The organism is Helicobacter sp. 23-1048 (assembly GCF_053654545.1).
On the sequence record NZ_JBSIUT010000002.1, the window covers coordinates 57,672 to 115,342 of the forward strand.

Below are 57,671 nucleotides of genomic sequence, written 5' to 3' on the forward strand. Positions count from 1 at the left end.
ATTTTTTTGAGTGCGAAGTTTGCGTCATTTTCTATGAGTTTCGTTTCGGCGCGTGTGATGGATTGTGCGATTCTAATTCCGCTAATCCACGCCACTTTCCCACTTAACGCCACTTTGAGTGGTTCGATTTTACGCACGGCACAGCAGTGTTTGCGTTTCTCTACACTCTCGCGCATTCCCCATTCGCCTAACTCATTTTCCAACGCCAAAATTGCCGAATCCTCCGCGCTAAATGCTTTTATCTCAATGTCAAAAAATCGCGCCACCTCCGCTTGATATGCCAAACTCTCATCAAAAAGTTTCTTTGTATCAAGCGTGAAAACTTCCAAATTCGCCCTATTTATCCCCGCTTTTAGCGTCAAATCAAGCGCAATCGTATCCTCGATTTGGTGTGAAAACGCTAGGGCGATTTTGCCCTCGCCAAATCCACCGCTAGAAATTTTGCTAGAATCTCCGCCCAAAACCTCGTCCAAAACCTCGCGCAATCGCGCAATATCGCTATTATATGACATATTCACTCCAAGATTGCTCATCGCTTCGATAAGCTTTAAGATTTAAGAAATTCACATAAATTGTCTCAATGTTTTTGTCGCGAATCTCATTTAGCGTCCCCTTGTCGATTTGTGCTTCTATCACTTGTGCGTCCGTGCCTACGCCGATTTGCACTTCTAAGATAATCCTATCGCCTAAGATTCGATAATGCAGTATTTTGCCCTCGTGTGAGCCATATTTTTTGCTAAATGAGATTTCAATGTCGTGCGGACGGACGAAAAATGTCTGATTTGATTCCTCGTTTGCTCCGCTCTCCGTTACCACTACGCCCTCTTTGATACGCGCTTTAAAAAGATTGACATTGCCTAAAAAGCTATATACGAATGGATTTGCAGGGTGCTCATAGACGGCTTCAGGTGTGCCGACTTGCTCGATTGCCCCAGCGTTCATTATCACAATCTCATCGCTTACTTCTAGGGCTTCCTCTTGGTCGTGCGTTACAAAAATGCTAGTGATGTGAATCTCATCGTGCAACCGCCGAAGCCACTTTCGCAAATCCACGCGCACCTTTGCATCAAGCGCACCAAATGGCTCATCAAGCAACAGCACCTTTGGCTCGATTGCCAAAGCCCTAGCTAACGCCACGCGTTGCTTTTGCCCTCCGCTTAACTCGCTTGGATAGCGTTTGGCAAGAGATTCTAACTGCACCATTTTTAGCAACTCTGCGACTTTGTCTCTTATCGCTTCTTTGCTTGGGCGCGTGGCTTTGGGGCGCACACGCAATCCAAAGGCGATATTGTCAAACACGCTCATATGCTTAAAAAGCGCGTAGTGCTGAAATACAAAGCCTATGCCACGATTTTTGGGGCTTTGGCTTGTGATGTCCTCGCCAAAAAATCGCACCTCGCCACTATCGGCAGATTCAAGCCCTGCGATGATACGCAGTAGCGTAGTTTTCCCACTGCCACTTGGTCCTAAAAGCGCGGTGAGTTTGCCCTCTTGCAAAGTCAAATTGATATTTTTTAGCGCGTGAAAACTCTCAAAGTGCTTACTTAGATTGCGGATTTCTATGCTCATTTTGTCCTTCCTTTATTGTGATTTAGATTCGCGTGAATCTTGCGAATCTTTTGGATTTGTGATTCCAAAATATGCTAACTTTTTCATTTTTTATCCTTTTTGTAAGTATCGCCCCATTCAAATTCTGCGTTATCCCCACACATTGCATAGCAATCAAAATCAAATATCGCCCTATCTCTTGTTGGAATGATACCTTGCGTATTTTTAGTGATTTGCACCTCGCACCTGCTAAAATCCTCGCCATCGCTAATAATGCTCGTTGTCCGCGCATTAGTAGAATCCACAAGGCGGATTTTGCCTTGCAGATTGCATACGCTTTGCCCCGCGCTAGATTCGTAAGCAAAGGCACACAAATTTCCCTCACAGCGCATTATATCAATCCACCCGATATATCCTTCACGCGACAACGCATATCTGCCCTGCCATAGCGAATCTAACTTTTGATTCGCACTAGAATCGCTTGAATCTTGCGTCAAATCTTGTGAATCTTGCGTGGATTCATTGCTAGATTCGCCCGAATCCACGCTAGATTCTTGTTGTGGATATTTTGGATTTATGATTCCAAAATACGCATTGACTTCATCTTCAAACACCACAGTATCTTTTAGCTCTTTGGGCTTTTTGCCTTTTTGATATAGATAAAAATTATATAGCGAATCAAGTCTTGTAATATCTACGCTTTCGTTTGAAAAAACAACCTTTGTGTAATTCACCTTATCTCGTGAAATATACTCGGTTTTTATGCCATTTGCCAAAAGATATTCATCTAATTTATAAGCATACCACATTTCGTCATCTACAATTACATAAAAGTCATCTTCTCCCCATTCTTTTTTAAATCTATTTATTTCATCATCAGTAGCAATCACTTGAATCACGCACTTATCGCAATCCACAATGAAATCTTTGGGCGAATCTTTTTGTGCGGATTTATCTAAATTTGCACTTGAATCCGCGCTAGATTCGTTAGATTCGCCCGTAGATTCGTGTAAATCTTGCGAATCTATTGTTTGTGATTCGCTCGAATCTGTGCTAGATTCAGCTTTTGAATCCTTTGACTCCCCACACGCACTAAATCCCAAAATCGCCACCAAAAATATCAAACTTAATTTTTTCATTTTTTACTACTTCTCCATTGCAAAATTTTAAGCATTTTGTTATCGGGTTTGTATTCGCAACCACAGCCTTCACTTTCAGCTAGTGAAATCGCACTTATTCTTTCTTTATTTTTCATATATGGATTCGCGCCTTTTTGCATAAGCAATTTTGCAATTTCATAAATCTTATCGTTGCCCTTACACTCAGACGACTTAATCTCACAATTCATATTTACTGCTATAATCAGTGGCGTATCGCCATTATCTATATCACGCATATTGACATTGAAATTTTTATTTTTCACCAAATATAGTGCTATGTCAAAACGCCCACTATACACGCTTTTGGCAAATGGACTGCCATTACAATCCGCCGTATTGACATTTGCGCCACTTTGTAACGCTTGCTTTATTGCCTCAATATCGCTTTTTGTTGCCTCCATATCACTTTGCCATATCGCTTCGCATAATAATTGATTTTTGCTTAAATCTTGCGCAGATTGCGAATCGCACGACAATTTTAGCTGTGAGCTGTGGATATAGCCATAGATTGCCTCTTGTGGCTTTTTGGCATTTAGTGGATAGTAAAAGACTTCTAACCATTTATTTTGTGGCAATTTTTCAATCTTTGTATCAGGTGGATAATCCACCCAAAAAATCTCATCATTTTCAGCTCCACAGCGCATATCCTCGCGCTTAATTTGTGCGATGATATTGCCATTTGGCTTATCGCGTAGATTGACAACGCTATCTTTTGAGCCGTATTTAAGCGATATAAACTCTCCGCCGTCTTCGTAATGCTCATATACCTTGCCAAGTGGGCTAAATTCTATAAGCGTAGCATAAGCCTCGTGTCCAACTTTGCTATTCTCATCAAACTCGCCATAAAAGTTATAATCTTTTAAACGCACTTTTGCGCGAATCCCATTTTCGCCTAAATGTTTATCCACAATAGCTTTGGGTAAAAATACTTTTTTGCTATCAATCTTAAGATTCACACCAAAATTTAGTCGTTTAAATGTGATTTTACTGCAATCCCATTTTTGCGCCCTATCATCAAATACACCACCATTAATACCACTAGCATCGCAATAGCTATAATACAAAAAAGGCAAATCCAAATTCCTATCAGGGTAAAAGCGCGTTTCAAAAATATTTTCTTCCTCTTCGTTATTATACGCGCTTACAACCACGCCTGTAAGCTCCACTTCGCCACTAAAACAGCCAAGATTAACTCTTATAGATTCATTATCCATACAGGGTTTATGTTTGAGCGTGTTTTTACTCATCACGCCTTTATTACTTAAATGTGGCTCACAGCCATTGCAAAAGTCGGGCGGAAAAGCAAACGCCACTTGTGCCAAAAGCCCCGCTATCAAAAATATCAAACCTAACTTTTTCATTTTTTATCGCTCCATTATAAATTTTATCATATCTCACACTCTGCCTCATAATCCGCCACATCAAGCTGTGATTTGTGTATATAGCCCACAATCGCGTCATTTGCGCTTTTTGCATTAGGTGGGAAATATATCACGCGCACCCATTTATCGGGGTTTTTGAGATTTTTGAGTTTGACTAAAAGTTTTTCGCTTTCATTAGTAGCCCAATCTTTTTGCTTCCAATCAATTATCTTTGAGAGATTCATATCAATTAGCCAACTCCATTTTTCTACTTCTATCTCATTTATTTTGACGCTTTTATCGCCATTGCAAGTGTATTGCCAATGATTATGCGCCAAAATAAACTTATCCTTTTTATAGATTTTTGCTAAAACCTTGCCATTTGGCTCATCGCGTAGATTCACAAAGCTATCTTTTGTTTTGAGATTTATGCTATATTGCTCGTATTCTCGCGGATTAAAGGGATTTTCATTGATTTTTTTATTGATTGTAAAATTATTGACATAAAAGATATTATCAGCCCCACCATAATATTTTTGCAACCTTATCATAGCCAAACCCTTTGTATCCACGATAGAAGTGCGGTCTTCGCTCACATTGGTAATCATATTGCCTAGTATGCGTGTGCCTTGCTTTGTGCGCTTATCGAAATTAAAATCAAATTCTATCTCAAAGCTAACACTACCGCTTAAACCTTGTTGATACCATTTTGGCAGATTATCATAGATAAATTTCGTATTTTTTAAAAAGCCCTCGCTATCATTCATCACGAAAAATCCCACTCTCTTTTTGGCTAAAAAGTCCAAATTCTTATCATAAGGCTCAAATTCTAAAAAGCCATCATCGCTAGAGAATGAGTCGCTCCATAAAGTTACTTTGCCCTTTATATGCAAGGGCTTATTTACACGATAAAAGCAGTGTCTTACCACATATCCAGCTTGTGTATATGGTGCAAAATAACAGCAAGTATCTCTAGGGTCTCCAGAGCCACCACTGCAAGATGATTTATCAAAGGGCGAAAAGAGTTTTTTAGATTCTTCAAAGCGTCTTTTGCACTCCGCTTGACTTGAATCTTTAGGGCAGTCAATCAAAAATCTATGCCAAAAGCTTTGATTTGCGGGGTTTTCTTTCATTGCTTTTAGCTCTGCCCTGCATCGTGCCAAAGAACCTGCCGTGTATTGCTTAACCCTTTCATTAGTTATACCCTCATTGCTTCTACGCAAATCCGCTTCAGCTTCAGCGACTTCATCGCACCAATAGCTATATGCCTTGTCATAGTCGCTAAAAGCCACTTCAGATTCGGGATACGCATAATCCCAACTCTTTGCAACTCTCTCACTAACAATATGTGGCAAATCGCTTGAGTGAATCTCTGTGCTTTGATATGGGATATAATACGAATTATTTGGCAACGCCGAATCTTCATCATACCCAAACGCCACTTGCGCTAAAAGCCCCGCTATCAAAATCGCCAAACCTAACTTTTTCATTTCACTGCCTTTTAATCACACGAGATTTTAAGCTGTGAGCTGTGGATATAGCCAAAAATTGCCTTGCTAACATCAACAAAATCAACATTTCTATCTTTCATAATCTCTATGTTAGGTAGATAATACACCTTTAACCATTCTTTTTTACCCCTCATAAGTCGCTCTAGCAATTCATCGTTTCTATCCACGAGATAAATCCTGCCTTTTTCTTTGCCACATTTCATATCTTTGGCGTATATTTTAGCGATAACCTTACCATTTGGTTTCTCACGCAGATTCACAAAGCTATCTTTTGAATTGTAGTGCATTGTAAGCAGACTAAATCCACTGCCTATATCATCTTTAAAATGATTATATTTGCCCAAATAATAGCAATCGTGTCTGTCATCTACACAATCTTCCCATTCATAATATCTATGTATGTAAGATTGTATATATTCCGCATTTGCAAAGGGTGTAGCCTCTATAAGCGTGGCTTCTGTATATAAATCATTATTCATTTGTCCATATTTATGCAAATATTTATAATCTTTTATTTTTATTGTTGCCATTATGCCTACGCCACCAAAAGTGCGCTTTTGCAATGGCTGTGGCAAAAGAGTATTATCAGCTGTAAGCAAAACCGCTTCAGCTGAACTAGGCTTACCAAACCACCGAGCAGGCAAGTGAAAATTCTTATCCAAGACGATATACGCTATATCACCAAACTTCGTTTCCTCACGCACTAACATACCGCTTACTTCTATTTCGCCTTCAAAGCAAATATAACCCTCTTCTAAATCCTCTTTGCTTTGGCACTTTATCTCTTTTAATTTGCTTTCGGCGTTGTTTTCAATGGGTGCTTGTGTGTTTTGTTTTAGCTTATCTTTCCACTCTGCATATACCCAACCATCAAATCCACCGCCAAAGAGTTGCACACCACTTAAAAAAGCTACAAACGCTATGATTTTTACCATTTTGACTAACTTTTTCATTTTTTTGCACTCCATTATTTTGATTTAGATTCGCGTTTTAGATTCACGCGCGAATTATAGCAAAAACTCTATGCGTTAAAATTCACACCAAATTCACGCGAATCTCAAATCACAGATTCACGCGAATCTTGCAAATCCATTATGCGTTTAATTAAAAATACTCTCATCTAAATTTTCAAACTCTTTTGGGCTCATTTTTTTTATGCGACAACTCACGCTTCCATAGCACACTTTATCGCCATCATCATTAACGCTACATTTATAGTCATCGCCACCATTATCGCAAGCCTTAGTAAAGTAGCGTTTGGCTTTGGCTGAATCTGGCTTTACTTCATCACCGCCCACGATTCTACAACAAAAAAGATAAATGTGTGCCAAACTCTCACAACCCACACCCAAAGCACACGCCTTATCATAGTAATGCAAAGCTTGTTTTTGATTGACAATCTCAGGCATACTATAATTCTCATCATAAGCTTTGGCAAATTTATCGCACACAACGCCACTTTGCAAATCATCACAACCCGCCTTAAAATACTCAAGCATAGCTTGCTTTCGCTCCGCTTTGTCGTTTTTGTCATCAAGATTGGCTTCTATATGCGCCAAAGTAGCAAGATATTCAGCGTCTTTTATGTTAAATTTGCCTTGAATTTTGGCATTTTTAAGCATTAAATGCAGTTTTTTGCCAAATCCCCTTGCCACCGCATAATCTTGCATAGGTTTATAAAAATAATAAAAAGCCGCCCCTTGCATACAGCTTTGAGCATTGCCTAAATCGCAGGATTTTTGCGCTAGGGCTTGAAATTTGGGTGCATAGATTCTATCAACTTCTCTATCGTATCTATCAAAAGGGGGGCTAGATTTCAAATAATCAATGCTCCAATTCACCAACAAGCCATAGTAAAAAGAAGTAAGCATAGCACAGCTTTTAGTGTCATTTATTTGGCAGTCATTTTCGTATTCGCCGATAATTTCATCGCGTGCTGATGATGCCATTTGCAAGATTTTCGGACTTAAAGAACCTGTTTGATAAGAGAGTAAATCCAACTTTTCAACATAATACGAGCCCTTTTCCTCTTTTGGCAATGCCAGCACGGCGCGGATATATCGCTGTGCTGTTTTGTCGTGCTCATCGCAAGATTGGGGAACAATATAACTAAAATTATTACACATACCCCGAAAATCGCGCATAAAATCCCACAAATTACTAGGCGATGGCTCATTTAGCTCACTCAACTCTATCTTTTTAAGCTCAAAACAAGCGACTTTCTTGCCTGATTCGCATAAATGTTGTAACAATTCTTTACTTTTTTGCCTTGCCGATTCGTTATAAGTTGTCGTTTCGCTTTGCGTTGCTGATTCGCTATGACACGCGCTACATACAATCGCTACGAACGCTAATCCTAAAATCTTGCTTAATTTTTGCATTTTTTACACTCCGCTTGAATCTAAAAATTTTAAAAGCGCAATTTTAGCGAAAAATTTATGTATTCGCAGGGTTTGAATCAAAAATGCGTTTAGATTCGCACCACATTCACGCAAATCTAAATCACAGATTCGTGCTAGATTCAAGGCAAAATGGTAATTTTCGTGCCGACTTTGACATTGTCATACAATTCTTTGATTTCATCATTTAGCACCGCGATACAGCCATCACTCCAATCACCCGCAACATAGCTTAACCTACCCAAAAATCCAAGCCCATTTGGCAACCCGTGAATCTTTATATCCCCACCTGCACTCACGCCACGCGCCTTTGCCTGTGCCAAATCCGCGCTATTTGGATAAGAAATGCCTAGATTACGATAAAAACGCGATTTTGGATTTTTGCTATCGATGAGATACTCTCCCTCAGGTGTCTTGCTATCGCCCTCTTGCGTTTTGTGTCCTTGTGGATTGCCACCTAGTGCGATATGATAGGTTTTGGCGACATAGATTTCGCCATTTGTAGAATCTTTTGCTAGCACTTTTAGCGTCCGTGCGCTTTTTTCGACAAGCAATGAATCGATTGCATTGCCTTTGAGCGCAGAATCTAGCGTGTGCGAATCGCTTTGGTTTATGCTTGAAATTTTCGCGTTTATCGCCACCGCGCACAAAACCACAGCACATAACGCTACCGCCACAACGGCGATATATTTTCGCACTATTTGTTCTCTTTTGTGTAGATATCATTATATTTTTCATCTTGAGAGCGCACATAGATAGGAATCCCTAGCTTTGCTAAATCACTTTTGCGCACATAAGGGGGCGAATCTTCGCCAAAATACGCCACTATGTTTTCATCATCGACAAATCTCATCTGTGTAGAATCCACGCTAAGTATGTCAAGCGTGGTTGCGATAGATTCGATAAAGTCAAATCCTTGCGCGGTTTTTTCAAGCACTATGGGCGACTCTGTAGGAAAATCCGCCCGATGATACCACCAGCTAATAACGCCCTTTTGCTTGTCAATAGTGTAGTTATCAAATCTTATGTCGTTGTAATCCCACTCATAATTTGCGCGTTTATATGCTACCCAGCAATTTTGCGTTATGTCTTCATCTTTTGGCAATGGCATTTTCTCATACACGCTCAAAGGGGCGCACTCGTGCGATTCGCCACTTTTTTCATCTGTCAGCGGATTTTCTAGCTTTACCCATTCGCCCACATACATATCGGGCAACTCATCGCTAGACATATATGTAAAGTCCTGCACAGAATGCGGACAAATGCGCTTGTCATCTTTGAAATGTTGCACATAGAGATTGCCCTTTTCATCGCGCAAAAAGCGGAATTTGATTTGCGAATCGCCCTTATGCCCCTTAATATCATCACCCAAAGTAAGCGTCCAAATGCCATTTTCAAAGTCCGCATTTAGCACCTTTTGCTCACTCAAACTTGTGTATTTATTCACATACGCACCATCGCTAAACACCACGCCACGCGCTTTATCAAAGATTCGTATCCCTACATACCAGCCGTCTTTGCCGTTATTTAAATACTCGCCACAATTTATATACTTACCATTATGCTCAAATCCCTCGCTCCACACGGCAAAAAACGCCTTACCCCAAAAGTCGATTTTATCGTTTATAATTTCTAGGGGCTTTGGATTATTATCCAAATAGACTTCATCTAGGCTTAATTGCGCGATTTTGCTTGATTCGTCCGTGTCTTGTGCGCTTGATTGATTTGAATCTATGCTTGAATCTGTGCTAGATTCTACACTAGATTCAACGCTATCATTTGATTTGTTTGAATCTTTGCACCCCACCACAAGCCACACTGCCACTATCGCCACAAATGCCAATCCTAAAATTTTGCTTAAATCTTTCATTTTTCACACTCCATTTTATGATTTATTCCCCAAAATCAATCTGTGATTTATGGATAAATCCCGCTTTTGCGTCCTTTGTTTTGCTCGTATTTGGCGGGAAATAAATCACTTTATGCCATTTTGCTTCTTTGTCATACATATCAATCAATCCTAGCAAACGCGTTTGTGGGAATTTTATTACCAAACTATCACTAAAATCTTTTTTGTAGATTCGCGCTATAATCGCACCATTTGGGGATTCTCGCAGATTTACAAAATCATCGTTTGTTTTAAGTGTCAATGGGCGCACTCCCTGTTCGCTGTATTCTACCAAGTATATTTCCGCATTTTTATCCATTTTTTTGCTTAATTTTTTGATAAATTTAATATTATCAGCGACAAGATAGCTTCCACTGCCACACGCAGAATAGTCCGCTATCAAGGCTATATCTTGCTGTTGAATGTCCCAAACATCGCTTATATACCCGCTCATATTTGCCACTTCAAACTCCACTTCATATTTTACCTCCCCAGCAAATCCATCAAGCAGCCATTTGGGAATCTTTGCTAATACTTCTTTTTGATTGCGCGAAGTGGGCTTTATCTGCAAATTACTATATGCCAAAAATTCCATTTCAGTTGATAGCAAGTCCTCATTTTCAAATGCAGTATAAAAAAATGTATCACAAGCAAGACCGCCATAATTTGTCTTAATAGTAAGTGTGCCTTTTAGCTTAATGGGGACTTTCAAGCGATAGGGACAAAATTTCTCGGCTGTATTGTCAAAGCAAGTCATTCGTGCTACTTTTTGCCCTTTGTCATTTGTGATAATTTCATACCACAAAGGCATAAAGTGCTTTTTGGCAAAAGCGAGTCTTGCCAAAACATCAGGTGAATCATTATAATAAAGAGCTTGGGCTAAAAATTGTAGCCAATATTCATTTTGCTCTTTTTTGATTTGTTCTAATCTTTCTAAGCTAATTTCATCATCTGCCACCGCATTTGCCAAAAAGCAAAGGCATAGAATCACTAAAATTTTGCTTAAATCTTTCATTTCTCACGCTCCGTTATTTTTTCACGCACGATTCTAGCTTATCGGCTAGATTTTGAGGGAATTTTAACTCTACTTCTTTCATAGTATCAATGAGCGTTTTTGTGCCAAAATCGTATTCTACCCAGCCTATCGTGCCTGTGCCTTGAAACTCTTTTGACTCGCTATCAATAAATAGCTTTGCCACAATCTGCGCTTCATTAACGCTATCAAACATAAACGCCACGCTATCTTTAAACGCTTCTACGCTTTTATTATACCCACTCGCCCACATTGCAAAATCAAAGCTACTCTCTTTGACAAGCGAAATAAAAATATCCGCGCATTGCGGAGTTAGCTCATTATCGCTAAAATAATATGTATTTTTTGCATTTGCAAATACACTACACGCAATTAGCAAAACGATGAATCTAAGTATTTTTTGCATTTTTTTAAACTCCATTATTTGATTTCGATTCGCGTGAATCTCATTTGTAAATATCGCCTCGAGATTGCGCCTTGTAAGCGTAGATTAGGATTTGGGATTCGATTATTTCATAAAGCAAACGATACTTGCCGATTCGCAATCGATATTTGTGCGATTCGCCCTGCAAACGCTTAATATCAAGGTTATTTTCAAAAGGATTTTGCGCGATTTGCTCTAATGCAGAGATAAATTTCGCACTTACTTCAGGGTGAGAGTGCAAAAACTTCCGCACTTCCTTATTCATCTCTACTTTATAGCTCATAGCCCAAGCTCTTTTTTGACAGATTCTAGGCTGTAAGTTTCACCGCGCTCTAGTTCTTTTCGCGCCTTTTTCCACGCTTTATAGTCCGCTTTGGTTTCAATAGGGAGTTTTTTGCTTTTTGATTCGGCACTCTCGCGCACTTCGTGCACACCTTTTAGCAGGCGAATCGCACTCATAATTTCGCTTTTGTTTTTATCGCTGATTTGCACTTGTAATGTCATCTTTTATCCTTTAACGCTTTATTTTTCGCACAATTATAGCAAAATCGCGCATAGAATCCTATATTTCACGCCTTTACGCTCTCTCATACTTCTCAATGATACACTTCAAAATAAGTGCGATGATTGAAAGCAGTGTGAGCACACTTGCCACCGCAAACGCCGCCGTGTAGAGATAGTCATTGTAGAGAATCTCAATATATAAAGGCATCGTGGTAGTAAGTCCTATGATTTTCCCGCTCACCACCGCCACCGCGCCAAACTCGCCGATAACCCGCGCATTTGTCAGCACGATACCATAGAAAAGCCCCCATTTGATATTTGGCAAAGTTACCTTAAAAAAGCTCTGCCACCCGTTTGCGCCCAAACTTATGGCGGCTTCCTCTTCCTCTTTGCCCTGCTCTTGCATTAGCGCGATGAGCTCTTTTGCGACAAAGGGAAATGTTACAAACGCGGAGGCTAGGATTATCGCGGGGAGGGCGAAAATGATTTTTATATCCCACGCGTTTAACATCTCGCCAAAAAATCCGCTATTACCAAAGAGTAGCACAAAGCAAAGCCCCACAATGACAGGCGATACAGCAAAGGGAATCTCAATGAGACTAGATAAAATAAACTTGCCTCTAAATTCAAACTTTGCGATTGAGTATGCGATAAAAGTCCCAAATATCGCATTTATCGGCACGACAATGACAACGCAAGTGAGCGTCAAAAGCAGTGCTTTTATCGTGTATTCATCGCTTAACGCCTCCACATACACGCCCATACCCTCGCTAAACGCCTCCACAAAGACAATGATTAAAGGCAACGCCACCATAATACCCAAAAACGCAAAGCTAATGCCAATGCCAATGTAGCGCAACGCCTTTGGCTCTGTGTTTTTTATCATTTGCGCGTTTTTTTGCGCCATATTTTTGCCTGTATTATTTGGATTCATACGCGCTTCCTCCATTGCCCTAAAAGATTGATAGCTAGTAAAATCACAAATGCCACGCTTATCATTAGCACGCCCACCGCGCTTCCGCCCAAATAATCAAACGAATCTAACTTTTTTACGATTAAAAGTGGGAGTATTTCGCTCTCAAATGGGATATTGTTTGAGACAAAAATCACTGAGCCATACTCGCCAAGCCCTCGCGCAAAGGCTAGGGCGAATCCAATCAGCGCGGAGGGGATTAAAGATGGCAAAATCACAAAATAAAAACTTTGATAAAAGTTCGCCCCCAAGCTCCCTGCGGCTTCTAAACTCTCTTTGTCTAAATCTTTGATGACAGGTTCAAGTGTGCGAATCACAAAGGGTATCCCAACAAACACTAACGCCACGACAACGGCTACAAAACTGCGCCCCTCCAAATCCACGCCGATTAGCAAAAATGCCTTGCCGATGATACCATTGCTTGAGAGCAAAAAGGCGATTGCGATTCCCGCTACGGCGGTGGGGAGTGCGAAAGGCAAGTCGATTAGGGCTTCTAAGATTCGCTTGCCAAAAAAGTCATATCGCGCCAAGCTCCACGCCACGATAAATCCTAAAATGAGATTGATAAGCGCGGCAATAAGCGCGGTGGAGAGTGAGAATTTTAACGCGCTTAACACTTGTGAATCGCTGATAATTTCTACAAATTTTGCCCACTCTAACTTAAAGCTAAACGCAAAAAGCGCGATTAGCGGGATAATCACAAGCAAACTAAAATATGTCATACCAAGCCCAAAGCTAAGCCCAAAGCCCTGCAAAATCGAGGGCTTTTTGGCGATGATTTTTTGTGTAATATATGTGAGATTCATTTGCCTTGCTCCTTATCTATGATAAAAAATTTTCTTTCGTTTCCTTGCTCATCTTGTGTAATATTTTGCAATTCTTTTAAGATTTCGCATTTGTATGTGGAAAGTGTGATATATTTTACTTTTGGTTCATATTCTTCATATAGAGGCAAATTTATACCAACAGGTTCGCGTTTAATAATAAACAGTTCACATCTAGCTTTTTTATTAGCAGGATTAGAGATAAAAAATCTCGCTTTATGACAAAGCACACATTCTTTAAAAAGTCCGCCAAACTCTACGACTTTATCTTTGAGTAATGGAGTGCCATTGTGGATTATCTCTAATATTTTTTTAGGTTTCCAAATAAAATCAGCTTTTATCTCTATCGTGCCATCTAGTGATTTATAGGTTTCCTCCGCTCCAAACGCCACACTACAAAGCAAAAATGCTAATATTGTGATTTTTTTCATTTATTGCTCCTTGTTAATAATGTCTTTATACCATTTGGGCGGATTGTTTGCTAGTGGCGATTCATCAAACATATAATCCACAAACACCAAACTTTTTTGAAACGCACGCAATTCATCACCGCTCAATTCACTAAGTTTGTCAATCATATCTATTTTAAATGCCACACCTTTTATATTCCACGAATCTAGATTTTGATTAAATGCTTTCGCCCCCGCAAACATTCCCTCCATTAAGCGTAAATTATTCACATTCCATTTGTCTAATGGCTGATTAAAAGATTTTGCACCAAGAAACATACAATTCATTGTTCTTACCTTGCTGACATTCCATTTGTTTAGAGGCTGATTAAACGCCACTGCCAACTCAAACATACGAGCCATTTCGCGCACATTAGCTACATTCCACGAATCTAGCGGTTGATTAAAATCAAACGCATTAGAAAACATAAGGCTCATATCCTCAACCCTGCTTGTATCCCACAAATTAAGCGGTTGATTAAACGCATTAGCACCCCAAAATACACCGCGCATATTTTTTATTTTTGCCACACTCCACGCATTTAATGGCTGATTAAAAGTTTTTGCACCAAAAAACATAAATCGCATATTTTCCACATTAGCGACATTCCACGATTCTATTGGCTCATTAAATGTATCTACGCCAAAAAACATACCCTGCATATCTTTGACACTGCTCGTATCCCACGAGCCAATCCCACTAAAATCCACGCGGTTTTGCGCAGAATTTTTGCATTTTTCCCTCTCTTCTGGCGTAAATTTATAATTGTCTTTAAAATCCACTTTTATAAAATGTGTGGGAATATCCTCATTGCATAGATTTTGATAAATATCATCGCCATTAAATCTATAAAATAAAAAGCTCATATCCGTGATTTTGCTCGTATCAATGTCGCCTAAATATATGCTGTTGTCTTTTATTAGTTGAATTAGCTCATCGCGTGAAGCGGGGCGGTATTTTTTGGTGTATTTTGCGTTTTGTGTCTTTAAAACCGCATTTGAATCTATACGCGAATCTTGTGAATCTTGTGATTTCTGCCCGATACCACACGCATTAAATACAATCACCACGCTACACGCTAAAATCATAAATGCTAGTAGTTTTTTCATTACTGCCCCTTGTTAAAAATGCTTGTTGCAAAATCATTGTCCGCTTTTATATTTTTCTAAAAGCTCAATAATCTTTTCATAATTTCGCACGGCGTTAGAATTGCCACTAGATTTTGCTTCATTGAGCTTTTCATTGGCATAGTCGCTCAAATTCTTTGTCTCACCATCATCATTTACTTCATCAATCACTATATGATTTTTCAGCAAAAATTCAAGTGCGCTTACATTTGCCGAATCTATGGCTTGTTGCTCAAAAGTAGGCGCACCGATAATGCCATTTAAAAACGCCATATTATGCTCTTTGTCCTTTTCTAACGCTTTATAAATAAGCTCCAACCCAGCAATGTCATCTGCCTTAATCATATCAACGATGATATATGCGCTCTCAAATGAATACGCTTTATTTGTAGCGGCAGGGTTGCTAGAGCGATTGTCCCATTTGTGATTTCCCCATTGCTTAACCCACTCATCATACAAAGCGGATTTGATTCTTTGTGTGCTTTGCGTGTGCGCTAAATCTTGCGCGTAGCCAAAAATTAGCATAAAAGCAAGGATTAGTTTTTTCATTTTTGCTCCAATCATTTAAAAAGTTGCGAATGTGTGCCGATTCGCGCTAGATAGATTGTTTTGTTTTCGATTTTATAAATCACTAGCTTATCGCCACCGATATGAAATTCCCTATATTTTGCATAATTTCCACTTAATGCGTGGTCATTTGCGTTTGGTGGCAGTGGCTTATCATTTGCTAATAATGAAAAATATTCCACCATTTTATTAAACTCGCTATCGCTTAATCGCACCTTTGATAAATCATTGATAAATTTTTTCTCTCGTTTTAGATTCATCGCTTATGCCTTATTTTGCGCCTTTATCGCTTCAAACTCCGCCCTTAATTGCTCCAAAGTAAAACTCTCTACATTCTTACCTTTTTCGATATTTTCTATCGCCTTTTTGGTTTCTTCATTTGGAATCTCACTTCTGCCTTGCAAGCTAAAAGGTATCGCATTTTCGCGTATCACCGCTTTTGCAAAGACATTAAACGCCGAGCTAAGATTTAGCCCCATATCGCTTATGATTCGCTCAAATTGTGCCTTGTCGTCCTTATCCATTCTAAAAGTTACATTTATGGTTTGCATTGCTTTGTCCTTATTTTGAAATTAAAATATGGCATTTTACCATAAAATATATGATATTCGCAGGATTTAGATTCGTGCGATTTTGCAAAAATCTTTTCACGCAATGGCAAAACAACGACAACAAGCCACACCCTCACCACTTTTTAAATTTTAAGCAACGCATTTTATAACACCTTGCTTTTAGCACCGCTGTATTATGTTTGTAATCTTAAATGTGCCATTGCCTAAATCAAACAATATATAGCTATCATCGCCACAAGATTGTCCATATGTAATTGTGAGCTGTTTTTTGTCCTTGCTCCACTCATATCGCGCATACCATTCCTCGTCATCGCACTTATATTGAGAATCTTTGTCATAGCATTTGCCCTTGTATTGATAATCTTGCTTTGGCAATGTCCCTAAAAATTCAAGTTTGTAGCTACATTTTTCTAAATTTACATATATCAATGTTCCATCTATTGCCCACTCTGCTTCGCTACAAGTCCAATCTAAAACCTTTTTTGCCTTTTTTAGTTTATCGTGCGCTTCTTGCATACTTTTGGCTTTTATAGTGGTTGCATACACGGCGTCATCGCAATCGCAATCCACCGACTCCCATTTCAAATCACTGCCAAATGCCACGCCATACGCTAAAATCATAAATGCTAGTAATTTTTTCATTGTTACCACCTTTGCGCCAAATCTTTGCGAATCTAACAATATTTACGCGATTCTACTTTTGAATCGCGTAAATTTAGATTTGCCTTATGCTAGTTTCTTCAAAAATCTAGCATAAGATTCGTATTACTTGCCTTTTTTGATACTCTCAAAAATCTTATCAAACTCTCCGCCATCGCTAAAATGCGTCTTTTGCGCTTTGCCCCAACCACCAAAAGTATCGATTTTTACGAGTTCTAGCGCAGGAAAATTCGCGCTATATTTTTTTGCCACCGATTCATTTATAGGGCGGTAGAAATTTTTGGCGATGATTTCTTGCGCGCTCTCATCATACAAATGCGTGATATACGCCTTTGCAATCTCGCGTGTGCCTTTTTTATCTACGACTTTATCTACGATTGCCACAGGTGGCTCAGCCAAAATGCTAACGCTAGGCACAACAATCTCAAATTTGCCCTTGCCAAGTTGCTTTTGCGCTAAAAGGGCTTCGTTTTCCCACGCGATTAGCACATCGCCCACATTGCGCTTCACAAAGGTATTTGTCGCACCACGCGCACCTGAATCTAGCACAGGCACATTTTTGTAAAGTTTTATCAAAAATTCTTTTGCTTTTGTCTCATCGTTTTTATTAACTTTAAGCGCGTAGGCTAGGGCTGCTAGGTGATTCCACCGCGCACCGCCAGAAGTTTTGGGATTTGGTGTAACGACTTTTATGTCATCTCTTATCAAATCACCCCAATCCTTTATCCCCTTTGGATTGCCTTTACGCACGAGAAAAACGATTGTTGAGTAATAGGGCGTAGAATTGTTTGGAAACACCTTTTGCCAATCTTTTTTTAGTAATCCACGCTCCGCAATCGCATCAATATCATACGCCAAAGCAAGTGAGACAACATCTGTCTCTATGCCATCAATGACAGAGCGCGCCTGTGCGCCTGAGCCTCCGTGTGATTGACGAATGCTAACCTTATCGCCCTTTTGCTTTGCATACCACGCGCTAAATTCTGCATTATACTCCCTATAAAGCTCTCTTGTAGGGTCATAAGAGACATTTAAAATCTCATAATTCGCCCCAAACGCCACGCTTATAAATCCTAAAATCGATGCCACGATTTTGAATACTGTTTTTTTCATAATGTCGTCCTTTTAATGTTATTTTGTGGGCTTTGCACCCTATTTTTATACCGCCAACTCTTTACCTAAAATTTTTATTTACAACAACACATCAGTTTCATTTTTTACCCCCTTTGCCAGATTTGGCTAATTAGGTTTAATTTCTTTAAAATGCTCCTCGCCAATCCCGCGCTCTTTGCTTGTCTCGCCAAAGAGTTTGTCGCTCGTGTAGTCATAATAGGGCGCAGGATTTTCATCAAAGCTAGGAATCTCTTGCAACGATTCTGCAATCGCCACGATTTCCGCTTCGCCCACGCTATCGACATAATCCTCAAATAGCGGATATTGTGCCTTTTGCGGAATGTATTTCGCTAAAACACGATAGATAAATTCAGGCAAGTGGAATGCCGAAATATCCGCGACTTTTTTCGCAAAGCGCGACTTTTTCTCCGCACTCGCGCTCACAATCCCACCGATTACGACATTATACGCAGGATAGCTATAATCGCCATTGCGTTTAGACTTGCCAAAAAAGCCTAAATTCGCGCTAAAATGATTCGCACACGAATTTGGACAGCCAGAGAGCTGAATCCTAAAGCCCTGCAAACTGTCTAAATCTAACCCCTTGTCCTCCAAGTATTCCTCGATTTTTAGCACTGCGCCACGCGGACGCGCGATACCTAGCTGACAAGTCGCCGCACCCGTGCAAGCCACCATATCGCCGATGATTGCAGGTTTGGCACTTTGGGTTGAAAACTGCGTAATCAAATCGTGCAAACTAAGCAAGTTTTTTGCGCTTAGATTCCGCAAATACATATTTTGATTTGGCGCGAAAAATAAGCTATGATTGCCGATTTTTTCAAGCCTTTGCGCAAGTTCCCTAGCGTGAGTGGATTTCAAATCACCCAAACTCAAAGGCACTTTGGCGCAAAAATAGCCCTCCTGCACTTGCTTTATCACAAAGCGATTCCACCATTTTTGTTGCGCTTCACTCATTTGTGGAATCTCTAAATCCGCGCCACTTAAGGTTGGCAATTCTGGGGAGGATTCCAATTCTAATGTGCAGTCAAAATCCTTTTTTACCTGCTCCATTTCTGCAAAAATCATTTTTGCGAGTTCCTCCTCGCCAAATCGTTCCGCGACAAAACGAAATCGTGCTTGAGATTTTTTCTCTCTATCGCCGTGTTTGTCATAGATTTGTTTTGCAGCTTGTGCGAGGGCAAACACTTCAGTATCTGGCAAGAAATCAAGCAACTTAAAACCAAGTCGTGGTTTTGCGCCCATTCCGCCTGCTACCCACACTTCAAAGCCTCTTTTACCCCCTTCAATCTTAGCGATAAATCCCACATCAGTAATCGTTGCCATCGCTCTATCCGCGCTTGAAGCAGAAAAGGCGAATTTGAATTTTTTAGGCAAGTAAAAAGAATCTTTTAATCCTAACATTTTGGTTGTCAGCGCATTTGCGTAAGGAATCACATCAAAAACGCAATCCCCCGCGACATTTGAGAGAATATCTGCGTTAATGTTGCGCACCGTTGCACCACCACCACCGCGAGAAGTAAGCCCGATAGAGTGCAGATTCTCCAAAATCTCGCATAAATCATCTAACTTTGTGTAATGAAGTTGAACGCCGCCACGCGTGGTAATGTGAAGCTGTTTATTGGCATATTTATCCGCGTAATCCGCTAAAATACCAAGCTGCTTTGGCTCTATCTCCCCGCCATAAGTTTTCACGCGCACCATATAAGTCTCGCGCTCTCGTTGCTCATACACGCCAAAAGGCACACGAATGCCCTTAAAATCGTCCTTTGTGATTATGCCACTTTTTAAATCATTAAGTGATTTTTTAAAAAACTCAAAATCGCCTTTGGTAACCGAATCTGGGATTGTATATCCGCTCATTTTTTCTCCTTATGTGTTGAAATATTTGTGTGAAGTTGTTATAACAAAGAAAAATTAACTAAGTGCGCTCTTGTTGCTAAGATACAAGAGCGCGACTTGCAAATCTTAAAGGGTGCAATAAGGTATCGCAAACCCATTTCAAGATAGATTTAACTCTCTATTGCGTTTTTTAAGTCCGCGATTAAGTCATCGACATTTTCTAGCCCTATGCTTAGGCGCACACCTGTGGGTGTAATCCCTGCAGATTCAAGCTCTTTGGCTGAAAGTTGTGAGTGCGTAGTGGAAGCGGGGTGAATGACAAGCGACTTAGAATCCCCGATATTTGCCGTAATGGAGTAGAGTTTAAGCGTATCGCAGATTTTTTTTGCCGCATCATAGCTTTGTGCTTCAAAGTTCAAAAGCCCACTAGCGCGTGAATCTACAAAGTATTTTTTCAATCTCGCGTTGTATGGGCTTGATTTTAGTCCGGGATAATCCACTTTGCCAACTTTTGGGTGAGATTCTAAAAATTCTGCGACTTTGAGCGCACTATCGCTGTGGCGTTTGATACGAAGCTCTAGTGTCTCTAATCCTTGCAAGTGAATCCACGCAACTTGCGGGGCAAGTGTCGCGCCGATATTGCGTAGCCACTCGGTGATTAGGCGAATGCCAAAGTTTGGCAGTGGTAGTGAGCTATACACAAGTCCGTGATAGCTCTCATCGGGCGTGTTAAACGCTGGGTAGCGTGGATTATCTTTGATAAGCGCGTTTAGTCCATCGCGTTCCACCGCTACGCCACCAAGCCCTGCGCCGTGTCCATTGACATATTTCGTAAGACTTGAAACGCTAATATCGATTCCGTGCTCAAAAGGGCGAAACAAAAATGGTGTCGCCACTGTGTTATCGCATACGGTGATGATTTTGTGCTTTTTTGCGATTGCGGTAATCGCTTCAATATCTGGGATTGCGATTTGTGGATTTGAGAGCGATTCAAAGAAAATCACTTTTGTTTTATCATCGATAAGTGGCTCGATAGTGGAAATATCATCGACATCAAAGCATCGCACCTCAATGCCAAATCGCTTCAAAGTATGCACCAAAAGCGTTTGTGTCCCGCCATAAATTTTGTTTGAATACAAAATGTTATCCCCATTTTGCGCAAGATTCACAAATGTATAAAACAAAGCCGCGCTCCCGCTTGAAGTCGCCACGCCAAACGCACCGCCTTCAACCGCTGCAAGTCGCTGTGCTAGGACATCAACCGTTGGGTTTGTAAGCCGTGAGTAGATATTGCCTAACTCTTGCAAACCAAATCGTGCCGCTGCTTGAGCGATAGACTCAAAGCTATATGCCGTGCTTTGATAGATAGGCACGCTCAAAGTGCGCTGTGAATCGTAGTTATACGCCGCGTGAAGTGCGAGAGTCTCGCTACTGAAATTGTTGCTTTCTAAATTTGCCATTTTTTGTCCTTTAAATTGAAATTTGTGTTGTTACACAAAAGGAATATTACACAAAATTTTTAAAACACAATATGTATTTTGAAAATTTTGCAAAAATTTTTTGCTAATGTTACAAATTTTCACAAACACAATATGTATTTTGATTTTTGTGCATTTCATACGGTGTTTTACTCATTCTCTCTCTAAGTTTGCTATACTTTTGGCTTAGACTTAATGTTATGATGAAATAAGGAGATACAATGAGCGCAAATTCTGCTTTTGAAACAATCATCGGGCTAGAAGTCCATGTCCAGCTAAATACCAAAACCAAAATCTTTTGTAGTTGTGCGACAAGTTTTGGTGAAGAACCAAATAAAAATGTCTGCCCCACTTGCCTTGCATTGCCCGGGGCATTGCCCGTGCTTAACCGCGAGGCGGTAAAAAAGGCGATTCAATTTGGCACGGCGATAAATGCAGTTATTAACCAAAACTCGATTTTTGCGCGAAAAAATTATTTTTACCCCGACTTGCCAAAGGCATATCAAATCAGCCAATATGAGATTCCAATCGTGGGTAAGGGCGCAATCGAAATTGAGCTAGATTCTGAATCTGATGGCGCAACGCACAAGATTATCGGCGTTACTCGCGCACATCTCGAAGAAGACGCAGGCAAAAATATCCACGAAAGCACCTACTCCAAAGTCGATTTAAACCGCGCCTGCACGCCATTGCTAGAAATCGTAAGCGAGCCAGATATGCGCAGTAGCGATGAAGCGGTGGCGTATTTAAAGAAATTGCATTCAATCGTCCGATTTTTAGGCATTAGCGATGCGAATATGCAGGAGGGGAGTTTCCGCTGTGATGCGAATGTCTCAATCCGTCCGCGTGGAGATTCTAATCTCTATACACGCGTGGAGATTAAGAATCTCAACTCATTTAAATTTATCCAAAAAGCGATTGAATACGAGGTGCAAAGGCAAAGAGAGGCGTGGGAAGATGGCAAATATGAAAGCGAAGTGGTGCAAGAAACGCGCCTTTTTGACACGCAAAAGGGGCAGACACGCTCTATGCGTGGCAAGGAAGAAGCGGCGGATTATCGCTATTTCCCTGACCCTGATTTGCTCCCCGTGTTTATCGATGACAATCTAATGCGCGAGGGGCGAGAAATCGCTGAAATGCCCGATGAAAAGCGCGCGCGATATATCAATGATTTTGGATTGAAGCCACAAGATGCGCAAATGCTGACAAATGAGCTAGAACTCGCGCAATACTTTGAATCTATGATAGAGAGCGGTGCGAGTGGCAAGGGGGCGTTTGTGTGGCTTGGTAACGAGCTTTTGGGGCGATTAAAAGGGGAGAATACTCTGCAAACTTGTGGCGTGGATAGCGCGACTTTGGCAAATCTCGTAAAAAGCGTAGAATCTAGCGCGATAAGCGGCAAAAGTGGCAAACAGATTTTGGATTTGCTCGTAGAGAAACGCGGCGTAGATGAAAATGGAGCGAAGTTAGAAATCGATAGCTTGATAGAGTCGCTTGGATTAGCGCAAGTCAATGATGATGGTGCGATTTTGGAGGCGATTGAAGTGGTATTAGTCGCAAATGCCGATAAAGTCGCGGAGTATAAAAGTGGCAAGGATAAACTCTTTGGCTTTTTTGTAGGGCAGGTGATGAAAAATGCTAAAGGCGCAAATCCCGCAAGGGTAAATGAACTCTTAAAAGAGAAGTTGGGCTAAGACTACAAGTTTGTTTTTTAAAATTTCAAGGACAAAAAATGAAAATGCTTAAAAATCTGCTTTTGGTTTTTTGCGCTTGGGGCGTTGGCTGTTTGCGCGGTGTATGCGGATATAAATGTGAGGGATAAAAACGGCTTCACCGCGCCAACGGAGGCTACAAGGGGAGAATATGTAGAAGTTGCAAAATACCTAAAAAGCAAAGGCGCGAAAGAGTGAAATTTTGCGTTGGATTTATGCTCGCGTAATCGTGTAAGATTTGCTAGATTTGTGTGAATCTTTTGTGGATTTGAGGCAAAAAGCAGTTTTTAAGCTAGAATCTAGGACAAATCAATATAAAGGAGCAAAAATGCGAGTGTTTAGAAATTTAGGTTTGGGTGTGATTTTGGGTGCTTTTGTTGGCCTTGCGTCACTTATGGCAGATGAAGCAAGTGATATAGAGCGCGTAAAGAGTGAGATTTCTACAGCACATAAAAATAGTGTTGTAAAAATCTTTAGCCAAAATATCGAAATCACAGACAAGCCTAAGGGCTATAAAAATTGGGGCGAGTTCATCATCGCTGAGGGTGGCTTGGATAAGGGTAAATACAAAGTGCTAAAAATAAAAGGAAGCGATATGTGGGGCATTTCACCCATAGTCGATGGTAAAAATGACTGCGGTGTGGTGCTTTGGATTTGTCAGCATAGCAAAAAGATGATATTTAATGCAGAAAAGTTCAAATCCGATGGACTATGTGGAAAAATCCGCGAATCTTACAAAGACAAAGATGGTAACTACAAAAAAGTAGCCGTGCCTTTTACTTTTTAGATTCTTGCATTACTTCACTTGCAATTAGTCAAATCCACTTGAAATTGGCTGGTTGCAAGGTTTTTTGTGAGTTTTGGAATCGAAGCCACAAAACTCCACTTCAATCATACTTTATACTTACACTTCACTATACAAGATTCTCTTAACCTTAAGAATTTATAAAATTTTATATGCAATTTTATTCAATTTAAGCATTTTTTAAGCGGGGGGGTATAATTCTTATTTAAAAGAATAAAATAAGATTGCTCTAAATCCTAAAGACACAAGCACGGGTTAAGGAGTTAGCTTGGATTATTCTTTGTGGTTAAAGACTTACATCAACATTAAAGGAGGACTGCAACACAAAAAAACACACAACATTCAAATTGATTGGGCAAGCAAGTAAGGCAGAAGTTTTACAAAACTTCAAACACAACAACAAGTAAAATTGATAGTAGGAGGAAAAGATAGTGAGTAAAATCAATAAAATCAATAGAAGAGGCTTTATAAAGGGCACTTGTATCAGTGTGGGTGCGTTGTATATGGCTGGTTGTGGCGATACTAGCACGCAAGAAAGTGGCAGTGGCAACAAAATCAACCTTAACACTTCTGGCTTGCCGAGCTGTGATATACTCATCATAGGCTCTGGAGGAGCAGGATTGCGTGCGGCTGTGGCAGCGAGAAAGGCAAATCCAAGTGCTATGGTGGTTGTAGCTACTAAAATGATGCCCTCACGCAACGCTACTTGTATGGCAGAGGGTGGAATCAATGGCGTTACAGACTTTAGCGATGGCGATTCGTATAAACTTCACACTTATGACACAATTAAGGGTGGGGCGTATTTAGTCGATCAAGACGCAGCAGAGAAGTTTTGTGAATTAGCAGGTAAGACAATTTTTGAAATGGATTATCTTGGCACACTCTTTAGTAGGAATGAAAAAACAAGTGGCGTAGCGCAAAGAATGATGGGTGGCGCATCGAAGAGGCGATGCAATTATGCGGCAGATAAGACAGGGCATATTTTAATGCACTCTTGCCTTGATGATGCGATTAGCAACGATGTGAAGTTTTTAATGGACCACGAGCTTTTAGACATTGGCGTGAGTAATGGCAAATGTGAGGGCGTGGTGCTAAGAGATATTCAAAGTGGTGCGATTTTTCCGCTTCTTTGCAAATCTTTAGTCATCGCCACAGGTGGTTACACGAGAATCTTTTATAACAGGACTTCTACACCATTCATCGCCACAGGCGATGGCGTAGCTGCTGCATTGCGTGCGGGGATTGGGTTTAAAGACCCTGAAATGATTCAATTCCACCCCACAGGCGTATCAAATGGCGGGACACTTATCACAGAAGCGGCGCGTGGTGAGGGTGGATACTTGCTTAACAATAAAGGCGAACGCTTTATGCAAAAATACCACGAAAAAGCCGAACTCGCGCCGCGAGATGTTGTAGCGCGTTCTATGGAGATTGAGATTCGTGAAGGGCGTGGATTTGGTTCTGGGCTTGGTTCATATTTATTGTGCGATGTGCGACATTTAGGCAAGGAAACTATTATGAAAAAATTGCCAAAGATTCGCCATACAGCAATGCTTTTTGAAAATGTGGATTTAGTCGATGAGCCTGTGCCCGTGCGTCCGACAGCTCACTACTCTATGGGAGGAATTGATGTCGAAAAAATCGATGATATGAGCACAAATGTGGCTGGTGTGTATGTCGGTGGTGAAGCTGGGTGTATAAGCATTCACGGCGCAAATAGACTAGGTGGTAACTCTTTGACAGATGCGGTTGTTACAGGCAAACTTGCGGGCACAGGTGCGGCAAATTACGCAAAAAACGCAACTTTTAGCGAAGGCGAAACTCTCAAAAACTTAGCAAAAAAATGGCAAGACACCTTTAAAGAGGTAACTAGCAATGCAGAGGGCAATGGAAGCGAAATATACGCCTTGCGCGAGGAGCTAGGACGCGAGAATTGGGATAATATGGGAATCTTTAGGACCCAAAGTAAGCTTGATAAACTCGCTAATACTCTAGAATCTATAGAAGAGCGATACAAAAAGCTTAAAGTTCCTAATCCTAATGAAGTAATGAATACAGCCTTTACGGATTATGTGGAATTAGGCAATCTTATTTTGCTCTCAAAATGTGCGTGTTTAGCAGCGAGAAATCGCCTTGAATCTCGTGGCGCACATACAAGAGAAGATTATCCTAAACGCGATGATGAGCAATTCTTAAAGCATAGCATTGTGAAAATGGAAAATGAGGAGCTAACACTAAGCTATAAAGATGTCGTGGTAACGCAATATCCACTTGATGGGAGGAAACCAGAATGAAAGTAGTTGTAGATAGATTTGATGGAAAAAAGTCTTATGAGCAGACTTATGAGTTAGAAGATGGGCTTATTAGAGGCAAAACTTTGCTTTCACTTTTGCTGTTAATCAAGCAAACAAAGGACATTACGCTAAACTTCACTGCATCTTGTAAATCTGCGATTTGTGGTGCGTGTGCGGTGCGGGTGAATGGACATTCATATTTGGCGTGTGATACGATAATGGACGACTTACTCAAAGAATACGATAATCCAGATTCTATTAGAATCTCTCCTTTAGGTAATTTTCGTGTGATTAGTGATTTGATTGTGGATTGGGAGCCATCTATTGAGAATCTTCGCAAAATTCGTCCTGCTATGGTGGCAAAATCTGAATTTAGTGAAGAAAAGGGCTGTAAGCAAACCCAAGAAGAATATGACAAAATCTCCAAACAATGGGATTGTATATTATGCGGAAGTTGCGCAAGTGAGTGCAATAAGTTAGAGGCTGATAGAAGCGATTATATGGAGCCTTTTGTCTTTACTCACGCATATCGTGCGGCTGCAGATTCTCGTGGGAAAGACCCTATGGTGCATATCAAGCCTAGTGTGAAAAATGGACTTTGGAATTGTGTGCATTGCCAAGAGTGTGCAAATCGCTGTCCAAAAGGTATTAGCTCGGCAGATGATATTGCAAACTTGCGCGTAATGGCGGTGAAAAATGGACTTGATTCTGGTGTGGGACCAGACCACGCAATGGCATTTTATAAAGATTTGGTAGGTGGTTCTGGACGCCTTAATGAGATATATCTCTCTTTGCGCTCTGATGGAGTCTTTGGCTCAATGGGAAAAATGGATATAGCCTATAACTTAATGAAGTCTGGCAAAATGAATCCATTGCATATTTTTGGTGAAGATGAGATTGAGGGGCACGCGGATTTAGTTAAGATGATACAAGCGGCGCAAAAAGCGCAAGAGAGCAAATAAGGGAGGAGATTACTATGAAAGAATTTGCCTTTTTTCCCGGCTGTGTGCTATCACAAGCCGCAAAGGAATCAAAAATTTCACTAGAGGCGATTGCGCCACTTTTGGATTGGAAACTTAATGAAATAAAGGGTTGGAGTTGTTGTGGAGCTTCTCAAGCTCAAGACATTGACCCAATGGCAAGCCTTGTAGCAAACGCGAGAAATATCGCTTTGGCAGAAAAAATGAATATGCCAATGCTGACTACTTGTAGCACTTGTATGCTGACTTTAAGCCGTGCTAAAAATACACTCGATAAAGGCGCAAAAGAACATATCAACACATTTTTAGCTGAGGGAAATATGCAATATCAAGGAAGCACAAATGTTACAAGTTTGCTTTGGGAGCTGTATGATGATGTTGATAGTCTTAAGGCAAAAGTGGTAAAGCCACTTACCAATCTTAAGGTTGCGTTGTTTTATGGTTGTCATAGCATTCGTCCAGAGAAGGAATTTGGCGCGAAAGAAAGCTCAACCAATCCTAAAAGCTTTGAAGTGGTGGCTGATGCACTTGGTGCTACTGCTGTGCCATTCAAAAAGCGACTTGATTGCTGTGGATTCCACGCGACTTATCCAGCAGAAAAATCCGTGCAAAAAATGTCAAGTCAAATAGTCAATGATGCAGATAGTAATCAAGCTGATTGTGTGGTAACGCCTTGTCCGCTTTGCCAAATGTAGTTAGACATTTACCAAGAGCGATTCCAAAGCGAGACTAAATCAAGCCCAAGAGTGCCTATTATCCACCTATCTCAACTTGTGGGATTAGCACTTGGGCTAAGTGCTGAGGATTTGGGGCTAGACTTAAACATTATCGATGCGACCAAAATAGCTGTATAGAGGCTATCATACTTTGTAAGCAAACCTTTAGATACATACTAGAGGTTTGCTTTAGATTCTCCTTGTTTTAATTTCTTAAGCGTTGCTAGAATGGCGGTGTTTTGCTCGATGACATTTTGGATTTGCTCACTTAGTGAGTGGGTGAGTGTTTGGATTTTTTCATTGATGGAGCGCGTAAGGACTTTGGCTAAGTTATTATGCAAAAACAATCGCTCTAAAAAAAGTTCAAAATACAGCGCATTATTGAGTAAATCACGGATATTTTCCATTGTGGGTTCATAGAGCGCAAATTTATCAGGGTTAGTTTTGTGCGCCTCAATAGCGCGTTTAATCTTACAATCAAGCTCTAAACACACGAGTTTGAGTGCATTTGGCGTGCTTTTTTGCAAAAGTTGGCTAAGTGAGTGCGTTTGGAGGAAAAATTGCGCACAGATTTCTTGCAAGGCATTTTCATAAGAATGCAGGATAAATGTGCGTGTAAGAAAAAACTTTTGCATATTTTTAGGTAGAGTAAGGAGGAGATTCTCAAATGTCTGCGGGAGAGAATCTGTGGCTAAATCATTGAGAGGTTGGTTTGGGAGTGCATAGATTTGCAGGCTTTTAGATTCAAAATCTTCTAGCAATTCTTTTGGTGGTTTTAGGCTTTCTAAAAATTCTTTACCAAAATTTTTTATCTCACTTGCAAGTTTGTTGATTGCTAAAATATGCTCGCTATCTTCACGCGCAATAGCACTAAGCAGAGAATCAAGTGGCAAAATACTTGTTTGTTTATCATAGTTTTGCATTTTGCTAAAGCCAAGAGAGGATTTTTGCTTGCGCGATAGGGTGATGTTTTCGCGTTTTAGTGAGCTAAAGATGTATTGAGTGAGGTCATTAAAACGAGAATCTAGCGCATTAAAGAGGCTTTGACATTCATCATTAAGCGTGTTGTCCTTGGTTAAATGGAATGCGTAGTGTTTGAGCGTGTCTTGCAGGGCATAAAGCCTTTTGTTGCAACTATGCGTGCGTTTGTAGTGCTTGATGATAAGTGCGCGTAGTGTGTGGTGCGCCTTATTTGTCTTGCTTGTATCTTTTTGTGCGAGCAAGTGGTCGTTGATAAAGCAAAGCACGGCGTTAATATTTGAAGATTCCAAACGCGCAGAATCTGCCTCTAATTTTGCTTGCAGTGCATCTTTTGCTGAAATGGCTACAATGTCTTCAAAGATTCCACTAAAGGCGGTTTTTGCATATTGCAAGCTTGTGTTTATTTCATTGTCATTTTTTAACCTATCTTTTTGATTGAGCACGCATAGACTTTTTGATTTGAATTTTTTAATGTGGTTGTTGAGCACTTCTTTTTCGCTATTTTTACCCACATTATCGATTAAAGAGAGCCAAATAATGCCATCAACGGCTTGTAGAATATTGTTGCTAATATCTGTGTCTTGTGCATTTTGTGAGTTGAATCCCGGTGTGTCTAAAAAGGTAATATGGCGCAAAATTTCATTTGGCGCATAGAGTTTAAATGAGTCAATTTGCGCGATTTTTTTGCTTTGTGTCGCTAAAAAATCAATATTTGTAAGCTCTTGCGTGCCGTCTTTGTAGTTGATTTGTAAAAATGCACTCTCTCCATAGCAAATTTCACAAACTTTTGCTGTAACAGGGATAATGCCACTTGGCAAAATATTTTGCCCTAAAAGCGCATTTAAAAACGAGCTTTTGCCACTAGAAAATTGCCCAATTACAGCAATTTTTAGCGGAGCATCGAGACTGTGTTTAAGGGTTGAAAAAGCCTCTTTGTCTTTAGAATCAAGCACAAAATGTGTCGATAAAAAATCTTGCACAGCCGTGATTTTAGCCTGCAGGGGATTTGTGGGCTGTGGATTTTGTGATGTTGGTTGCTTTTGTGAGATTGTGGGGTTTGCTTGATTGGTGGCTTTAATGGCTTGGATTTGTGTGATAAAATCGTGCAAAACTTGTGTTTTCATACATTTCCTTTATGATTCTAATGCGTTTTGTAATTCTTGTAATTGCTGTGCAATGTTTTGCAAAGTTTGAAGTTGGGCATTTATCGTGGCTTTAAGTGTTTCTTTATCGCTTCTATTTGCTTGGGTTAGGGCATTTTGTATGATTTGCTCTTTGTGGGCGATTTGGGCTTTAAATTCATCGCTGATATTTGTAGTAATGTCGGTAAAAAAATCTAAAAGTGCTTGTTTGGTTTGGTTTGACTTATGCAAAATAAGCTCGCTAAAAGCGACAAAAGTATGTGAAAAAATAGAATCTAGCTTGGCTGAGAGATTAACAGAATTGACGACTTGCATTACTTCTTTAGCGAGGTTTTGCGCAAAGTGTGCGACTTGCTCATCTTTGGCGTGAAAACTAAAGGCAGGAGGAGAGGCAAAAACTTTATCACTTTCTTGGAGGTTTTGTGTGTGTATTTCTTGGAGGAGTTGTGTGATTTTGGTGTTTAATTTAAATTTATAATCCCTACTTACATCGGTAAAAATGTCTTTAAGCGCGATTAAAAAACTTTCCATAAAATTTTCTTCGCTTAGTTTTCTTTTTTGATTGTTGGCGTAGATGATATTTTGAAGTGTCCTATCTTTTAGCATTTCTTGCGAGGTTTGGAGAGATTGATTAAGTGCGGTTTGAAACACTACAAGGCTAGAATCTAGTGCATTATTTTTTTCTTGGATTTGTGTAATAGCGTGTTTTGCTTTTGTTTCTAGGGCTTGATTTTGCGCTCTTTCTTGGGTGATAAATTCTTGTAATTCCTCATTATTTGCGTTTAGTAGTTTGAGTTTTAAATGGAAATCTTGCGTGAAATCCTGTGTGATTTTTGTGAGATTTTTACTTGCTAAAAAAAGTATATCTCTATGTTTTAGGCTATTTTCTCCAAGCAACATAGAATCTAAATATTGCTCTAAGGCTTCAAAGCCATTTTGTGTGTTTGAGGGTTGTGAGAGTTTGAGATAGCTTGAGATTGGGAGAAATGTAATGCGTGAAAGCACGCTTTTGGTATCAATTTTGGCGGAGATTTTTTTAATTTGATTCTCTAAGCTTTGTTTGGTGTAACTAAGGCTTTGTTGTAATTCATTTGGGCTAATTAAATCAATTTTAGTCAGCACGACAAGTAGGCGAGAAATGTTGCGCTCTAAAAGCGTCTCTAAAATAAAATCTATATCTACTTGTGTCGCCGCGCAACTTGCATTCATTAAGTGGATTACCAAATCACAATCATTTAAATATGATTTTGTGATTTCCTCCCTTTTTGTAATGGGGTCATCAAGTCCGGGCGTATCAACTATATCCACGCCATTTTGTAAAAATTTTAGTGGTGTGAAAAGCTCGACTTTTTGGATTAAATTACACATTTTGCTATCGTGGTTTGCTGAAGTGTAGGTGGCTAATTCATTGAGTGTAATCTCTTGCGTGCGGGTGTTTGGCAAAATATACTCGCCCAAACTTTCTCCAAATTTCTTTTGGCTTTGTGTGATAAATTCGCGCAAGCCTTTGTCAAACTCGCTATCTTGGATTAAATCCTCCCATTGCTTGGTGTTCCAAAAATATACTTTTGCGCCTTGCTTGTCGGCAAACTTTAGCACGGTGAGATTCGCAGTTTCTGGGATAGTTGAGGTGGCGAGAATCTCCTCTCCTAAAAGCGCGTTTAAAAACGAGCTTTTACCAGCACTAAGCACGCCCGTAACGCCGATTGAAAATTTTTGATTCTCAAGGTTATTGTGCACTCTATCAAGCAAATTTATGGAGCGTTCTTGGAGTGTCGCTTCTTCTTTACTTGTTTTTGCAATTTCTTTAATCTCATTATGCAGAGTTTTGATTTTTGTTTTAATATCACTTAGAGTGGTGTATTTGGATTGTGTTTTATTGAGAGAATCTAACCTATCACAAAGGCTTTTATAATGCTCTTTTGTGATGATATGAGCGTGGCAGAGTGTCGATAAATATGTTTGCAAATGTGTGTCTAATAATGGCGCAATGGCATTTTGACATAACTCTATAAGCTCAAGGCTAGGGGGGGCATTAAAAAATTCATTAAAAAATTCATTAAAAATCGCGCTTTGTGAAAATAGGGCGAAATTTTCCTCATTGCACGCAAGGGTGATAGCGAGGAATTCTGGGGCATTTTTATAGTATTGTAAAAACGCTTGATTCTCGCTCATAGTAGTTCTTTAGGGATTTTGTAAAATATCTAATCGCTTTTGAATAACACTTAATTCATAACGCAAAAAATTTAAAACCATTTCGTATTTATCGCTTTGTTTATCGGTGCTAAGTCCCTCAAAAAGCACCAATAATCGCTCTTCAAGTAATTGCAAAAATACCTTTTCACTACTTAGTCTATCGCCCTTTTTTGCTTCACTCATTGCGGCAAACACAGAGGGATTGTAGTTGGTAGCACTCATAGTGTTAAGATTTTTGAGCGCACGCTCTGAAAGATTGAAGTTTTGATTAGCGAAGTTTTTGAGTTCTCTATCAGCAGTTTGTTTATCACCCAAAAAAGTATGTGATTGCGCAGATTGTGTGTTTTTTGCACTATGGAGCGTTTCAAATGTGATGTCTTGTTTTTGTAACACACGAATAGAAGTCTCTTGCTCGCCTTCTGGCAGACTTTCTATGTCGTTGATTGTTTCTAAAATGATGTCTTTTAGTTCCATTTCCCTAACCACTCTTTAAAAATTCTCGCCTGCTCTTTGTCGTTAATGTGCGCAAACACTTCTAACCATTTGGAATCAGGAGTTTTATTTTTTGGTGGATTGCTTAATCGCTCAACCCCGAGTTGCGCCTCAACATTGCCTTGATTACTTAAGTCTTTATAAATTTGGAGTGCTTGTTCTTTGCGCCCACTAAATTCATAAATACTCGCCATAACAAGCGTTTTTAAACTCATTGCCAATCCTTTCTATGATGAGATATTGTAGCGAAATTTTTAGATTCTCTTTCCTTATTTTTGCAAAATGACATCGATGTCCTTTGGTGGAGTAAAGATAAATAGAGAATCTTGCAATGTCGGGTTTGCTATGACATTATTAAAAATGATTTTTGTGGGGCTACCGAGCTGGTCTGTGTATTGGATACTTATTGGCAAGCCATTTTTATCAATCGCTAAGGTATATTCTATCCCATCAACACGCGCGATATATCTCCCCGTTTGCTTATTGTGAGAATCAAGCTCTGGAGTGGCATTAGAGAGTATTTCAAAAAAATCACTTGAGCCCTGCACCGAGCCAATGTATGCCTGCGCAAGTGATGGCTCATATACAGCAAATTTTCCATTGTTGATAAACACCTGCTTATCCATTGGGGGAGAATAATCCCATTTTGCTTTATTTGGCATTTTTGCATAGAGCACACCATAATAGCTTGCCTCTAAGCCTCCTTCCGCGCTGATAATTTGTTCAAAATTTGCCTTTAGGCTTTTGAGGTTGGTATTAAGTCCTGCGCCAAGCATATTTGCACTCACTGCAAGTTGGCAAAGCAAAATATATATACACACACGAAAATTTTTCATTTGTTACTCCTTATTGGGCTTGCAAATGCAAAATGCAATCCATAATTTTTTGGGCAATTTGTTTGGGGCTTAGAGCACAATCTTTGGGGCTTATGATAATGTCTGCTTGATTTTTATACACGCTAGACCTAGCCATAAACAGCTCCTTTGCTTTAATTGTATCATTAAAAAGAGGACGAGATTCTCGTTGTTTTGTGTCTAATCGTTTGGCAATACTTTCAAAATCATTGTCTAAAAAGACGACTACACCAAGATTGCGCATATCATTAAAGACAGGCATTCCACCACCTGTGGCTATGACACATTGTCTAGCGTTTGTTTGAAGCCACTGCAATAGGCGAGATTCCATATTGCGGAACGCACTTTCGCCCAAGTCCATAAAAATTTCATTTATGGACTTATTGACAATGGATTGTATCAACTCATCACTATCGCAAAAAAAATAATCACACAACGCACTAATCTCTTTGCCAACGCTACTTTTCCCGCTACCCATAAAGCCAATGAGCACGATATTTTGTGCGTTTGGTAGAGAATCTTGTCGCATTGACATATCAGCGGAGCTCAAGCAAATAGCCATCGCGTTGGGATTGCATTTGGTATTTGTATTGTCCATCGAGCTCTAAAGAGATTCTATAAAAATTTTCGTGGCTTGAGAGATTGATATTTTTAAAATATTTTTTATTAAGGTTGAGCTTTTGATTATAGGCTTTTTCCATTCCCTCAAAGTCGAGCACAATGCGGTGTGGCTTTGGCAAGACGAAGTTGCGGACATTTTTGTATTCTGTGGCGATAAAAATTTGCTTCCCATTGACAATGACTTCAAAATCGCCAATTTTAAAGCGATTTTCGCTAGCATATTGCGCGCCAATAGCCTTTTGTGAAAACTCTAATGGATAGTGCCAATCAATGCTTTGGTTGATAGGGACTTCTTTTGTGTTGGTCGTGCCATCAATATTTTGATAAGTGATAGTGATGCTTTTTAGTGCCCTAGCGGTTGAGGGAAGCTGAATGGTAATATCACGCATAATCTCTTTTGGGGGTTCTTTTTGGAAATGCAAGCCTTCTTTTGGCGTGATGGCAGGAGAAAATGGGTCATCACGCGAAAAAAGCACGCACGAGATAACGCAGAGTAACAATAACTTTTTCACGACCCAAGACCTTTTAACTCAAATATTTCTTGTTGAATTTTAGCATTTTGCTTTTGTAGAGAATCTATTTCATCGACAAGTGCTTTTTGTTGTTTTTGTAGGGTGAAGAGCACCTCAAAAGATTGAGAGCCAAAGAGCAAATATCCACCCCACACACACAAAAAAATAAACACGCACGCACGCAAAATAGGCTTTTTATTTTGCTTATACCAATCTTTTAAGAGTATATCCTCATTTGTTTGCATTTTTTCCTTACCCTAAATCATTTTCCAAAGAGACTTGCTCCCAAATATTCGCTATTTGAGATTTGAGATTCTATCTCTAGCAAGCGATTGTATTTTGCGATTCGCTCACTTCTTGCCGTAGCTCCTGTTTTTATTTGCCCGCAGTTTAGCGCGATAGCAAAATCAGCAATAAAAGTATCCTCACTCTCTCCACTGCGATGACTCATAATGCAGTTATACTTGTTTCGTTGCGCAAGGCGCACGGTTTGCATTGTCTGCGTAACGGTCCCAATTTGATTTGGTTTAATTAAAATGGCATTGGCGATATTTTCCTTAATGCCTTGCGCGAGAATCTTTTTATTGGTTACAAATAAATCATCGCCCACAAGTTGAATCTTATCGCCAAGCCTTTGTGTCAAATATTTCCAGCCATCTTCATCATCTTCGCTTAATCCATCTTCAATCGATACGATAGGATATTTTTGCACCAACTCTTCATAATAGCCTACAAGTTCTTGTGAGCTTAGCTCCTTACCCTCTCCAGCTAAGTTATACATTTTATTTTCATTAAAGAGCTCACTGCTTGCGACATCTAGCGCGATAGCAATATCTTCAAGTGGCTTATAACCAGCTTTTTCAATCGCTTGCAAAATAATTTCAATAGGCTCAGCATTGTTGCTAAGATTTGGTGCGAACCCTCCCTCATCGCCAATGCTTGTGATATGTTTAGATTCTTGGAGAATCTTTTTAAGGCTAGCATATACTTCTGCGCTCGCTCGTAACCCCTCACTAAAGCTATCAAAGCCCAAAGGCATAATCATATATTCTTGGAAATCCACCGTGTTATCAGCGTGCTTTCCACCATTTATGATATTAAGCATTGGTGTTGGCAGGGTCAGTGCATTTGCTCCACCAAGATAGCGGTATAATGAGATATTGAGGCTTTTTGCTGCCGCACGAGCGATAGCCATAGATACGCCTAAAGTAGCGTTTGCGCCGAGTTTTGAAAAATTATCTGTGCCGTCTAAATCTTTGAGTGTCGCATCAATTAACCCTTGGTCATAAGGACTCGCACCGATAAGGGCTTCGCTAATGTGAATGTCAATGTTTTCACACGCTTTAAGCACGCCTTTGCCTAAAAATCGATTTTTATCGCCATCGCGTAATTCTACGGCTTCTTTCTTTCCTGTGCTTGCACCACTTGGCACGATTGCGCTTTGCTTTGTGCCATCGCTTAGTATCACTGTTGCTTTAATCGTTGGATTCCCTCGAGAATCTAAGACCTCTTGTGAGTAAATCTTGCTAATTAGTATCATCTTAATGCTCCTTCAATCTTATGAATCTTGTGGCTCATCTGGGAGTGGTAAAATTTCATCTTTTGAGCCAATTTGCTCTCTAATCTTAGCGATAATTTCATCGGCGACTTTTGGATTTTCTTTGAGAAACACTTTGGCATTTTCTCTTCCTTGACCAAGTTTTATATCGCCATAAGAGAGCCACGCACCGCTTTTATCAACAATATCGAGCTTGATTCCATAATCGATAATCTCTCCTTCTTTGCTGATACCCTCGCCAAACATAATGTCAAACTCCGCTTCTCTAAATGGTGGAGAAACTTTGTTTTTCACAACTTTTGCTTTGGCGCGGTTGCCGATGTTTTGTTCATTTTGCTTTAAGGTGGCGATACGGCGAATGTCGATTCTCACGCTTGCGTAGAATTTCAACGCATTTCCACCTGTGGTGGTTTCTGGGCTACCATAGCCCATAGTGCCGATTTTCATACGAATCTGATTGATAAAGATAAGCGTGGCATTCATCTTGTGTAGCACACCTGTGATTTTACGCAGTGCGTGGCTCATAAGTCGCGCTTGCAATCCCACATGTTGGTCGCCCATATCGCCATCGATTTCTGCTCGAGGCGTGAGGGCTGCTACGGAGTCAATGACGATTAAATCTACCGCTCCACTGCGTGTGAGTGTCTCTAAGATTTCAAGTGCTTGTTCGCCGTTGTCTGGTTGAGATACGAGGAGATTCTCAATATCTACACCAAGCCTTTTGGCGTAATACACATCTAACGCGTGTTCCGCATCAATAAAAGCCGCCACGCCACCATTTTTTTGGCATTCTGCGACTACTTGGAGTGCGAGAGTTGTTTTCCCGCTAGATTCTGGTCCATAGATTTCTACGATACGCCCTTTGGGAATCCCGCCAATGCCTAATGCCATATCAAGCCCCAATGAACCTGTGGATATAGCATCAATTTTTTCTACTTGTTTGTCGCCTAATCGCACGAGCGCGCCTTTGCCAAATGACTTATCAATTTGCTTTAAGGCAAGCTCTATGGCTTTTTGTCGTTTTTCATCTATCGCCATTGTTATTCCTTTGTGTAATTTTGCAATATGTAATTTCGTAAGTTTTTTAGAATGTTTAAGGATTGTATCTTATAGTTTTTAATACTTTGCTTAAAAGTTTTAGTATTTTTTAGCTAGAATCCAAATTTAACCACATTATTTAAATTGTAAGGATTCTTATGACCGCTTCATCTCATCTATGCCTGCATAAAAAGCGCAATCTCAGTGTAGCCCATAGCCCTGATGCGGATGATATTTTTATGTATTATGCCATTGCGTTTGGGTGGGTGGGCGCACGAGAATCAAGTAGCCTAAAAGATGATATGAGTGATATATGCTTTCACTCCACCGCACAAGACATTCAAACACTCAATGAAGCGACATTGCGCGGTGAGTTTGACATTAGCGCGATTTCATTTGCGTTGTATCCGCTTGTGTGTGATGATTACGCGCTTTTACGGACGGGAGTTAGCTTTGGCGAGGGCTATGGACCAAAGCTCATTAAGAAAAAAGGCACACATTTGCGAAAGAACTTCAAAGTCGCGCTAAGCGGAGCGCACACTACTAATGCAATGCTTTTTAAAATCGCTTATCCAGAATCAAGAGTAGTGTATAAAAATTTTTTAGATATTGAGAGTGCGGTGTTAAGTGGGGAAGTCGATGCGGGCGTGCTTATCCACGAGAGTATTTTAGAATTTAGTGAGAATCTTTGTGTAGAAGCTGAGATTTGGGATATTTGGAGTGATTTAAACAAGCACAATCTTCCATTGCCATTAGGTGGTATGGCGATTAGACGCTCTTTGCCACTTAGTGTCGCACTTCTTAGCGAGGAGATTCTCACAAAGGCAGTCAAAGTCGCAGTGAGTAATAAAGAGATTCTGTGCAAAATGCTCTTAGAGCGCAATCTCATTCGTGTGGATAGTGCGAAGTTGCAAACTTACCTTAATTTATACGCTAACGCACATTCTATCACGCTTAGTGAGGAGCAGATTCGCGCGATTGATGTGCTTTTTGAGTTGGGGTTTGAGAGTGGATTTTTCCCTAAACTTTTAAGTGCGAGTGAATATATGCTCCCAAAAGAATATTTAGATGCGCGCTTTGGCTAAGTTATCCCAAGTTGGAATCTTAAAGATAAAGGCGAGTTGATGAACTCAAAGTTTTTGTATAACCTTAAGGGTATCGCGCTTTTTAGCACTCCCAGATTTTTTAGTCAGCCTTTTTTAGAATCTACACTCACAAGTCTTTTGTGCAAAATTGATGAGAAGCGATTAGAATGTATCAAAACGCGCCTAAATTATTACTACAAAGAGAATCTCTCCTTTGTTATTAAGCCCATTTGCTTAGAAAATAATAGTAAAGAAATAGAGCGATTATCCATTGCCACGCCGAAATTTGTGAGGTTAGGGGAGTTGTATAGATTTCGCGCGCCAAGCTCCTATCGCTACGATACCAATGAATATGCGCGTTACTTTCCGCGTGATTTTGCCATATATGCGGGCTTTGGCGATGTGAATTATTACTTTAACGCTCCTAGCATCACTAAATCGCGCCCAATCTCTGTAAGCAATGCAAACTCAATACTTTTTAAACTTGATAAAAACCGCCATTTTTACTTCCCTCGTGATAGCGTGAAGTTTGAGGATAAAAGAGATATATTGTTTTGGCGTGGTGGCGTGTATCAAAGTAACCGCGCGGAGTTTTTTACGCGTTTTTTTACTCACCCACTTTGCGATATTGGGCATACAGGCTCTAAGCATTGCTCCCAGCAGTGGGCGAAGCCAAAAATTAGCGTGAGCGCGCACTTTCCCTATAAATTTTTACTATCCCTAGAGGGCAATGATGTAGCAAGCAATCTCAAGTGGATTATGCACTCAAACTCGCTGTGCTTCTCTACGAAGCCAAAGTATGAGACTTGGTTTATGGAGGGCTTACTCAAGGCAGATTATCATTTCGTATGTATTAGAGATGACTTTAGCGATGTGGAGGAAAAGATTGAGTTTTTCACACGCCACCCAAATGATGCCAAAGAGATAATCCACAACGCACAGAAATTTTGCGCACAATTTTTAGATTCTACAATGGAGGATTTGCTGTGTCTTTTGGTGCTACGCAAATACTTCTATCTAAGCGGGCAAATGCACGCAAGCAAGCAAGAATTAGAACTTTTTGGAATCTAAATCGAATTTCCTCACTTAGATTCTTAGACTTTTCCTCTGCCAAGTAGTTTTAAGCATTCTTTGACAATTTCGCTTACTTCTAAGCTCTGTATTTGTGGAATTTGCTTGAGGACTTTAGCAATGTCAGTGCCTCTAAAGCCAAGTGATTCTAACGCGCTTTGTGCTTCGTCTAGTTCGCTTGAGAGTGAAGTTTTTCCCTGTGTGTGTTCGATAATCTCGCTAAAAAATCCAGCGAGTTCGACCATTATTTTGCCCGCACCTTTTGCACCGATACCGGGCACGCGCTGAAGCGCGCTAATGTCTTTATTTTGGATAATGTTTGCGAAGCTATTTGGTGTGTAAGTGCTAAGGATTGCTAGCGCGACTTTTGGACCTACGCCGTTAATTTTGATGAGTCGCTCAAAAGTGATTTTCTCAATCTCTTCGTAGAATCCAAAGAGCAAATGCGCATCTTCACGCACAATTTGTGTGCAAAAGAGCTTTATTTTTTGGTCTTTTTTCTCCTTTAGATTCCCACTTGTATTGACCGAAATCCCCACACCATAAATCACTCCATTGACATTAATCTCTACAAATGTTGGGAACAATCGCTCGATACTCCCCTCTAGTCCTGCTATCATTGCTACTCCTTTAAAGAATTTAGTAGCGATATTTTACACTAAATTTGTGCGAGTTGGGCTTGGATTGCAATGGTGGCTTTTAAGATTTTGGCGACATTGAGGATATGCGCAAAGTCGCTTTGTTCTAGCGTTATTGCGCCATTTTTATCATTAGCGCGATATTTTAGCCATTTTTCAAGCACTTTATAGCCACCTATTGTGTAGCTCCACACTTCCGCGCTCACTCCCACTATCTCTAAATCCGCGTTTAAAATAATCTTGTTTTGATTTGGCTCATATTTTGGCTTATCAAGGGTGAAATTTGGATTTGATTTGTTTGCGCCTTTGCGGAAAGCTAAATCTATGCTTTTGTCTTGCGGGATTGTTTTCATCAAATGCAAATCGATGAGATTTTGCCCGAGTTCTGCGAGTTTATCAAACTTTGATTGCGTTACTTCAAAATCGATTCGCGGGAAGCCGATTTTTAGGTATTCGATATATTTTGCGCGGTATGCGGGATTGTAAAGGTTGCCATAAATAAATGCCAAAATCTGCTCTGGGCTTTTAGATTTCAAAACCTTGTGCTTTGCGATAAATGCGCTAAATTCTTGCGTGAAATTAGGGGTTTTGTCGCCTTGCAAAAATTCATCGGGGTAAGTATAAAGTGGCGCAATATAGGTTTGTCCGCCGTTGTAGTGAATATCCGTAGGCTTATCACTTATGATTGCGTTGTCATACACGCTTAATTCACAATCTTTGGTAAAACAAATCCCTAGATTTTCGCCACTTAAAAAATGCTTCATTGTCTCAAATCGTGGATAGCCTAAAAATCCTTTTGTTTTACCACTTGTAAAGGTATAGCGTGAATCAAAAGGGCGATAGGCGATTTTTTGGATTTTATTTTGGATTGCTTCGGTCGCTTCACTCCCTCGCAATGACGGATTACCCACCCCTAAATCCCCTCCGCAAGGGAGGGGACTTTTGGATTTGCCATTTTGTTCCCACTCACTTGCGGAGGGGGTTAGGGGGTGGGTAGTTTTTGCGTTAGCAAAATCAGCTTCCAAAGCCTCTTTAATCACACACAAAACGCCCTCTAAATTCTCTAAAATCTCATTATTCCAAAATCGTAAAATTCTAAAATTTTGCGATTCTAAATAAAAATCTCTTTGAATGTCGGGGTGGTTTATTTTATCATACCCACCCCCTTTATCCCCCTCCGCAAGGGAGGGGGAATCAAATGTAAGCCCCTCCCCTTGCGGGAGGGGTTTGGGGTGGGGTAATTCGGTTTGATTGTGTTGTCCGCCATCACACTCGATAATTAGCCGTTTTTCTAGGCATACAAAATCTGCGATATATTTAGAATCAATCACAACTTGCCGTCTAAACCTAAAACCTAGCTTTTTACCTCGCAATTCTTGCCAAAGTTTATTTTCTGCGTCAGTGGGATTTTTGCGCATTTGTCGGCTAAAATCTTTCATATATGGTGCAAGTGTGCGGTGTTTAAGATTTTCATACCCACCCCCTAGCCCCCTCCGCAAGGGAGGGGGAACAAGAGTTGAAGCTACTTCTGCTTTTGCCCTTTCTATGCTCCAATCTCTTGAATCTTTTCCTAATTGATATTTTTGTCGTATCGCCTCAATTTCTAATTTGACAAAATCATTCACAATATTCACAACATTTTGTTTATTAAAATGAATGCAAATTTTGTCTTTTTCTGTTTTGATTCCGCTATTAAAATTCTTAAAGATTGCTTTTGATTCGCCTAAAGATTCGTTTTTTGCTAACGCCCAAAATTTGTTGTATTCGTTGCTTTTAAAACTTTTTGGCACAAACCAAAAATATGGCGAATCTAACTTTAATTTTTTCCATTTGATAGATTTTAGTCCTTTGTCTGCGATTTTGTTTAGCAAAGCGAATTTATCTTTACGGCGCAAGATTTGGGCGTCTTTGGTGGAGAAGTAGTGGATTTTGGCTAAATTATACCCACCCCCTTTATCCCCCTCCGCAAGGGAGGTGGAGGATTCGGAGTCGCTATGCGCAAGGGAGGGATTTTTTGGATTGCTTCGATTTGGCGTTGCCAAATCTCGCAATGACGAATGACCCACCCCTAAATCCCCTCCGCAAGGGAGGGGACTTTTTAATACGCTTTCTTGTTCCCCATCCATTGCGAAGTAATACTTCTCTTGTTCCCCCTCCCTTGCGGAGGGGGCTAGGGGGTGGGTGTCATATTTCACAAACAAACTTATGCAAACGCCTACGCGAATGTCAAAGACATTTTTGTCGTTTTTACCATCTATTTCGTTATGTCCGTGCAAGTTTAAAATATAGATTTCATCGAATGTTTTTGCTAACGATTCGCGCATTTTGCGATGAGTGCGCCCGAAAAGAAAAGAATTATTGGTGATAAAGCCCATAATGCCGTGATTTTTGTTTTGCTCGGTTAGCTTCCATTGCGCAAAGCGAATGAATTTTATGTAGTCATCATCTAATGGCTGGATATTTTGCTCATTTAAGCCCATTTTATACGAATCTAAAAGCGTTAAAATCTCTTTATGTTTATTTTTGGATTTTACATTATAGGGAGGATTTCCTAAAATCACTAGCAAATCCTCTTTGTGCTTGAGTTTCAAGGATTTATCACGCTCGTTTTTTAGCGTGTCAAAGGGGACTTGGAGGTGAATCTGTCGCGCTGTGTCTAAATCTAGCGTGTTGGTAAGATAGACTTGAAACTTTTGATGTGCGCTAAACTCGCTAAATCCCTTATTTTTCAAAAGTGAGCTTAGCTTCAAATGCGCCACGATATAAGGCACGAAACTCATCTCAAAGCCATAAATATCCCTAAAACATTTATTGATAATGACATTTTTAGCAAAGACTTCGCTTTGATTTTGCAAAATGCTTTCAAATACTTTCGCCAAAAAGCTCCCCGTCCCTGTGGCAAAATCTAGGACTTTCACGCTTTCATCGCTAAAAGATTTGCCAAAATGCGTTTGCAGTAGCTCATCTATGCTACGGACAATCATATTTACGATAGGCTCGGGCGTGTAGAAAACGCCACCTTCTTTGCGTTTTTGCTCCCCGCGTAACTCATCATACGCCCTCAAAAAATCCTCGTAAAGATAAATGCTAAGCTCCCCAATCTCTTTTTGGAAGCTAGTTGCTAGGCTTGGCTTATCAATAAGCGCAATGGTTTTAATGATATTGCTTAGCACATAAGCGATAGAATCGGGGAGATTTCGCGCTGGGAGCGAACTCTCTATAAACTCTCTTAGCGTTACAAAATGTTTAGGCAGTAGGGCTACAAACATTTCGGTAGGGATTTTGTCAATCTCATAGATTTCACTCTCAATATGCGCTACAAACGCGCCATATACGATACTCTGTGCCACAATGTCGCAAAACTCAATAGGGCTAATATCCGTGCTTTCTAAATCCCTAAATGATTGGTAGGATTTCTCAAACGCGGCTCTAAATTCTTGCGCGCAAAAATCTGTGGTGGTGCTTGTCTGCGTGGTGGCGGTGAGTAAATTTGTGGCATTGGATTGTAAATCTTGCGTGTTAAACTCATTAAAAATCGCGGTGCTTAAATAAAAACTTTGTGTGCTTAGGACTTTTACTAACTCATCTTTTTGTGTGATTTGCGCGGTAGTGTGGAAAAACTCGCTTAAAAGTTGAGAGATTCTCGTGGTGGATTCTATAAGCTTAGTTTTTTGCGTGGCTTTATCTTGCGTGGTGTTTAGTAGGTTTGATTCAACGCCGTTTGGAAAAAGGGTAAAATCATCGATAATCTTGCCATAAGAGAGCAAAATAAAGCGATTATAATCCGTCAAAATGATATTGTGGCACACGCTTAAGTATTTTTCGATTTGTTTGCCTTTGACTAGCGGGCTTAAATCTATGCCGTAGTTTTTGCATTCGATAAAGCCCACAAGCGATTCATAGCCGATTTTTTCTTGTGGTATTTGGGTTTTTGAGTCTTGTGGCATTTGGCGGACAACTTTAAAATCAGGGCGGATATTGCCTTGCCCTTGCTTTGACTTTGGCTCGTGGATAATGACAATCTCGCCTTGCTCGCTACTTGGGCTTTGCACAGCTTGTGTAGGCTTAAATGCGTTTAGGAGGTTTTCAAGCGCGGTGCGGAAAGTATGCTCGTTGTAGTCTCTATCACCTTGTCTTAGAGCACTTTCACTCTGCCCCCCCCCCATTACAAACTATGCTTTGGAGGGCTTTTTGGTAGGATTTTATCGTGTCTTGGTTGTTTGTGGGTTGCATTAGATTCCTTTATAGTGTGATTTTTGCTTGGCATTGTAGTATAATTTTTCGCATATTGCCTCATTTCATCATAGTAATAATGGTGGAGTGTAGGGGGGTCGAACCCCTGACCTCAACGCTGCCAGCGTTGCGCTCTCCCAACTGAGCTAACACCCCGAAATTGTGATGATTTTTAACGATTGTGATTATACCTAAAACTGCAGATGAAGCAATTAAGTATTGCTATTTTTTTGCACAATTATGTATAATATCCTAAAAAACAAGTAATATAAAGGCGCAAAATTTGCAAAAAAGATTTGTATTTAAAATATTGCTATGCGGTATTTTATTGTGGTTATTAAGCAATCCAATCTATGCCCAAATGCAAGATAACAACCAAACACACGAAGAATCTCAAGGACAAACCACACACGAAGAATCTCAACAAGAGCAACACACACAAGAATCTAAAAAAGACTGTCTGCAGTGCTATCAGGGAAATTGCGTGAATGTGTGTGAAAAAAACAATGATAAATATTCTGGCGTGGAGGATTATTTAGAAGAGCAGCCTTTTATTGCACGATGGGGTGGGCTTTTGATGTATCACGGGTTAAATGTGCTTACTCAAGGTATGTTTGATACACTTACACAATCAGATGATGACAACACGCGTTTTTATGGTTTTATGGGCTTTTATGGGAAAAACTCGCGTTTGGGAGACAATAAAGATTCTTATGGAAACTTTTATATGTCCGCTTCAGTTAGAGTCGAGGAAGAAATTGCTTTCATAGGGCATAAAATTGGAGGTGGAATAGGGATAATGCTTGCAAGCGGGTGGGGTGGAGCTGGATTTATCGATGAGAATCCTACACATTTTAACTACAAAAACTACAATGGTGGCAATGAATATGTGATTACTTTCTCACAGTTGTATGCAGATTATCAAACAAAAAGATTCTTGCTTAAGAGTGGTGTTTTTGAGGGTGAGCTTGATTGGATGAGCGACATACATAGGGGCATTTTTACTTCGTTTGATTATACCTATGGCAAGGCGTATGGAAGCTGGATAAATGAGTATTTACACGCTCAACGCGAGGAACAAAGCTATTTTGAGGAGCTTAAAAATGGCTATTATGGCGGACAAATGTTTGTGTTAGGGAGTAAGCTAGGCACAAAAAAGCATCGCTACGGCGATATATACGCCTATCATCTCACTAGTCTCTACACCGCATTTGGTGGCAAACTCGATGCGAATATTGAATTTGCGGAGTTGTATAACTTACGGATTCTCACGCACGGGAACTATCTCAAAGCACACAGGAAAATGGGCATAGAGCAGGACATTCGCGGGCGACAAATCGGTGATACCTATTTACTCACGCTTCAACCTAGTTTTGGGTATTATGGAAATGCACTGCGGGGTCGTGGCGTTAGTTGGGTGCTTGGTGGTGGTTATGCGCTCGTGGGGAAAAACGACTATTTACAAGCGCAATTTGGTGGGAATATGTATGTCTTTGAAGCAGAAGATGAAACACCCTTTATGTTTAATGTCATAGCACCCGGTGGCTATCACAACGGAAGCAATGCGACAAATATGTTTCAAGCGCAAGTGGAGAGCGTGTATGGTTTTGGTGCGTTTCAATATAATGCGTTGGTGTTTAATGTTATGGCGAGGCACTCAAAAGGTAGGCAAGAGCGTGAAATTGGTGGCGAGCAACTTCAAATTAGTGTCGGTTTTGGTCTTAATATGTCTAAATGGAGCAAGCAAAATATGGGAATTGTAGCGGTGTATATGGAGCAAAAAATGCGTGAGAGCTTTGAGGTGATAAATCCAAGCAAGTATGTCCGCGACACAAGCTATATTAAAATGTTTTATGAAGTGCGATTTTAAAGAATCTGAAATACAAACATTCTTGCGCGATACTCATTATTGAAACAAAATTTTATCAAAACGAAAATTTCTTAGCAATCAAATTTCCAACAAAGAAGCGATAGGCGAAAAAATTTCATATTAAAGTGAGAATTTTTATATTTTTGTAAAATTTAAGCAAATTTTAAGCTTACCCCCCCCCCCTAAATATGATACAATACTTAACTATTTTTAGCATTTATTATCATTTTAACTAAATAATGATAATGTTAGAGTAGAATTTCACTCTTAAAGGATTTTTATGAATAAGCTATATGCTGGTTTGTTACCTATTGTTTTCAGTGCTAGTTTGATTGCAGATGATGCTTTTAACTCTCAAAATATATATGAAGTTGAGAAACAAGAAGATTCTAAACAATCTCCTATAATGTTTTATGGGCATATTGGTGTTTTTGGCAAGTCTAGCGTGTTTGGTAAAGTAAAAGATTCGTATATGACAGCGCATTTTTCGGCAAATTTGGCGTATAACTTTCTCAACAAAGGCGAGCACAAAGCCACAGCCGTGCTTGGCATTTGGGGAGCAAGTTCTTTGCTTGGAGGAGCGTTGCGTCATAATGCGCACGAATACATTGGCAACCGCTTAGGCGATGAAGTGGGGAATGACTGGAATAGCAACAATAGCTATCTACAATATCAATACAAAGGCTTAAATATAATGGCTGGGCGATTTGATGCAGAAGTTGATTGGGTAGGTGAGCATATGCAAGGCGTGCATATCGACTATGACTATGGTTATGGAGAGTTCTATGGCGCGTGGATAAACGAATATGCCCACTCAAGCCGTGAAGAGACAAGCAATTTCGTGGAGTTTAAAGAGCTGTATTATGGAGCAGATGAATTTGTGCTAGGACATAGATTTGGCACAAAGGAGAATCAATTCGGGGATATTTATGCCTATCATTTGACAAACTTTTTTACCGTGAGCGGAGTGAAACTTGATGCAGACATTCCTTTAGGGGAGTTTTATTCATTGCGCTTGCTCGCACACGGGAACTACTTGCATTCGCAACGACAGGGCTGGGCGTTAGGCTCTGTGAATGAGAATCGCAAGCTCGGGCACACATATCTCGCTACCGCACAACCAAGCATAAGCTACAAAGGCTTTAATTTGGGCTGGGTGCTTGGCGCAGGCTATGCACGCACGGGGAATAATGACTACTTGCAAGCGCATATGGGTGGCAATATGTATGTCTTTGAATCCGAAGATGAAACCCCCTTTATGTTTAATGTCATTGCACCGGGTGGCTGGCATAACGGCACACACCAAACAAGTATGTTTCAAGCAAATACAGATTCTTATTATGGATTTTGGGCATTGCGTTACAAGCGTGTAGCGTTTAATCTCACGGCGCGTCATTCGCTAGGCAAAGATGAGCGTGAGCTAGGAGGCGAGCAGTTGCAAGTGGCACTTGGATTTGGCTGGAATGTCGCTGGTGGGCTTAGTCTAGGCGCAGTGGGCGTGTATATGGAGCAAAAGCGGCGCGCTAATACGCTAGAATCTCGAGCAAGTATTGAGGGAGCTGGTGGCGCATATCCAACTAATACAAGCTATGCTAAGGCATTTTTGGAGTATAGATTCTAAGAATTTGTGTTGAAATTACGCGCTAAATTTTATTTTTGTAAAAAATTTAGTTATTATTTTGGGTTTGAAGTATTTTGATAATCTTTATAAATTTTTAAATGTAATTAGGAGAAAGAATGCAAACTATCACAATCGCCCTTGTGGGACAGCCAAATGTAGGAAAAAGCTCGCTTATCAATGCTATTTCTGGAGCAAATCTCAAAGTGGGGAACTTCAGCGGAGTAACGGTGGAAAAAGCCCAAACAAGCGTAGAATATAACGGATATTTACTTGAATTTATTGATTTGCCCGGGCTGTATGCGTTTAATGAATATTCACTCGAAGAGCGCGTAAGCACGGAGTTTTTGCATAATGAAAAGTATGATGTCATCGTCAATGTGCTAGATTCTACTAATTTGGCGCGTAATCTTTGTTTGAGTTTGCAACTGCTTGATATGGCAAGCCAAAAGGACAAAAAAATGGTGCTTGCTCTTAATATGATAGATGAGGCGCAAAACGAAAATCTTATCATCAATGATACCAAACTCTCAAGCGAGATTGGCTGTGCGTGTATAGGCGTGAGTGCGAAAAACAATCAAGGCACGGCAAAATTGCTTGATAGTATTATAGAGGCATATCATTCCTCAGCACCCAAAGGCATTAAGTATGATGGCACGCAAGTGCCTTGCGAGAGCAAGAGTAAAGAGCGAGATTTGAGCTGTGATGTGGATTTTCAAGTGCGTATCGCTAAGGCACACGAGATTGCTAGGGATTGTAGCACGCGCACAGGGATTGCAAAAAGCTCAAATATTGATATGATTTTAATGCACAAAGTGTGGGGATTGCCTATATTTTTGTTTTTTATGTGGATTATCTTTCAAATCACCTTTACATTTGGTGAGTATCCAAAAGTGTGGATAGAAGATTCTATGGATTCGCTTGCTAATATGGCAAAAGAACATATCACAAGCGTGGAGCTCGGCTCGCTTGTAGCTGATGGAATCATTGCTGGTGTAGGCGCGGTGCTAAGTTTTTTACCGCATATTTTAATCTTATTTTTTGGAATCACAATGCTAGAAGCCACAGGATATATGACGCGTGTGGCGTATTTGCTTGATGGATTTTTGAAAAAGTTTGGATTGCACGGGAAGAGCTTTATCCCGCTGGTGAGCGGGTTTGGTTGCTCTGCACCAGCGTTTATGGCGGCACGCACGCTTAAAAGCCCTACTGATAAACTTCTTACGCTTTTTATCATTAACTTTATGAGTTGCTCGGCTCGCCTGCCAATTTATACACTTTTTGTGGGAATCTTATTTGAGGCGCAATATGCAGGAAGCGCACTTTTTGGAATCTATGTATTTGGCGCGCTTGTCGGGCTCATAATGGCAAAGCTCTTAAAACTTAGTTTTTTTCGCGGGCAAGATGAACCTTTTGTAATGGAAATACCAAAATATCGATTCCCAAGTGTGCGGTTTGTCGCGCTAAGTCTCTATCAAAAGGCGTATTATTTCATCAAAAAGGCGGGGACATTTATCTTACTTGCTTCGATGTTGATTTGGTTTGGGACGAGCTATCCTAAAAGTGAAGCCTTAGAAAATGAATATGAGACAAAAATAGAGAATCTCAAACAAGAAGCGCGAGAAAAGGGATTAGAGATTACACAGCCATTTAGTGCTTTGGATAGGGCAGATTCTCACACTATGCCTGATGAAGCAAATAGCACACAAGAGGGTGAGATAGAGGGGTATGAGGGTTGTGGATTCACAGATGAGGTGTGTGAGCAGCTCGATGAGCTAGAAAATGAATTGGAATCTAAGCTCCTTACGCAGAGTTTCTTAGGATATATTGGGAATTTTATCGCCCCAGCGTTTGCTCCTATGGATTTTGATTGGCGGTTGTGTGTGAGTATTTTAAATGGACTTGTGGCGAAAGAAGTGGTGATTTCCTCAATGGGCGTGCTCTATGCGTTAGGTGATGACCAAGATGAGGAGAGTGAGAGCTTGCAAGAGATTATCCGCAATAGCATTTCTGTGCCAAGTGCAGTGGCGTTTGTGCTTTTTGTGATGTTTTATAATCCCTGCCTTGCTGCTACTGTGGTCTTTAATAAAGAATCTGGCAAAGTGCGCTATACTATTTTGCTCTTTATCTTTACTACTATCGTGGCGTATATTTTTGCATTATGCGGGTATCATATCACAAAGTTACTTGTGTAATGCGTGCATAATCACAATGTGTGTATAATGCGATAGTGTGGGGAATCTAAGCAAATCCCCCCCCCCTAAATGATAAATATTTTTAAAAATATAGTTGCTTTTTTTTTGATTTTTTTCTACAATAGTTGCGTTCTCAAAATCTACATAAAAGGAGTTCAACAATGAGAAAAATAGGTTTAGTCGCGCTTTTGGCGTTAAGTGGAGTTTTTGGCTTTGAGCACAAGATTCACGGGCAGTTTGGGAGTTTCACAAAATGGGGTTTTAATGACCAAAAGTTAAATGCAGGTGCTGGTATCGCTCCAACAGATAGTTTTTCAAGTGTGATGGGTTCGCTTAACTACACAGCGAAATTTGCTGATTTGGTAAGCATTACTGCTGGTGGTGCGCTCGGTGGTTTGGCGTATGATTCTACCGATAATGGTGCTGGTGGTGCAACTCAAGTGCAATACACATATTTCAATGCGAACTATGAAAAAAGCAGAGCACAGGGCTATATGATACAAAATGCGAATATTGGCATTGACCATAAAAATGTCTATTTGCGTCTAGGTCGCTATGAGGCTGGTAAAGTAGGCGAGTGGTTTAGCGGGTTTAATGAAGGAGCAGAGGGCTATGTGGCGTTTTCAGATTTTAAAATTTGGGCGTTTGCTTCTGGAAAAAGAGGCTTTGCCTATAATCAATGGTTTTATGAGTTCTACCGTGTTTTTGGCTATGGAGGGAGTGTGCCAACAAGGGAAATTTATGGAGCAGGATTTGATTATAGCACAGATAAGCTCAAGGCTTCATTGTTCGCGTATGGCGCAGATAGCATATTTTTCGCACCGGGCGTGTCTTTAGACTTCGATACAGCTGGCGGTGAGGAAAACTCTGTATCCTCTGTAACCAAAGTGCGTGTGCTTGTGCCAATCGCACTAGGAAGTAACATTTCTGGAACTAATTGGGGAAATGGGCGTAATTGGGGTATCATTGGTAAAAATACAACAACTCTATGGATAGATGAGAAAGTGCGATTAGGGAAGTATTTCGTAGGAGTTGGTGTGTATAAAAACTTCGGTAATGCCAATGAGCTTATCGGTCGATATGGCAATCCTCTTGGTGGAGTCGTAGATATGTGGACAGCGAGTGCGTATGACATTGGTTATGCACTTTCTGATATGCTTGGACGCAACGCCCTTACAGGATATTTGCGAGCGGGTGCGAGCTATGGAGACTTTAGCTGGAGCATTTTAGGACGCGTAACAGATTCTCCAAGAAGTGCGGAGCAGAGCTTGGCATTGCTCGTGAATTACAAAGTGCGTGATGACATCAGCGTGGGTGGTAAGCTAGAGGGGCTTATGGATACAACAAAAGCTGGATATAGATTAAATGGATATGACTTGACAGCTAACCGCACTGATGATAGAAGCCACTTGTTCTTCTACATTTCACACACATTTTAATGTCGTTTGTGATAGTCTAAATTTAGTGTAATTTTAAGGAGCGTTGGGAATCTCTTAATGCTCCTTAAAAGACTTTGATAAAGATTCTACAAGAAATAATCCTTGCTTAAAATTACAATATGGTTTTTATGGCGTTTGGTGAAATGAGTTGAGAAAACTTAAAATTTAGAAAAATCTTACACATAAAATCATAAATTTTATTGACAAAAGGTGTGGATTGTTTATATAATACGGACTTTTTAAAATTTGCTGGCTTAGCTCAGTTGGTAGAGCATCTGCCTTGTAAGCAGAGGGTCGGGGGTTCAAGTCCCTTAGCCAGCTCCATTCAAACTCTAGCAGTGTTCTGCTTTCAGTGTTTGACCAGTGTTTGGCTGTCCTATTTGATTTTTGTCTTTGGTGAGTTACTCAAGTGGCCAACGAGGGCAGACTGTAAATCTGCTGACTATGTCTTCCGTGGTTCGAATCCACGACTCACCACCATTGGAATAAAAATTGCCTAAGGCAATTCTTAATGGTAGTTTGGGATAGTAGTTTGAAGTTTGCGGGAATAGCTCAGTTGGCTAGAGCATCAGCCTTCCAAGCTGAGGGTCGCGGGTTCGAGCCCCGTTTCCCGCTCCAATCTGGGAGCTGATTCTTCATTGCACTTTTGTTAATAAAATGTGTATAGAATCTCGCTTCATAAAGTTAAGCCCATATAGCTCAGTGGCAGAGCACTTCCTTGGTAAGGAAGAGGTCGGCGGTTCAATCCCGCTTATGGGCTCCAGTTTTTCACATAAAGCATTGAATTTGCCGTAGATTCCGTGCTTTACAAATCTATGATAAGGAGAAAATTATGGCAAAAGAGAAATTTAACAGAAGTAAGCCACATGTCAATGTCGGAACAATCGGGCATGTCGACCACGGCAAAACAACGCTAAGTGCTGCTATTTCAGCTGTGTTGGCAACAAAAGGTCTTGCGGAGCTTAAAGATTATGACAATATCGATAATGCTCCTGAAGAAAAGGAAAGAGGTATTACCATTGCGACTTCTCACATCGAGTATGAGACAGAGAATCGCCACTACGCACACGTGGATTGTCCCGGACACGCCGACTATGTAAAAAATATGATTACAGGTGCGGCGCAAATGGACGGCGCGATTTTGGTCGTGTCTGCTGCTGATGGTCCTATGCCTCAAACACGCGAGCATATTTTGCTTTCTCGTCAAGTAGGCGTGCCATATATTGTGGTGTTTTTAAACAAACAAGATATGGTTGATGATAAAGAGTTGCTTGACTTGGTGGAAATGGAAGTGCGCGAACTGCTAAGTGCGTATGAGTTTCCCGGTGATGATACACCAATCGTAGCGGGTTCTGCGCTTAAAGCACTTGAAGAAGCTAAAGCTGGCAATGTCGGCGAGTGGGGAGAGAAGATTCTCGCTCTTATGGCTGAAGTGGATAAATATATCCCAACACCACAAAGAGATACAGAAAAGACTTTCCTAATGCCTGTCGAAGATGTGTTTTCAATCGCTGGACGCGGAACGGTCGTTACAGGTAGGATTGAGCGCGGTGTAATAAAAGTGGGTGATGAAGTAGAAATCGTGGGAATCAGCGATACACAAAAAACCACTGTTACAGGCGTGGAAATGTTTAGAAAAGAGCTTGATAAGGGTGAAGCTGGCGATAATGTCGGAATCTTGTTGCGAGGCACGAAGAAAGAGGAAGTCGAGCGTGGTATGGTGCTCTGTAAGCCCGGCTCAATCACACCACATAAGAAATTTGAGGGCGAAATTTATGTGCTTTCAAAAGATGAGGGTGGGCGACATACTCCGTTCTTTAATGGTTACCGCCCGCAATTCTATGTGCGCACTACCGATGTAACAGGCTCAATTACTTTGCCTAGCGGTGTAGAAATGGTTATGCCCGGCGATAATGTAAAGATTACCGTTGAGCTTATCAACCCAATCGCGCTTGAGGAAGGGACACGATTCGCTATCCGCGAGGGTGGTAGGACTGTCGGTGCTGGCGTGGTAACAAAAATCATCGAGTAAGGCAAGAAAATGGCAAAGGGAAATGTCATCAAGGTGGGACTTAAGTGTTCGGAATGTGGTGATATAAACTATTCCACCACCAAGAATGCGAAAACAAATACAGAAAAACTGGAGCTCAAAAAGTTTTGTCCTCGTTTGAATAGACACACTATTCACAAGGAAGTAAAGCTTAAAAGCTAGGATATTGTGGCGCGTATCATCTCTGTGGAGTCGTTTGATACGCGCTAAATTCCATACATAAATGGCTTAAGGGAAGGGTCAGTAGCTCCAATGGTAGAGCGTCGGTCTCCAAAACCGAATGTTGAGGGTTCGAGTCCTTCCTGGCCCGCCATAGCTAAGTGCAAAAGAGAGAGATATGAAAAAAATAATAACTTATTATAGAAACGCTAGAGAGGAGCTAAGTAAGGTTATCCGTCCTACAAAGGAGCAGGTGCGCAATGCTTCTATATCTGTGGTTGCTGTGGTGATAGTTATTACATTGTTTTTAGCATTAGTTGATGCCATTTTGTCTGCTTCTGTAACGAGCATTTTGTCATAATTTTTTAAGGAGTTGGTGTGGAGTGGTATGCGATACAGACTTATTCTGGTAGCGAGCAATCAGTAAAGCGCGCGATAGAGAATCTCATCAAGGAAAATAGAATCCAAGAGCGATTTGAGGAAATTGTCGTGCCGACTGAGGGTGTATATGATGAGAGAAAGAAGGTTACTCAGCGAAGCCTTTATCCGGGTTATGTGTTTATCAAGGTTGATTTGGACACGCAGTTGTGGCATTTGATTCAGTCTTTGCCACGCGTTGGACGCTTCATTGGTGAGCAAAATAAGCCCACACCTCTAAGCGAAGCGGATATTAACAAGATTTTAGAGAAGATTAAGAATCCTGCTGCGCCCAAGCCAAAAATCTTTTTTGAAAATGGCGAAGTGGTGCGCATTGTTGATGGTCCATTTGCGAACTTCACTGCGACCGTGGAGGAGTATGACATTGAGCAGCGCAAGCTAAAACTTAATGTTTCTATTTTTAATCGTAATACACTTGTGGAGATTCCATACTCTCAAGTAGAAAAAATCATTTAATTTAGGAAGGACATTATGGCAAAAAAAGTAGTAGGCGAACTGAAGTTACAAATCCCCGCAGGCAAGGCAAATCCATCACCACCCGTAGGTCCAGCTTTGGGGCAAAGGGGTATTAACATTATGGAATTTTGCAAAGCGTTTAATGAAAAAACAAAGGATATGGGTAATTTTAATATCCCCGTGATTATTACCGTGTATCAAGATAAAAGTTTTTCATTTATCACTAAAAAGCCACCTGTAACGGACTTAATCAAAAAAGCTATCAATTTATCAAAGGGTTCGGATAATCCACTTAAAAACAAAGTTGGTAAGCTTACACAAAAGCAGTTGCAAGAAATTGCAGAATCTAAAATGCAAGATTTAAACGCCACAGATATTGAAGCTGCTAAAAAAATCGTGGCTGGAAGTGCTCGCTCTATGGGCGTGGAAATTGTGGATTAAATTTGTAGAGTAAATGGAGTTTAAAATGGCAAAAAAGACAACAAAAAGATTACAAAATTTGCACTCTAAGGTAGATTCCGCAAAGATTTATGATGTGCAAAGTGGCGTTGGTGTAGTGAAGTCTCTTGCTTCAGCGAAGTTTGATGAGACGGTGGAGATTGCATTGCGACTAGGAGTTGACCCTCGACACGCTGACCAAATGATTCGCGGAGCGGTTGTGTTACCACACGGCACGGGCAAGACCGTGCGTGTAGCGGTGTTTGCTAAGGGAGTGAAAGCTGATGAAGCAAAAGCGGCAGGGGCAGATATTGTCGGAGCAGATGATTTGGCTGAAGAGATAAAAAACGGCAACACGAACTTTGATATGGTTATCGCCACACCTGATATGATGGCACTTGTTGGTAAGGTTGGTAGAATCTTAGGACCAAAGGGACTTATGCCAAACCCAAAGACAGGCACCGTTACCGCCGATGTCAGCAAAGCTGTGTCAAATGCCAAAAGCGGACAGGTGAATTTTCGTGTGGATAAAAAGGGAATCATTCACGCACCCATTGGCAAGGCAAGTTTCCAAGAAGAAAAAATTAGAGAAAATATGCTTGAGTTTGTGCGAGCAATTAATCGCTTAAAGCCAAGCTCTGCAAAAGGCAAGTATATTAAAAGTGGTTCGCTATCCCTCACAATGAGTCCTAGTGTGAAGCTAGATTCTCAAGAGTTGATGGATACGAAGTAGAGGGCATTATAGGCAATTTATCTTAGATTGAAGATCATCGGGGCGTTTTAACGCTTAAAAGCAAACCCTATGTGAGATTTGGTCTGAAAGGAGAGTGAATGACGAAGCAAGAAAAGATTCAGACTGTTGAGAGTTTAAGTGCCGAGTTTGAAAAAGCTAGCTCAATGATTGTATGCGATTATAAGGGATTGGGCGTTGCGAAATTGGAATCTTTGCGTGCGCAAGCTCGTGAAAATGACATTAAAGTCCAAGTGATTAAAAATACTTTGGCAACAATCGCAATGAGCAATGCAAAATATCCGCAGAGCGAACTAAAGGGCACGAATATTTTCATTTGGAGTAGCGACCAAATAGCATTGGCAAAGGTTGTCTGTAAATTTGCAGATGCAAATGAAGAGAACTTTAGCGTGAAGTTTGGATATTTTGATGGCGCGATTGTGGAAAAATCACATATCGTTAGTATTTCAAAACTTCCAAGCAAGCAAGAGCTTATTGGTATGTTACTATCCGTGTGGAGTGCACCTGCGCGATATTTCGTTACGGGGCTTGATAATTTAGCAAAACAAAAACAAAATTAAAGGAGCATAAAATGGCTATTACAAAAGAAGAAGTATTAGAATACATTGGGAATCTATCGGTTTTGGAGCTTTCAGAGCTTGTGAAAGCATTTGAAGAAAAATTTGGCGTTTCAGCAGCACCCACAGTGGTCGCTGGTGGCGGTGGCGTAGCAGCTGGTGGCGGTGGCGCAGCAGAGGAGAAGTCAGAGTTTAATGTCATTCTCCTTGATGCAGGTGCGAATAAAATCGCTGTGATTAAAGCTGTGCGAGAGATTACAGGACTTGGATTAAAAGAAGCAAAAGATGCTACTGAGCAAACACCTAGCACGCTTAAAGAAGGTGTAGGCAAAGAAGATGCAGAAGCCTTTAAGAAAAAACTTGAAGAAGCAGGTGCAAAAGCAGAGATTAAGTAATTGCGCTATATTTTAGTTATGCCCTTAGGCTTCGTGCCTTTGGGCGTGGCATACAAATGCAAGAATCTTAAATGTATGGCGGATTGATGACTTTTAATAAAGTTATCAAAGTTGCAATATGTTAGGAAAATTCCACAAGTAGCATTAAGGTGGAATTTTTCTAGGGTATTAGCTAGTAAATTAAAGCAAGGATGGGTAATGTCGAAGCAAAACATACTAAAAAATAGACTACGATTAGATTTTACAAAAAGTTCTCAGATTCCAGAAGTGCCAGACCTTTTGTTGCTACAAAGGGATAGCTATAATGATTTTTTAAGCGTAGATTCTAGTAAGGAAAGTGGGATTGAAAAAGTCTTTAAGTCCATTTTTCCTATTCAAGATGCACAGGGGCGCATTACTTTAGAATACGCGGGTTGCGAGTTTGGCAAGCCTCGATATACCACGACTGAAGCGATGGTGCGAGGGATTACTTATGCCATTCCACTTAAGATGAAAATTCGTCTCATCTTTTGGGAAAAAGATGAAAAAACGGGCGATAAACTCGGTGTCAAAGATGTAAAGGAGCAAAGTATTTTTGTGCGTGAGATTCCGCTTATGACTGACCGCACAAGCTTTATTATTAACGGCGTGGAACGCGTAGTGGTAAATCAGCTCCATAGAAGTCCGGGCGTGATTTTTAAAGAAGAGGAGTCAAACACTTCATCAAACAAGCTTATTTATACGGGGCAAATTATCCCAGATAGAGGTGCTTGGCTATATTTTGAGTATGATGCTAAAGATGTGTTGTATGCACGGATTAACAAACGCCGTAAAGTGCCTGTAACTATTGTTTTGCGTGCACTTGGCTACACAAAACAAGATATTTTAAACATTTTTTATCCTAGACTTGCCGTGCGCTTTGAAAAGGCTAAAAGTGGCAAGGGTG

At 40.4% G+C, this 57,671-nt stretch carries 55 protein-coding genes, 6 tRNA genes and 1 pseudogene (2 of these 62 cut by a window edge); 25 read left to right on the plus strand and 37 right to left on the minus strand.

All coding sequences use genetic code 11. From position 1 onward, the window contains the following. The 24 genes from ACWIWK_RS07065 to ACWIWK_RS07180 all read right to left on the minus strand — a co-directional run. A protein-coding gene (locus tag ACWIWK_RS07065; RefSeq protein ID WP_454152098.1) for a phosphoadenylyl-sulfate reductase crosses the window boundary here: on the minus strand, positions 1-512 show its 5' portion. 208 nt of this gene lie to the left of the window's left edge; only the first 512 of its 720 coding nucleotides appear in the window; its start codon is at positions 510-512; its stop codon lies off the left edge, out of view. Further along, entirely contained in the window at positions 502-1,569 is a 1,068-nt protein-coding gene (locus tag ACWIWK_RS07070; protein ID WP_454152099.1) for a sulfate/molybdate ABC transporter ATP-binding protein, read from the minus strand. The genes ACWIWK_RS07065 and ACWIWK_RS07070 overlap by 11 nt, the downstream gene beginning before the upstream one ends. Positions 1,570-1,652: 83 nt before the next feature. Then, positions 1,653-2,687, minus strand: coding sequence for a hypothetical protein (locus ACWIWK_RS07075; protein ID WP_454152100.1), 1,035 nt, complete (start codon positions 2,685-2,687; stop codon positions 1,653-1,655). Further along, a complete protein-coding gene (locus tag ACWIWK_RS07080) occupies positions 2,684-4,069 on the minus strand; it encodes an ankyrin repeat domain-containing protein (protein WP_454152101.1) in 1,386 nt (461 codons plus the stop codon). Before ACWIWK_RS07080 ends, ACWIWK_RS07075 begins: the two co-directional genes overlap by 4 nt. A gap of 26 nt (positions 4,070-4,095) precedes the next feature. Further along, positions 4,096-5,559, minus strand: coding sequence for a hypothetical protein (locus ACWIWK_RS07085; protein WP_454152102.1), 1,464 nt, complete (start codon positions 5,557-5,559; stop codon positions 4,096-4,098). Positions 5,560-5,570: 11 nt separating this feature from the next. Next, positions 5,571-6,533 (minus strand): hypothetical protein, encoded by a 963-nt coding sequence (locus ACWIWK_RS07090; protein WP_454152103.1) that lies wholly within the window; start codon positions 6,531-6,533, stop codon positions 5,571-5,573. A 147-nt stretch (positions 6,534-6,680) separates the two neighbouring features. Next, positions 6,681-7,961 carry a hypothetical protein gene (locus tag ACWIWK_RS07095; RefSeq protein WP_454152104.1) on the minus strand — a complete coding sequence of 427 codons (1,281 nt, stop codon included), beginning with the start codon at positions 7,959-7,961 and terminating at the stop codon, positions 6,681-6,683. A gap of 140 nt (positions 7,962-8,101) precedes the next feature. Next, positions 8,102-8,677, minus strand: coding sequence for a L,D-transpeptidase family protein (locus tag ACWIWK_RS07100; protein ID WP_454152105.1), 576 nt, complete (start codon positions 8,675-8,677; stop codon positions 8,102-8,104). Beyond that, positions 8,677-9,849, minus strand: a complete 1,173-nt coding sequence (locus ACWIWK_RS07105; RefSeq protein ID WP_454152106.1) for a hypothetical protein — start codon at positions 9,847-9,849, stop codon at positions 8,677-8,679. Before ACWIWK_RS07105 ends, ACWIWK_RS07100 begins: the two co-directional genes overlap by 1 nt. Before the next feature lie 22 nt (positions 9,850-9,871). Continuing rightward, on the minus strand, positions 9,872-10,882 hold the full coding sequence (locus ACWIWK_RS07110; protein WP_454152107.1) for a hypothetical protein: 1,011 nt from the start codon (positions 10,880-10,882) through the stop codon (positions 9,872-9,874). 13 nt (positions 10,883-10,895) lie between these two features. Beyond that, entirely contained in the window at positions 10,896-11,306 is a 411-nt protein-coding gene (locus tag ACWIWK_RS07115) for a hypothetical protein (RefSeq protein WP_454152108.1), read from the minus strand. 40 nt (positions 11,307-11,346) lie between these two features. Then, positions 11,347-11,607: a type II toxin-antitoxin system RelE family toxin gene (locus ACWIWK_RS07120; RefSeq protein WP_454152109.1), complete on the minus strand. Its 261-nt coding sequence runs from the start codon at positions 11,605-11,607 to the stop codon at positions 11,347-11,349. After that, the gene (locus ACWIWK_RS07125; protein ID WP_454152110.1) at positions 11,604-11,828 is read right to left on the minus strand and encodes a hypothetical protein; all 225 of its coding nucleotides are present in this window, start codon (positions 11,826-11,828) and stop codon (positions 11,604-11,606) included. The genes ACWIWK_RS07120 and ACWIWK_RS07125 overlap by 4 nt, the downstream gene beginning before the upstream one ends. 73 nt (positions 11,829-11,901) lie before the next feature. Continuing rightward, entirely contained in the window at positions 11,902-12,762 is an 861-nt protein-coding gene (cysW, locus tag ACWIWK_RS07130) for a sulfate ABC transporter permease subunit CysW (protein ID WP_454152111.1), read from the minus strand. After that, positions 12,759-13,607 carry a sulfate ABC transporter permease subunit CysT gene (gene cysT, locus ACWIWK_RS07135; RefSeq protein ID WP_454152112.1) on the minus strand — a complete coding sequence of 283 codons (849 nt, stop codon included), beginning with the start codon at positions 13,605-13,607 and terminating at the stop codon, positions 12,759-12,761. The genes cysW and cysT overlap by 4 nt, the downstream gene beginning before the upstream one ends. Next, positions 13,604-14,056 (minus strand): hypothetical protein, encoded by a 453-nt coding sequence (locus tag ACWIWK_RS07140; RefSeq protein WP_454152113.1) that lies wholly within the window; start codon positions 14,054-14,056, stop codon positions 13,604-13,606. Before ACWIWK_RS07140 ends, cysT begins: the two co-directional genes overlap by 4 nt. Then, the gene (locus ACWIWK_RS07145) at positions 14,057-15,184 is read right to left on the minus strand and encodes a BspA family leucine-rich repeat surface protein (protein ID WP_454152114.1); all 1,128 of its coding nucleotides are present in this window, start codon (positions 15,182-15,184) and stop codon (positions 14,057-14,059) included. It lies immediately after the preceding gene. A 33-nt stretch (positions 15,185-15,217) separates the two neighbouring features. Continuing rightward, positions 15,218-15,751, minus strand: coding sequence for a hypothetical protein (locus tag ACWIWK_RS07150; protein ID WP_454152115.1), 534 nt, complete (start codon positions 15,749-15,751; stop codon positions 15,218-15,220). Positions 15,752-15,762: 11 nt separating this feature from the next. Beyond that, positions 15,763-16,029 carry a type II toxin-antitoxin system RelE/ParE family toxin gene (locus tag ACWIWK_RS07155; protein WP_454152116.1) on the minus strand — a complete coding sequence of 89 codons (267 nt, stop codon included), beginning with the start codon at positions 16,027-16,029 and terminating at the stop codon, positions 15,763-15,765. 3 nt (positions 16,030-16,032) lie between these two features. After that, entirely contained in the window at positions 16,033-16,320 is a 288-nt protein-coding gene (locus tag ACWIWK_RS07160) for a type II toxin-antitoxin system RelB/DinJ family antitoxin (protein WP_454152117.1), read from the minus strand. A 180-nt stretch (positions 16,321-16,500) separates the two neighbouring features. After that, entirely contained in the window at positions 16,501-16,983 is a 483-nt protein-coding gene (locus ACWIWK_RS07165) for a hypothetical protein (protein ID WP_454152118.1), read from the minus strand. A 123-nt stretch (positions 16,984-17,106) separates the two neighbouring features. Beyond that, entirely contained in the window at positions 17,107-18,114 is a 1,008-nt protein-coding gene (locus tag ACWIWK_RS07170) for a sulfate ABC transporter substrate-binding protein (RefSeq protein ID WP_454152119.1), read from the minus strand. 126 nt (positions 18,115-18,240) lie between these two features. Beyond that, positions 18,241-19,995, minus strand: a complete 1,755-nt coding sequence (locus ACWIWK_RS07175; RefSeq protein ID WP_454152120.1) for a nitrite/sulfite reductase — start codon at positions 19,993-19,995, stop codon at positions 18,241-18,243. Positions 19,996-20,144: 149 nt separating this feature from the next. Then, complete coding sequence (locus ACWIWK_RS07180) at positions 20,145-21,434, minus strand: O-acetylhomoserine aminocarboxypropyltransferase/cysteine synthase family protein (RefSeq protein ID WP_454152121.1); 1,290 nt, start codon at positions 21,432-21,434, stop codon at positions 20,145-20,147. Positions 21,435-21,673: 239 nt separating this feature from the next. Between ACWIWK_RS07180 and gatB the strand changes: the two genes are divergently transcribed. From gatB to sdhE, 5 genes and pseudogenes are all read left to right on the plus strand, one after another. Then, positions 21,674-23,146 carry an Asp-tRNA(Asn)/Glu-tRNA(Gln) amidotransferase subunit GatB gene (gatB, locus tag ACWIWK_RS07185; protein ID WP_454152122.1) on the plus strand — a complete coding sequence of 491 codons (1,473 nt, stop codon included), beginning with the start codon at positions 21,674-21,676 and terminating at the stop codon, positions 23,144-23,146. A gap of 346 nt (positions 23,147-23,492) precedes the next feature. Beyond that, the gene (locus tag ACWIWK_RS07190; protein ID WP_454152123.1) at positions 23,493-23,951 is read left to right on the plus strand and encodes a hypothetical protein; all 459 of its coding nucleotides are present in this window, start codon (positions 23,493-23,495) and stop codon (positions 23,949-23,951) included. Between the two features lie 449 nt (positions 23,952-24,400). Next, positions 24,401-26,263 carry an 8-methylmenaquinol:fumarate reductase flavoprotein subunit gene (sdhA, locus tag ACWIWK_RS07195; RefSeq protein ID WP_454152124.1) on the plus strand — a complete coding sequence of 621 codons (1,863 nt, stop codon included), beginning with the start codon at positions 24,401-24,403 and terminating at the stop codon, positions 26,261-26,263. Then, positions 26,260-27,225 carry an 8-methylmenaquinol:fumarate reductase iron-sulfur subunit gene (gene sdhB / locus ACWIWK_RS07200; RefSeq protein ID WP_454152125.1) on the plus strand — a complete coding sequence of 322 codons (966 nt, stop codon included), beginning with the start codon at positions 26,260-26,262 and terminating at the stop codon, positions 27,223-27,225. The genes sdhA and sdhB overlap by 4 nt, the downstream gene beginning before the upstream one ends. 14 nt (positions 27,226-27,239) lie before the next feature. Continuing rightward, positions 27,240-28,097, plus strand: a pseudogene (gene sdhE / locus ACWIWK_RS07205) (8-methylmenaquinol:fumarate reductase membrane anchor subunit). Between the two features lie 38 nt (positions 28,098-28,135). On the opposite strand, the gene ACWIWK_RS07210 reads toward sdhE, so the two are convergent. From ACWIWK_RS07210 to recA, 10 genes are read right to left on the minus strand one after another with little or no spacing between them, the layout of a single operon-like run. Continuing rightward, on the minus strand, positions 28,136-30,064 hold the full coding sequence (locus ACWIWK_RS07210; RefSeq protein ID WP_454152126.1) for a dynamin family protein: 1,929 nt from the start codon (positions 30,062-30,064) through the stop codon (positions 28,136-28,138). 9 nt (positions 30,065-30,073) lie between these two features. Beyond that, positions 30,074-32,257, minus strand: a complete 2,184-nt coding sequence (locus ACWIWK_RS07215) for a dynamin family protein (RefSeq protein WP_454152127.1) — start codon at positions 32,255-32,257, stop codon at positions 30,074-30,076. A gap of 9 nt (positions 32,258-32,266) precedes the next feature. After that, positions 32,267-32,752 (minus strand): CiaD-like domain-containing protein, encoded by a 486-nt coding sequence (locus ACWIWK_RS07220; protein WP_454152128.1) that lies wholly within the window; start codon positions 32,750-32,752, stop codon positions 32,267-32,269. Next, entirely contained in the window at positions 32,743-32,985 is a 243-nt protein-coding gene (locus ACWIWK_RS07225; RefSeq protein WP_454152129.1) for a hypothetical protein, read from the minus strand. The genes ACWIWK_RS07220 and ACWIWK_RS07225 overlap by 10 nt, the downstream gene beginning before the upstream one ends. Positions 32,986-33,039: 54 nt before the next feature. After that, complete coding sequence (gene lolA / locus ACWIWK_RS07230) at positions 33,040-33,606, minus strand: LolA-like outer membrane lipoprotein chaperone (RefSeq protein ID WP_454152130.1); 567 nt, start codon at positions 33,604-33,606, stop codon at positions 33,040-33,042. Between the two features lie 10 nt (positions 33,607-33,616). Beyond that, the gene (locus ACWIWK_RS07235; protein ID WP_454152131.1) at positions 33,617-34,222 is read right to left on the minus strand and encodes a shikimate kinase; all 606 of its coding nucleotides are present in this window, start codon (positions 34,220-34,222) and stop codon (positions 33,617-33,619) included. Beyond that, positions 34,161-34,757 carry an AMIN domain-containing protein gene (locus tag ACWIWK_RS07240; RefSeq protein WP_454152132.1) on the minus strand — a complete coding sequence of 199 codons (597 nt, stop codon included), beginning with the start codon at positions 34,755-34,757 and terminating at the stop codon, positions 34,161-34,163. The genes ACWIWK_RS07235 and ACWIWK_RS07240 overlap by 62 nt, the downstream gene beginning before the upstream one ends. Further along, entirely contained in the window at positions 34,754-35,002 is a 249-nt protein-coding gene (locus ACWIWK_RS07245; RefSeq protein ID WP_454152133.1) for an FtsB family cell division protein, read from the minus strand. Before ACWIWK_RS07245 ends, ACWIWK_RS07240 begins: the two co-directional genes overlap by 4 nt. Positions 35,003-35,019: 17 nt before the next feature. Further along, the gene (gene eno / locus ACWIWK_RS07250; protein ID WP_454152134.1) at positions 35,020-36,297 is read right to left on the minus strand and encodes a phosphopyruvate hydratase; all 1,278 of its coding nucleotides are present in this window, start codon (positions 36,295-36,297) and stop codon (positions 35,020-35,022) included. 18 nt (positions 36,298-36,315) lie between these two features. Beyond that, entirely contained in the window at positions 36,316-37,353 is a 1,038-nt protein-coding gene (gene recA, locus ACWIWK_RS07255) for a recombinase RecA (protein ID WP_454152135.1), read from the minus strand. Between the two features lie 158 nt (positions 37,354-37,511). On the opposite strand from recA, the gene ACWIWK_RS07260 reads away from it, so the two are divergent. Together ACWIWK_RS07260 and ACWIWK_RS07265 are read left to right on the plus strand one after the other, a co-directional pair. Next, a complete protein-coding gene (locus tag ACWIWK_RS07260) occupies positions 37,512-38,438 on the plus strand; it encodes a menaquinone biosynthesis family protein (RefSeq protein ID WP_454152136.1) in 927 nt (308 codons plus the stop codon). Between the two features lie 39 nt (positions 38,439-38,477). After that, positions 38,478-39,509 carry a glycosyl transferase family 90 gene (locus tag ACWIWK_RS07265; protein WP_454152137.1) on the plus strand — a complete coding sequence of 344 codons (1,032 nt, stop codon included), beginning with the start codon at positions 38,478-38,480 and terminating at the stop codon, positions 39,507-39,509. Positions 39,510-39,532: 23 nt separating this feature from the next. Here ACWIWK_RS07265 and ruvA read toward each other — a convergent pair whose 3' ends face one another. The 3 genes from ruvA to ACWIWK_RS07280 all read right to left on the minus strand — a co-directional run bounded on the left by ruvA (position 39,533) and on the right by ACWIWK_RS07280 (position 44,536). Then, on the minus strand, positions 39,533-40,129 hold the full coding sequence (ruvA, locus tag ACWIWK_RS07270) for a Holliday junction branch migration protein RuvA (RefSeq protein WP_454152138.1): 597 nt from the start codon (positions 40,127-40,129) through the stop codon (positions 39,533-39,535). A 38-nt stretch (positions 40,130-40,167) separates the two neighbouring features. Continuing rightward, positions 40,168-44,313: a type ISP restriction/modification enzyme gene (locus ACWIWK_RS07275; RefSeq protein ID WP_454152139.1), complete on the minus strand. Its 4,146-nt coding sequence runs from the start codon at positions 44,311-44,313 to the stop codon at positions 40,168-40,170. Positions 44,314-44,460: 147 nt separating this feature from the next. Further along, positions 44,461-44,536: transfer RNA gene (locus ACWIWK_RS07280), tRNA-Ala, on the minus strand. 127 nt (positions 44,537-44,663) lie between these two features. Between ACWIWK_RS07280 and ACWIWK_RS07285 the strand changes: the two genes are divergently transcribed. The 18 genes from ACWIWK_RS07285 to ACWIWK_RS07370 form a co-directional block, all read left to right on the plus strand. Beyond that, on the plus strand, positions 44,664-46,250 hold the full coding sequence (locus tag ACWIWK_RS07285) for a hypothetical protein (RefSeq protein WP_454152140.1): 1,587 nt from the start codon (positions 44,664-44,666) through the stop codon (positions 46,248-46,250). Positions 46,251-46,530: 280 nt separating this feature from the next. Beyond that, the gene (locus tag ACWIWK_RS07290) at positions 46,531-47,871 is read left to right on the plus strand and encodes a hypothetical protein (protein WP_454152141.1); all 1,341 of its coding nucleotides are present in this window, start codon (positions 46,531-46,533) and stop codon (positions 47,869-47,871) included. Between the two features lie 116 nt (positions 47,872-47,987). Beyond that, positions 47,988-50,063 (plus strand): ferrous iron transporter B, encoded by a 2,076-nt coding sequence (gene feoB, locus ACWIWK_RS07295; RefSeq protein ID WP_454152142.1) that lies wholly within the window; start codon positions 47,988-47,990, stop codon positions 50,061-50,063. Between the two features lie 161 nt (positions 50,064-50,224). Further along, positions 50,225-51,502, plus strand: coding sequence for an outer membrane family protein (locus tag ACWIWK_RS07300; RefSeq protein ID WP_454152143.1), 1,278 nt, complete (start codon positions 50,225-50,227; stop codon positions 51,500-51,502). A 248-nt stretch (positions 51,503-51,750) separates the two neighbouring features. Continuing rightward, positions 51,751-51,826 (plus strand) — tRNA-Thr (locus ACWIWK_RS07305). A 71-nt stretch (positions 51,827-51,897) separates the two neighbouring features. Then, a tRNA-Tyr gene (locus ACWIWK_RS07310) sits at positions 51,898-51,982 on the plus strand. A gap of 61 nt (positions 51,983-52,043) precedes the next feature. After that, positions 52,044-52,120 (plus strand) — tRNA-Gly (locus ACWIWK_RS07315). A gap of 70 nt (positions 52,121-52,190) precedes the next feature. After that, positions 52,191-52,265: transfer RNA gene (locus ACWIWK_RS07320), tRNA-Thr, on the plus strand. Between the two features lie 69 nt (positions 52,266-52,334). Then, on the plus strand, positions 52,335-53,534 hold the full coding sequence (tuf, locus tag ACWIWK_RS07325) for an elongation factor Tu (protein WP_454152144.1): 1,200 nt from the start codon (positions 52,335-52,337) through the stop codon (positions 53,532-53,534). Positions 53,535-53,543: 9 nt separating this feature from the next. Then, entirely contained in the window at positions 53,544-53,714 is a 171-nt protein-coding gene (gene rpmG, locus ACWIWK_RS07330) for a 50S ribosomal protein L33 (protein ID WP_454152145.1), read from the plus strand. A 75-nt stretch (positions 53,715-53,789) separates the two neighbouring features. Continuing rightward, positions 53,790-53,865: transfer RNA gene (locus tag ACWIWK_RS07335), tRNA-Trp, on the plus strand. A 24-nt stretch (positions 53,866-53,889) separates the two neighbouring features. Then, on the plus strand, positions 53,890-54,072 hold the full coding sequence (gene secE, locus ACWIWK_RS07340; RefSeq protein WP_454152146.1) for a preprotein translocase subunit SecE: 183 nt from the start codon (positions 53,890-53,892) through the stop codon (positions 54,070-54,072). A 17-nt stretch (positions 54,073-54,089) separates the two neighbouring features. Then, the gene (nusG, locus tag ACWIWK_RS07345) at positions 54,090-54,605 is read left to right on the plus strand and encodes a transcription termination/antitermination protein NusG (protein WP_454152147.1); all 516 of its coding nucleotides are present in this window, start codon (positions 54,090-54,092) and stop codon (positions 54,603-54,605) included. Between the two features lie 15 nt (positions 54,606-54,620). Then, positions 54,621-55,046 carry a 50S ribosomal protein L11 gene (gene rplK, locus ACWIWK_RS07350; protein WP_454152148.1) on the plus strand — a complete coding sequence of 142 codons (426 nt, stop codon included), beginning with the start codon at positions 54,621-54,623 and terminating at the stop codon, positions 55,044-55,046. 25 nt (positions 55,047-55,071) lie between these two features. After that, positions 55,072-55,776: a 50S ribosomal protein L1 gene (gene rplA / locus ACWIWK_RS07355; RefSeq protein ID WP_454152149.1), complete on the plus strand. Its 705-nt coding sequence runs from the start codon at positions 55,072-55,074 to the stop codon at positions 55,774-55,776. 98 nt (positions 55,777-55,874) lie between these two features. After that, positions 55,875-56,354: a 50S ribosomal protein L10 gene (gene rplJ / locus ACWIWK_RS07360; protein ID WP_454152150.1), complete on the plus strand. Its 480-nt coding sequence runs from the start codon at positions 55,875-55,877 to the stop codon at positions 56,352-56,354. A gap of 11 nt (positions 56,355-56,365) precedes the next feature. Beyond that, positions 56,366-56,746 (plus strand): 50S ribosomal protein L7/L12, encoded by a 381-nt coding sequence (gene rplL / locus ACWIWK_RS07365; protein WP_454152151.1) that lies wholly within the window; start codon positions 56,366-56,368, stop codon positions 56,744-56,746. Between the two features lie 198 nt (positions 56,747-56,944). Further along, positions 56,945-57,671 carry the start of a DNA-directed RNA polymerase subunit beta/beta' gene (locus ACWIWK_RS07370; RefSeq protein ID WP_454152152.1) on the plus strand. The gene runs 7,955 nt beyond the window's last position, so 727 of the gene's 8,682 nt are visible here — the first part of the coding sequence; it begins with the start codon at positions 56,945-56,947; the stop codon falls past the right edge of the window.

Excerpts from the sequence above, each read along its gene's own strand:
- ACWIWK_RS07070 (WP_454152099.1), bottom strand. The coding sequence starts at position 1,569 with ATGAGCATAGAAATCCGCAATCTAAGTAAGCACTTTGAGAGTTTTCAC.
- ACWIWK_RS07075 (WP_454152100.1), bottom strand. The coding sequence starts at position 2,687 with ATGAAAAAATTAAGTTTGATATTTTTGGTGGCGATTTTGGGATTTAGT.
- ACWIWK_RS07080 (WP_454152101.1), bottom strand. The coding sequence starts at position 4,069 with ATGAAAAAGTTAGGTTTGATATTTTTGATAGCGGGGCTTTTGGCACAA.
- ACWIWK_RS07085 (WP_454152102.1), bottom strand. The coding sequence starts at position 5,559 with ATGAAAAAGTTAGGTTTGGCGATTTTGATAGCGGGGCTTTTAGCGCAA.
- ACWIWK_RS07090 (WP_454152103.1), bottom strand. The coding sequence starts at position 6,533 with ATGAAAAAGTTAGTCAAAATGGTAAAAATCATAGCGTTTGTAGCTTTT.
- ACWIWK_RS07095 (WP_454152104.1), bottom strand. The coding sequence starts at position 7,961 with ATGCAAAAATTAAGCAAGATTTTAGGATTAGCGTTCGTAGCGATTGTA.
- ACWIWK_RS07105 (WP_454152106.1), bottom strand. The coding sequence starts at position 9,849 with ATGAAAGATTTAAGCAAAATTTTAGGATTGGCATTTGTGGCGATAGTG.
- ACWIWK_RS07110 (WP_454152107.1), bottom strand. The coding sequence starts at position 10,882 with ATGAAAGATTTAAGCAAAATTTTAGTGATTCTATGCCTTTGCTTTTTG.
- ACWIWK_RS07115 (WP_454152108.1), bottom strand. The coding sequence starts at position 11,306 with ATGCAAAAAATACTTAGATTCATCGTTTTGCTAATTGCGTGTAGTGTA.
- ACWIWK_RS07120 (WP_454152109.1), bottom strand. The coding sequence starts at position 11,607 with ATGAGCTATAAAGTAGAGATGAATAAGGAAGTGCGGAAGTTTTTGCAC.
- ACWIWK_RS07125 (WP_454152110.1), bottom strand. The coding sequence starts at position 11,828 with ATGACATTACAAGTGCAAATCAGCGATAAAAACAAAAGCGAAATTATG.
- cysW (WP_454152111.1), bottom strand. The coding sequence starts at position 12,762 with ATGAATCCAAATAATACAGGCAAAAATATGGCGCAAAAAAACGCGCAA.
- cysT (WP_454152112.1), bottom strand. The coding sequence starts at position 13,607 with ATGAATCTCACATATATTACACAAAAAATCATCGCCAAAAAGCCCTCG.
- ACWIWK_RS07140 (WP_454152113.1), bottom strand. The coding sequence starts at position 14,056 with ATGAAAAAAATCACAATATTAGCATTTTTGCTTTGTAGTGTGGCGTTT.
- ACWIWK_RS07145 (WP_454152114.1), bottom strand. The coding sequence starts at position 15,184 with ATGAAAAAACTACTAGCATTTATGATTTTAGCGTGTAGCGTGGTGATT.
- ACWIWK_RS07150 (WP_454152115.1), bottom strand. The coding sequence starts at position 15,751 with ATGAAAAAACTAATCCTTGCTTTTATGCTAATTTTTGGCTACGCGCAA.
- ACWIWK_RS07155 (WP_454152116.1), bottom strand. The coding sequence starts at position 16,029 with ATGAATCTAAAACGAGAGAAAAAATTTATCAATGATTTATCAAAGGTG.
- ACWIWK_RS07160 (WP_454152117.1), bottom strand. The coding sequence starts at position 16,320 with ATGCAAACCATAAATGTAACTTTTAGAATGGATAAGGACGACAAGGCA.
- ACWIWK_RS07165 (WP_454152118.1), bottom strand. The coding sequence starts at position 16,983 with ATGAAAAAATTACTAGCATTTATGATTTTAGCGTATGGCGTGGCATTT.
- ACWIWK_RS07170 (WP_454152119.1), bottom strand. The coding sequence starts at position 18,114 with ATGAAAAAAACAGTATTCAAAATCGTGGCATCGATTTTAGGATTTATA.
- ACWIWK_RS07175 (WP_454152120.1), bottom strand. The coding sequence starts at position 19,995 with ATGAGCGGATATACAATCCCAGATTCGGTTACCAAAGGCGATTTTGAG.
- ACWIWK_RS07180 (WP_454152121.1), bottom strand. The coding sequence starts at position 21,434 with ATGGCAAATTTAGAAAGCAACAATTTCAGTAGCGAGACTCTCGCACTT.
- gatB (WP_454152122.1), top strand. The coding sequence starts at position 21,674 with ATGAGCGCAAATTCTGCTTTTGAAACAATCATCGGGCTAGAAGTCCAT.
- ACWIWK_RS07190 (WP_454152123.1), top strand. The coding sequence starts at position 23,493 with ATGCGAGTGTTTAGAAATTTAGGTTTGGGTGTGATTTTGGGTGCTTTT.
- sdhB (WP_454152125.1), top strand. The coding sequence starts at position 26,260 with ATGAAAGTAGTTGTAGATAGATTTGATGGAAAAAAGTCTTATGAGCAG.
- ACWIWK_RS07210 (WP_454152126.1), bottom strand. The coding sequence starts at position 30,064 with ATGAAAACACAAGTTTTGCACGATTTTATCACACAAATCCAAGCCATT.
- ACWIWK_RS07215 (WP_454152127.1), bottom strand. The coding sequence starts at position 32,257 with ATGAGCGAGAATCAAGCGTTTTTACAATACTATAAAAATGCCCCAGAA.
- ACWIWK_RS07220 (WP_454152128.1), bottom strand. The coding sequence starts at position 32,752 with ATGGAACTAAAAGACATCATTTTAGAAACAATCAACGACATAGAAAGT.
- ACWIWK_RS07225 (WP_454152129.1), bottom strand. The coding sequence starts at position 32,985 with ATGAGTTTAAAAACGCTTGTTATGGCGAGTATTTATGAATTTAGTGGG.
- lolA (WP_454152130.1), bottom strand. The coding sequence starts at position 33,606 with ATGAAAAATTTTCGTGTGTGTATATATATTTTGCTTTGCCAACTTGCA.
- ACWIWK_RS07235 (WP_454152131.1), bottom strand. The coding sequence starts at position 34,222 with ATGGACAATACAAATACCAAATGCAATCCCAACGCGATGGCTATTTGC.
- ACWIWK_RS07245 (WP_454152133.1), bottom strand. The coding sequence starts at position 35,002 with ATGCAAACAAATGAGGATATACTCTTAAAAGATTGGTATAAGCAAAAT.
- eno (WP_454152134.1), bottom strand. The coding sequence starts at position 36,297 with ATGATACTAATTAGCAAGATTTACTCACAAGAGGTCTTAGATTCTCGA.
- recA (WP_454152135.1), bottom strand. The coding sequence starts at position 37,353 with ATGGCGATAGATGAAAAACGACAAAAAGCCATAGAGCTTGCCTTAAAG.
- ACWIWK_RS07260 (WP_454152136.1), top strand. The coding sequence starts at position 37,512 with ATGACCGCTTCATCTCATCTATGCCTGCATAAAAAGCGCAATCTCAGT.
- ACWIWK_RS07265 (WP_454152137.1), top strand. The coding sequence starts at position 38,478 with ATGAACTCAAAGTTTTTGTATAACCTTAAGGGTATCGCGCTTTTTAGC.
- ruvA (WP_454152138.1), bottom strand. The coding sequence starts at position 40,129 with ATGATAGCAGGACTAGAGGGGAGTATCGAGCGATTGTTCCCAACATTT.
- ACWIWK_RS07275 (WP_454152139.1), bottom strand. The coding sequence starts at position 44,313 with ATGGGGGGGGGGCAGAGTGAAAGTGCTCTAAGACAAGGTGATAGAGAC.
- ACWIWK_RS07290 (WP_454152141.1), top strand. The coding sequence starts at position 46,531 with ATGAATAAGCTATATGCTGGTTTGTTACCTATTGTTTTCAGTGCTAGT.
- feoB (WP_454152142.1), top strand. The coding sequence starts at position 47,988 with ATGCAAACTATCACAATCGCCCTTGTGGGACAGCCAAATGTAGGAAAA.
- ACWIWK_RS07300 (WP_454152143.1), top strand. The coding sequence starts at position 50,225 with ATGAGAAAAATAGGTTTAGTCGCGCTTTTGGCGTTAAGTGGAGTTTTT.
- tuf (WP_454152144.1), top strand. The coding sequence starts at position 52,335 with ATGGCAAAAGAGAAATTTAACAGAAGTAAGCCACATGTCAATGTCGGA.
- rpmG (WP_454152145.1), top strand. The coding sequence starts at position 53,544 with ATGGCAAAGGGAAATGTCATCAAGGTGGGACTTAAGTGTTCGGAATGT.
- secE (WP_454152146.1), top strand. The coding sequence starts at position 53,890 with ATGAAAAAAATAATAACTTATTATAGAAACGCTAGAGAGGAGCTAAGT.
- rplK (WP_454152148.1), top strand. The coding sequence starts at position 54,621 with ATGGCAAAAAAAGTAGTAGGCGAACTGAAGTTACAAATCCCCGCAGGC.
- rplA (WP_454152149.1), top strand. The coding sequence starts at position 55,072 with ATGGCAAAAAAGACAACAAAAAGATTACAAAATTTGCACTCTAAGGTA.
- rplJ (WP_454152150.1), top strand. The coding sequence starts at position 55,875 with ATGACGAAGCAAGAAAAGATTCAGACTGTTGAGAGTTTAAGTGCCGAG.
- rplL (WP_454152151.1), top strand. The coding sequence starts at position 56,366 with ATGGCTATTACAAAAGAAGAAGTATTAGAATACATTGGGAATCTATCG.